This is a genomic window from Cupriavidus pampae, from assembly GCF_914271485.1.
GTDB classification, from domain to species: domain Bacteria; phylum Pseudomonadota; class Gammaproteobacteria; order Burkholderiales; family Burkholderiaceae; genus Cupriavidus; species Cupriavidus pampae.
The window spans coordinates 346,030-403,234 of record NZ_CAJZAG010000004.1 but is presented as its reverse complement, the minus strand read 5'-3'; the positions used below and the strand labels follow the sequence as shown (position 1 = coordinate 403,234).

General features: G+C 64.9%; 50 protein-coding genes and 1 pseudogene (2 of these 51 running past the window's edge). 30 read left to right on the top strand and 21 right to left on the bottom strand.

Features of this window, described 5'->3' with window-relative positions; genetic code table 11:
* From LDO41_RS12620 to LDO41_RS12610, 3 genes and pseudogenes are all read right to left on the bottom strand, one after another.
* On the bottom strand, window positions 1-249 hold the 5' end (the start) of the coding sequence (locus LDO41_RS12620) for a polysaccharide biosynthesis/export family protein (RefSeq protein ID WP_223988517.1). 954 nt of this gene lie to the left of the window's left edge; 249 of the gene's 1,203 nt are visible here — the first part of the coding sequence; its start codon is at window positions 247-249; its stop codon lies beyond the left edge, outside the window.
* A pseudogene (locus LDO41_RS12615) lies at window positions 230-823 on the bottom strand (sugar transferase); the annotation flags it as partial. The pseudogene LDO41_RS12615 and the gene LDO41_RS12620, both read right to left, overlap by 20 nt.
* Before the next feature lie 250 nt (window positions 824-1,073).
* The gene (locus tag LDO41_RS12610; protein WP_223988515.1) at window positions 1,074-2,594 is read right to left on the bottom strand and encodes a mannose-1-phosphate guanylyltransferase/mannose-6-phosphate isomerase; all 1,521 of its coding nucleotides are present in this window, start codon (window positions 2,592-2,594) and stop codon (window positions 1,074-1,076) included.
* A 521-nt stretch (window positions 2,595-3,115) separates the two neighbouring features.
* Here LDO41_RS12610 and LDO41_RS12605 point away from each other — a divergent pair.
* From LDO41_RS12605 to LDO41_RS12565, 9 genes are all read left to right on the top strand, one after another.
* Entirely contained in the window at window positions 3,116-4,186 is a 1,071-nt protein-coding gene (locus LDO41_RS12605) for a GlxA family transcriptional regulator (RefSeq protein ID WP_223988513.1), read from the top strand.
* A gap of 2 nt (window positions 4,187-4,188) precedes the next feature.
* Complete coding sequence (locus LDO41_RS12600) at window positions 4,189-4,992, top strand: 2OG-Fe(II) oxygenase (protein ID WP_223988511.1); 804 nt, start codon at window positions 4,189-4,191, stop codon at window positions 4,990-4,992.
* Window positions 4,993-5,022: 30 nt separating this feature from the next.
* Entirely contained in the window at window positions 5,023-6,129 is a 1,107-nt protein-coding gene (gene rfbB, locus LDO41_RS12595) for a dTDP-glucose 4,6-dehydratase (protein ID WP_223988509.1), read from the top strand.
* On the top strand, window positions 6,119-7,057 hold the full coding sequence (rfbD, locus tag LDO41_RS12590; protein WP_223988507.1) for a dTDP-4-dehydrorhamnose reductase: 939 nt from the start codon (window positions 6,119-6,121) through the stop codon (window positions 7,055-7,057). The genes rfbB and rfbD overlap by 11 nt, the downstream gene beginning before the upstream one ends.
* A gap of 3 nt (window positions 7,058-7,060) precedes the next feature.
* Entirely contained in the window at window positions 7,061-7,612 is a 552-nt protein-coding gene (gene rfbC / locus LDO41_RS12585; protein ID WP_223988505.1) for a dTDP-4-dehydrorhamnose 3,5-epimerase, read from the top strand.
* A 98-nt stretch (window positions 7,613-7,710) separates the two neighbouring features.
* On the top strand, window positions 7,711-8,220 hold the full coding sequence (locus LDO41_RS12580) for a sigma-70 family RNA polymerase sigma factor (RefSeq protein WP_223988503.1): 510 nt from the start codon (window positions 7,711-7,713) through the stop codon (window positions 8,218-8,220).
* Window positions 8,217-9,194 carry a FecR domain-containing protein gene (locus LDO41_RS12575; RefSeq protein WP_223988501.1) on the top strand — a complete coding sequence of 326 codons (978 nt, stop codon included), beginning with the start codon at window positions 8,217-8,219 and terminating at the stop codon, window positions 9,192-9,194. Before LDO41_RS12580 ends, LDO41_RS12575 begins: the two co-directional genes overlap by 4 nt.
* Window positions 9,195-9,297: 103 nt before the next feature.
* Window positions 9,298-11,799 carry a TonB-dependent siderophore receptor gene (locus LDO41_RS12570; protein WP_377741596.1) on the top strand — a complete coding sequence of 834 codons (2,502 nt, stop codon included), beginning with the start codon at window positions 9,298-9,300 and terminating at the stop codon, window positions 11,797-11,799.
* 11 nt (window positions 11,800-11,810) lie between these two features.
* Complete coding sequence (locus LDO41_RS12565) at window positions 11,811-12,512, top strand: hypothetical protein (RefSeq protein ID WP_223988497.1); 702 nt, start codon at window positions 11,811-11,813, stop codon at window positions 12,510-12,512.
* On the opposite strand, the gene LDO41_RS12560 is transcribed toward LDO41_RS12565, so the two are convergent.
* Both LDO41_RS12560 and LDO41_RS12555 read right to left on the bottom strand, forming a co-directional pair.
* Window positions 12,509-13,234 (bottom strand): alpha/beta hydrolase, encoded by a 726-nt coding sequence (locus tag LDO41_RS12560; protein WP_223988495.1) that lies wholly within the window; start codon window positions 13,232-13,234, stop codon window positions 12,509-12,511. The genes LDO41_RS12565 and LDO41_RS12560 overlap by 4 nt on opposite strands.
* Before the next feature lie 112 nt (window positions 13,235-13,346).
* Window positions 13,347-14,231 carry a LysR family transcriptional regulator gene (locus tag LDO41_RS12555; RefSeq protein WP_223988493.1) on the bottom strand — a complete coding sequence of 295 codons (885 nt, stop codon included), beginning with the start codon at window positions 14,229-14,231 and terminating at the stop codon, window positions 13,347-13,349.
* 132 nt (window positions 14,232-14,363) lie between these two features.
* Here LDO41_RS12555 and LDO41_RS12550 point away from each other — a divergent pair, with 132 nt between their 5' ends.
* The 5 genes from LDO41_RS12550 to LDO41_RS12530 all read left to right on the top strand — a co-directional run bounded on the left by LDO41_RS12550 (window position 14,364) and on the right by LDO41_RS12530 (window position 19,780).
* Window positions 14,364-15,251, top strand: coding sequence for an HpcH/HpaI aldolase/citrate lyase family protein (locus LDO41_RS12550; RefSeq protein ID WP_223988491.1), 888 nt, complete (start codon window positions 14,364-14,366; stop codon window positions 15,249-15,251).
* A 44-nt stretch (window positions 15,252-15,295) separates the two neighbouring features.
* Window positions 15,296-16,294, top strand: coding sequence for a tripartite tricarboxylate transporter substrate-binding protein (locus LDO41_RS12545; protein ID WP_223988488.1), 999 nt, complete (start codon window positions 15,296-15,298; stop codon window positions 16,292-16,294).
* Between the two features lie 8 nt (window positions 16,295-16,302).
* The gene (locus tag LDO41_RS12540) at window positions 16,303-17,538 is read left to right on the top strand and encodes a CaiB/BaiF CoA transferase family protein (protein WP_223988486.1); all 1,236 of its coding nucleotides are present in this window, start codon (window positions 16,303-16,305) and stop codon (window positions 17,536-17,538) included.
* A 38-nt stretch (window positions 17,539-17,576) separates the two neighbouring features.
* Window positions 17,577-18,662: a TauD/TfdA family dioxygenase gene (locus tag LDO41_RS12535; protein WP_223988483.1), complete on the top strand. Its 1,086-nt coding sequence runs from the start codon at window positions 17,577-17,579 to the stop codon at window positions 18,660-18,662.
* Window positions 18,663-18,829: 167 nt separating this feature from the next.
* Complete coding sequence (locus tag LDO41_RS12530) at window positions 18,830-19,780, top strand: Bug family tripartite tricarboxylate transporter substrate binding protein (RefSeq protein WP_223988720.1); 951 nt, start codon at window positions 18,830-18,832, stop codon at window positions 19,778-19,780.
* 31 nt (window positions 19,781-19,811) lie between these two features.
* Here LDO41_RS12530 and LDO41_RS12525 read toward each other — a convergent pair whose 3' ends face one another.
* Window positions 19,812-20,585, bottom strand: coding sequence for an MOSC domain-containing protein (locus LDO41_RS12525; RefSeq protein WP_223988481.1), 774 nt, complete (start codon window positions 20,583-20,585; stop codon window positions 19,812-19,814).
* A 309-nt stretch (window positions 20,586-20,894) separates the two neighbouring features.
* Here LDO41_RS12525 and LDO41_RS12520 point away from each other — a divergent pair, with 309 nt between their 5' ends.
* From LDO41_RS12520 to LDO41_RS12505, 4 genes are all read left to right on the top strand, one after another.
* A complete protein-coding gene (locus tag LDO41_RS12520; protein ID WP_223988479.1) occupies window positions 20,895-21,239 on the top strand; it encodes a DUF485 domain-containing protein in 345 nt (114 codons plus the stop codon).
* 11 nt (window positions 21,240-21,250) lie between these two features.
* Entirely contained in the window at window positions 21,251-22,969 is a 1,719-nt protein-coding gene (locus LDO41_RS12515) for a solute symporter family protein (protein WP_223988477.1), read from the top strand.
* A gap of 27 nt (window positions 22,970-22,996) precedes the next feature.
* Window positions 22,997-24,061, top strand: a complete 1,065-nt coding sequence (locus tag LDO41_RS12510; protein ID WP_223988474.1) for a carbon-nitrogen hydrolase family protein — start codon at window positions 22,997-22,999, stop codon at window positions 24,059-24,061.
* A 76-nt stretch (window positions 24,062-24,137) separates the two neighbouring features.
* A complete protein-coding gene (locus LDO41_RS12505; RefSeq protein WP_223988472.1) occupies window positions 24,138-25,043 on the top strand; it encodes a LysR family transcriptional regulator in 906 nt (301 codons plus the stop codon).
* Between the two features lie 10 nt (window positions 25,044-25,053).
* Here LDO41_RS12505 and LDO41_RS12500 read toward each other — a convergent pair whose 3' ends face one another.
* The 3 genes from LDO41_RS12500 to LDO41_RS12490 form a co-directional block, all read right to left on the bottom strand.
* A complete protein-coding gene (locus tag LDO41_RS12500) occupies window positions 25,054-27,210 on the bottom strand; it encodes a TonB-dependent receptor family protein (protein WP_223988469.1) in 2,157 nt (718 codons plus the stop codon).
* 208 nt (window positions 27,211-27,418) lie between these two features.
* On the bottom strand, window positions 27,419-28,996 hold the full coding sequence (locus LDO41_RS12495) for a UxaA family hydrolase (RefSeq protein WP_223988467.1): 1,578 nt from the start codon (window positions 28,994-28,996) through the stop codon (window positions 27,419-27,421).
* 8 nt (window positions 28,997-29,004) lie between these two features.
* Complete coding sequence (locus LDO41_RS12490; RefSeq protein WP_223988465.1) at window positions 29,005-30,024, bottom strand: Bug family tripartite tricarboxylate transporter substrate binding protein; 1,020 nt, start codon at window positions 30,022-30,024, stop codon at window positions 29,005-29,007.
* 171 nt (window positions 30,025-30,195) lie between these two features.
* On the opposite strand from LDO41_RS12490, the gene LDO41_RS12485 reads away from it, so the two are divergent.
* The gene (locus tag LDO41_RS12485) at window positions 30,196-31,083 is read left to right on the top strand and encodes a LysR family transcriptional regulator (protein ID WP_223988463.1); all 888 of its coding nucleotides are present in this window, start codon (window positions 30,196-30,198) and stop codon (window positions 31,081-31,083) included.
* A 49-nt stretch (window positions 31,084-31,132) separates the two neighbouring features.
* Here LDO41_RS12485 and LDO41_RS12480 read toward each other — a convergent pair whose 3' ends face one another.
* The 3 genes from LDO41_RS12480 to LDO41_RS12470 all read right to left on the bottom strand — a co-directional run bounded on the left by LDO41_RS12480 (window position 31,133) and on the right by LDO41_RS12470 (window position 33,944).
* Window positions 31,133-32,134 (bottom strand): Bug family tripartite tricarboxylate transporter substrate binding protein, encoded by a 1,002-nt coding sequence (locus LDO41_RS12480; protein WP_223988461.1) that lies wholly within the window; start codon window positions 32,132-32,134, stop codon window positions 31,133-31,135.
* Between the two features lie 111 nt (window positions 32,135-32,245).
* Window positions 32,246-33,055 (bottom strand): SDR family oxidoreductase, encoded by an 810-nt coding sequence (locus LDO41_RS12475; RefSeq protein ID WP_223988459.1) that lies wholly within the window; start codon window positions 33,053-33,055, stop codon window positions 32,246-32,248.
* 43 nt (window positions 33,056-33,098) lie between these two features.
* Complete coding sequence (locus LDO41_RS12470; protein ID WP_223988457.1) at window positions 33,099-33,944, bottom strand: IclR family transcriptional regulator; 846 nt, start codon at window positions 33,942-33,944, stop codon at window positions 33,099-33,101.
* Window positions 33,945-34,333: 389 nt separating this feature from the next.
* Between LDO41_RS12470 and LDO41_RS12465 the strand changes: the two genes are divergently transcribed.
* The 8 genes from LDO41_RS12465 (at window position 34,334) to LDO41_RS12425 (ending at window position 44,808) form a co-directional block, all read left to right on the top strand.
* Window positions 34,334-35,209 carry a branched-chain amino acid ABC transporter permease gene (locus LDO41_RS12465; protein WP_223988455.1) on the top strand — a complete coding sequence of 292 codons (876 nt, stop codon included), beginning with the start codon at window positions 34,334-34,336 and terminating at the stop codon, window positions 35,207-35,209.
* Window positions 35,210-35,220: 11 nt separating this feature from the next.
* Window positions 35,221-36,288, top strand: coding sequence for a branched-chain amino acid ABC transporter permease (locus tag LDO41_RS12460; RefSeq protein WP_223988453.1), 1,068 nt, complete (start codon window positions 35,221-35,223; stop codon window positions 36,286-36,288).
* The gene (locus tag LDO41_RS12455; protein ID WP_223988446.1) at window positions 36,281-37,075 is read left to right on the top strand and encodes an ABC transporter ATP-binding protein; all 795 of its coding nucleotides are present in this window, start codon (window positions 36,281-36,283) and stop codon (window positions 37,073-37,075) included. The genes LDO41_RS12460 and LDO41_RS12455 overlap by 8 nt, the downstream gene beginning before the upstream one ends.
* On the top strand, window positions 37,062-37,769 hold the full coding sequence (locus LDO41_RS12450) for an ABC transporter ATP-binding protein (protein WP_223988444.1): 708 nt from the start codon (window positions 37,062-37,064) through the stop codon (window positions 37,767-37,769). The genes LDO41_RS12455 and LDO41_RS12450 overlap by 14 nt, the downstream gene beginning before the upstream one ends.
* Before the next feature lie 67 nt (window positions 37,770-37,836).
* Complete coding sequence (locus tag LDO41_RS12445; protein ID WP_377741595.1) at window positions 37,837-38,982, top strand: ABC transporter substrate-binding protein; 1,146 nt, start codon at window positions 37,837-37,839, stop codon at window positions 38,980-38,982.
* Window positions 38,983-39,244: 262 nt separating this feature from the next.
* Window positions 39,245-40,885 (top strand): methyl-accepting chemotaxis protein, encoded by a 1,641-nt coding sequence (locus LDO41_RS34210; RefSeq protein WP_290370884.1) that lies wholly within the window; start codon window positions 39,245-39,247, stop codon window positions 40,883-40,885.
* A 169-nt stretch (window positions 40,886-41,054) separates the two neighbouring features.
* Window positions 41,055-43,661: an autotransporter family protein gene (locus tag LDO41_RS12430; protein WP_223988440.1), complete on the top strand. Its 2,607-nt coding sequence runs from the start codon at window positions 41,055-41,057 to the stop codon at window positions 43,659-43,661.
* A gap of 106 nt (window positions 43,662-43,767) precedes the next feature.
* Window positions 43,768-44,808 carry a sensor domain-containing diguanylate cyclase gene (locus LDO41_RS12425; RefSeq protein ID WP_223988438.1) on the top strand — a complete coding sequence of 347 codons (1,041 nt, stop codon included), beginning with the start codon at window positions 43,768-43,770 and terminating at the stop codon, window positions 44,806-44,808.
* Window positions 44,809-44,812: 4 nt separating this feature from the next.
* On the opposite strand, the gene LDO41_RS12420 is transcribed toward LDO41_RS12425, so the two are convergent.
* From LDO41_RS12420 to LDO41_RS12395, 6 genes are all read right to left on the bottom strand, one after another.
* Complete coding sequence (locus LDO41_RS12420) at window positions 44,813-46,507, bottom strand: GMC family oxidoreductase (RefSeq protein ID WP_223988436.1); 1,695 nt, start codon at window positions 46,505-46,507, stop codon at window positions 44,813-44,815.
* Window positions 46,508-46,599: 92 nt separating this feature from the next.
* Entirely contained in the window at window positions 46,600-47,535 is a 936-nt protein-coding gene (locus LDO41_RS12415; RefSeq protein ID WP_223988434.1) for an AraC family transcriptional regulator, read from the bottom strand.
* A 75-nt stretch (window positions 47,536-47,610) separates the two neighbouring features.
* Window positions 47,611-49,149: a tripartite tricarboxylate transporter permease gene (locus tag LDO41_RS12410; protein ID WP_223988432.1), complete on the bottom strand. Its 1,539-nt coding sequence runs from the start codon at window positions 49,147-49,149 to the stop codon at window positions 47,611-47,613.
* A 5-nt stretch (window positions 49,150-49,154) separates the two neighbouring features.
* Window positions 49,155-49,595, bottom strand: a complete 441-nt coding sequence (locus LDO41_RS12405; protein ID WP_223988718.1) for a tripartite tricarboxylate transporter TctB family protein — start codon at window positions 49,593-49,595, stop codon at window positions 49,155-49,157.
* A 332-nt stretch (window positions 49,596-49,927) separates the two neighbouring features.
* Window positions 49,928-50,902, bottom strand: a complete 975-nt coding sequence (locus LDO41_RS12400; protein WP_223988430.1) for an anti-sigma factor family protein — start codon at window positions 50,900-50,902, stop codon at window positions 49,928-49,930.
* Window positions 50,899-51,459: an RNA polymerase sigma factor gene (locus LDO41_RS12395; protein WP_223988429.1), complete on the bottom strand. Its 561-nt coding sequence runs from the start codon at window positions 51,457-51,459 to the stop codon at window positions 50,899-50,901. The genes LDO41_RS12400 and LDO41_RS12395 overlap by 4 nt, the downstream gene beginning before the upstream one ends.
* A gap of 364 nt (window positions 51,460-51,823) precedes the next feature.
* On the opposite strand from LDO41_RS12395, the gene LDO41_RS12390 reads away from it, so the two are divergent.
* Window positions 51,824-52,444, top strand: a complete 621-nt coding sequence (locus LDO41_RS12390) for a cytochrome b (protein WP_223988428.1) — start codon at window positions 51,824-51,826, stop codon at window positions 52,442-52,444.
* A gap of 14 nt (window positions 52,445-52,458) precedes the next feature.
* A complete protein-coding gene (locus tag LDO41_RS12385; protein WP_223988427.1) occupies window positions 52,459-53,937 on the top strand; it encodes a glycosyltransferase family 2 protein in 1,479 nt (492 codons plus the stop codon).
* Window positions 53,938-53,977: 40 nt separating this feature from the next.
* On the opposite strand, the gene LDO41_RS12380 is transcribed toward LDO41_RS12385, so the two are convergent.
* The 3 genes from LDO41_RS12380 to LDO41_RS12370 form a co-directional block, all read right to left on the bottom strand.
* Window positions 53,978-55,081, bottom strand: coding sequence for an alkene reductase (locus LDO41_RS12380; RefSeq protein ID WP_223988426.1), 1,104 nt, complete (start codon window positions 55,079-55,081; stop codon window positions 53,978-53,980).
* Window positions 55,082-55,200: 119 nt separating this feature from the next.
* Window positions 55,201-55,884: an ABC transporter substrate-binding protein gene (locus tag LDO41_RS12375; RefSeq protein ID WP_223988716.1), complete on the bottom strand. Its 684-nt coding sequence runs from the start codon at window positions 55,882-55,884 to the stop codon at window positions 55,201-55,203.
* Between the two features lie 152 nt (window positions 55,885-56,036).
* Window positions 56,037-56,903: a metal-dependent hydrolase gene (locus tag LDO41_RS12370; protein WP_223988425.1), complete on the bottom strand. Its 867-nt coding sequence runs from the start codon at window positions 56,901-56,903 to the stop codon at window positions 56,037-56,039.
* A gap of 223 nt (window positions 56,904-57,126) precedes the next feature.
* On the opposite strand from LDO41_RS12370, the gene LDO41_RS12365 reads away from it, so the two are divergent.
* A protein-coding gene (locus LDO41_RS12365) for an alpha/beta fold hydrolase (protein WP_223988424.1) crosses the window boundary here: on the top strand, window positions 57,127-57,205 show its start. It continues 725 nt past the right edge of the window; only the first 79 of its 804 coding nucleotides appear in the window; it begins with the start codon at window positions 57,127-57,129; its stop codon lies off the right edge, out of view.

Sequence of the window (57,205 nt, the reverse complement as noted above, 5' to 3'; positions counted from 1 at the left end):
CAGTCCATTGTCGATTTCGATCAGATTGTCCTGCGAGATCGACTGCACGCCCTGCACCGATGGCAGGCCGGTCACGGGCAGCGCGGATGGCGACGTGCCTTCGCTGGCATTGGTGGTGGCGTTGGTCGTGGTCTTGTAGGTCATGCCCGGCGCCATCGCGCAGCCACTCACGAAATACACCACCACGGCCCACAGCCAGACTGCGGAGAACCGCTTGCGCCAGGGCAGATCAGTATGCGCCGCGACCATAGATCACCACCCCGATTGTCTTGAACAGAATCACGATGTCTCCGGCGAAGGTCCAGTTGCGGACGTAGGCCACGTCGAGCATCACGCGCTTGTCGTAGTCGGCATCGTTGCGTCCGCTGACCTGCCACAGCCCGGTGATGCCGGGCAGCACACGCAGGTAATACGACACCGATTCGCCGTAGCGTTCGAGCTCCTTCTCCACCACGGGGCGCGGACCGACCAGGCTCATATCGCCGCGCACCACGTTCCATAACTGCGGCAGTTCATCGATGCTGGTCTTGCGAATAAAGCGGCCCAGGCGCGTTACCCGTACATCGTTGCGTAGCTTGAAATCCTTCTCCCATTCCGCGCGTGCGGCGGGGTCGCTGGCCAGCAGCGCCTGCAGCGCGGCATCGGCATTGCGCACCATCGAGCGGAACTTGAGGCAGCGGAAGCTGCGGCCATCCATGCCGACGCGGGTATGGCCGTACACGCAGGCACCACCGTCGCGCATGACGAGCAGCGCGATGATCAGCATCAGTGGCGACAGCAGCATCAGCAGCGTCAACGCCGCGCCGATATCGAACACGCGCTTGGCGGCGTGGCCGTACGCACGGGCGTAGCGCGGTTCGGCATGGCGGCGATGGCGACGGGTTGTACGCGCATCGGCCAGCTCGGGCGACATGCTCGCGGTGATGTTCGCCGTCAGGTGCGACGGCAGGATGCCGGCTCTGGCCAGCAACGATTTTAGGAAGCGCATGCTGGGTTCTCCCTGGACCGATGGGTGGGCGACAGACGGCGCGCCAAGTTGGCGTGATGCCGTCCTGCGAAGGGTCAGGTCGAACTCAGGCGCAGCGGCCGTACGTATCGGCAATGCGGACGATGTCGTCCTCGCCAAGGTAGGCGCCCGATTGCACTTCGATGAGTTCGAGCGGCAGCTTGCCGGGGTTCTCCAGGCGATGCATCACACCGATCGGGATATAGGTCGATTCGTTCTCGCTGAGCAGGAACCGTTCGTCGCCGCGCGTGACCTGCGCGGTGCCGCGCACGACCGTCCAGTGTTCGGCGCGATGGTGATGCAGCTGGAGTGAAAGCGAAGCGCCCGGATTCACCACGATACGTTTCACCTGAAAGCGTTCGCCCTGGTCAATCGAGTCGTAGCAGCCCCAGGGCCGCTGCACCTTGCGATGGTTCTCGGCCTCGCAGCCCTGCTGGCTCGCGAGCCGCTCGACCAGCCCCTTGACGCCCTGCACGTGCGAGCGGTCCACCACCAGCACGGCATCGGCCGTCTCCACCACGATCAGGTTCGTGGTGCCGACACATGCCACCAGGCGTCCATCGGAATGGGCATAGCAGGAGGTGGCCCCCTCGTACATCACGCGGCCGCGTGCGGCGTTGCCGTCGGCATCCTTGTCGATGGCGTCCCACACCGCATCCCAGGACCCGAGGTCCGACCAGCCCGCGGACATCGGTACCACCACACCCAGTACACCACCGGCGCGTGCGAGGTGTTCCATCACCGCGTAGTCGATCGAGTCCGAAGGCACGGCCGCAAACGCCGCGGCATCGGGGTGATAGAAGGCGCCATGTTCCTGACCACGCGCAAAGGCGTCGACGCACGTCGCGTGCATGTCGGCCTGCAGGCGTTGCAGGGTCGCGAGCCAGGTACTGGCGCGCACGACGAAGATGCCGCTGTTCCACCAGTACTCGCCCGAGGCCGCGTACGCCTGCGCGATCTCGGCCGCGGGCTTCTCGACAAAGCTGTCGATCGCGTGCGCCACGCCGTCGAGCGGCGAGCCGATGCGGATGTAGCCGTAGCCGGTGTCCGCCCGCGTCGGCGGCACGCCAAGCGTCACGATGGCACCCTGCTCGGCAAACTGCGCGGCGCGCGTGACGGCGTGGCCGAATGCCTCGGCGTCGGCAATCACATGATCGGCCGGCATGACCACCATGATGCTGTCCTCGCCTTGCGCCGTTGCCAGCAGCGCGGCCAGCGTCAACGCCGGGGCGGTGTTGCGGCCGGTTGGTTCCACCACGATGCGGGCATCGACGCCAGCTGCCTCGAGCTGCTGCGCGGTCATGAAGCGATGCGGCTCGCCGCACACGATGATCGCGGGCGCTTCGGCGCGACCCTTGCCACGCAGCACCGCCGCACGGCGTACGGTGGATTGCAGTAGCGAGTCGCGACCGATCACGTCGATCAACTGCTTGGGGTAGTGCTTGCGGGACAGCGGCCAGAGCCGCGTGCCCGATCCACCCGCAAGCACGACGGGGCAGAGCTTCAGTCCATTGAGAACATCGACCGCAACCGCGGAGGCATGAAACGGCGCATCGGTGGGGGCGTCGCCAGTGACGGTGATGGGCATGCTGGACTCCTCTGAAGCACTACGAAAGGCATGAAAAGGCTTTGCTGCACTGAAGCATAGATGCGCACAAATGCGTCCTTATCGCCCTGTCGGAAAACATAGAGGATTTGACGGATATCACCGGAAAATGAATCGAAAACGTATTCATTGTGAAAATCCCGGATTATGTTGCACCAATTTCGTCATGTAACCGCCTGCGCGCGGTGCGCACGTGTCGCGCTCGCCCCTGCGGTTCCATTGCGTTGCACAAATACGGTGAAGTTGTTGTTATATATAGATTTTTCTATTTATCAGCAGACAACGCCTGTATGTACGGAAGGCAACAATTACCAAATTTGATTCATTTCAGATAATGCCTTTGCGACGTATCACGCATTTTCATGGCGACTTCCTTCAGACAAGCGTGTCCGTCCGACAACGTCACGTGAAAATCGGACAATGAACGTTGTGCAGCGCGGCATATTGAATATGATGCAGATAAACCAGATTCGAATCGAAGTTCTTTCGCGAGGGAACGCACCATGGAGTACCTTGTCGAGACATCTCCACCCGCGTGGCCATCGGCTTCACTTCCGGTGGCGGGACAACCCGCTGTCCAGCGCATCGGTCTGCTGCTGTTCGATGGCTGTTCGCTGCTCGCGGCCGGGATCATCGCGGAGGCGTTCCGCATCGCCAACGAACTCGAGATCCAGCAACACCAGCGCCCCTTCTATCAACTGTCCCTGCTCTCGCACCACGGCGGCAACATCGCGTGCTCCTCGTCGGTAAGGATCTGGACCCAGGGCCTCGAAGCCTCGGGCCAACGCGGGTTCGGCGCCATCTTCATTGCCTGCAGCGAACGCGAATCGGCCGACGAACGCGCCGCGCGCGTGATGAGCACAACGCTGGAGATCAGTGCGGCCGCGCTGGAGTGGCGTCATGGCGGCCGTGAAGTGCTGGCGTCGCGCGCCACGAGCGCGATCGCCGCAACGGGTGAGAACGCTGGCATCAACATGGCGCCGTCCACCGTCTTCTGGTGCCGCGGCGGCAGCGGCCACGCGCCGGAGGTCATGCCGTCGGCGATGGATCTGGCCCTCGCACAGATCGAAAGCGACCTCGGCACCGCGGCGGCTCGCGCAGTGGCAAGGCAGTTGACCCCGCGCCGCGAAGCCACGACCGAAGCTGTGGCCGACCGGAACGAGACGCGGGACAACGAAGACAAGGAAGACGATCTGCTGGATATGTCGGCGGCAACGGCCAACAAGATCCATGCGTCGGCGCGCTGGATCGCCGAGCACTATATGGAAGCCATCTCCGTCGCCGACGCGGCACGCTCCGCCGCGATGAGCGAGCGCAACTACCTGCGCCGGTTCAAATGCATGATCGGCGTCACCCCCTCCGAATATCTGTTGCGCGCGCGGCTCGACATGAGCTGCAAGCTGCTGACCAAGACGACGTTGCCCGTCGACAAGGTGGCACGGCGCTGCGGCATGGGTAACGGCGACCGTCTCTGCAAGATCTTCCGCAAGCGCTTCGCGCTCTCCCCCACCGAATACAGGAACCAGCATCACAACACAGGCGGGTTGACACCGCCCATTCTGGAGGAGCGCTGAGCATGTACAACGAAATGCTTGACCTGGCCAAGCTGGACTGGATGGCACGCGAACTCATCGAGCCTTACAAGACAAACCCACCGTTCCCGCATATCTGCGTCGACAACTTCCTCGACGACAACGTCTATCGCGAAGCCAGCGCCGCGTTCCCGGGCAGAAAGGAGCCCGGCTGGTTCAAGTTTCAGTCGGCCGCGGAGAACCTCAAGCTGCAGATCCAGGACTTCTATTCGATTCCGCCCGCGCTGCGCGGACTGATCCTCGAAATGAACGGTCCGGGGTTCGTGCGCTTTCTCGAAACGCTGACCGGTATCACCGGACTGGTGCCGGACCCACACCTGCATGGGGGTGGACTGCATCAGACGCTGCCGGGCGGGCACCTCGGGCTGCATATCGACTACAACTACCACCCCGAATGGAAGCTGGACCGGCGTGTGAACGTGCTGCTGTATTTCAACGACACGTGGGAAGACGACTGGGCCGGCCATCTTCAACTCTGGGATGAAGGCGTGCAGCACTGCGTGCAGAAGATCGCGCCAATCGGCAACCGGCTGGTCGTGTTCAGCACCAACGAGTGCTCCTGGCACGGGCACCCCGTGCCGCTGGCGAGTCCCGCGGGCGTGGCACGCCGTTCGATCGCGCTCTACTACTACTCCAACGGTCGGCCTCGGGACGAGGAGGCCGAGGTTCACACCACGCGATTTCAGGCCGCGCCGGGGGAACGTTTTCCACTGACTACGCGCGACTTCCTGCATGGGATCACGCCGCCATATGCCAAGGCACTCGCGCGGCGGATCGTGGGCCGTTGAGAACCGTTGAGAGCGACTCGGAGTCTCAGGATGCCTTGCATACTCGTTACCGGCGGCGCCGGCTTTATCGGCGCAAATTTTGTACTCGACTGGTTGGGCCGGCCGGACGCCGCGTGGGATGCATTGGATGCCGCGGTTGGCTCGCCAGTTACCGATCACGTGATCAACATCGACAAGCTGACCTACGCGGGCAACCGGCTCAGCCTCGATGCGCTCGATGACGATCCGCGCCATCGGTTCGTCCGCGCGGATATCGGCGACCGCGCGGCCATGGATCATCTGTTCGAGCGTCACCAACCGCGCGCGGTCGTTCACTTTGCCGCCGAGAGCCATGTCGATCGGTCCATCCACGGTCCCGCGGCGTTTATTGACACCAATATCGGGGGCACCTTCACGCTGCTGGAAGCCACACGCGCCTACTGGCAGGCGCTGCCCATCCCCGACCGTGCGGCCTTCCGCTTTCTGCATATCTCCACCGACGAGGTCTACGGCTCGCTGGGTCCCACCGATGCGCCATTCGCCGAGACTACAGCCTATGCGCCGAACAGCCCGTACTCGGCATCGAAAGCCGCCTCCGATCATCTGGTACGCGCGTGGCATCACACCTACGGGCTGCCGGTCCTGACGACGAACTGCTCCAACAACTATGGCCCCTATCAGTTCCCCGAGAAGCTGATTCCGCTGATGATCGCCCGCGCGCTGGCGGGCGAGCCACTGCCGGTCTATGGCGACGGGCAGAACGTTCGCGACTGGCTCTATGTTGGCGACCATTGCGCGGCGATCCGCGCGGTGCTGGCGCGGGGCCGTGTCGGGGAAACCTACAACGTGGGCGGCTGGAACGAGAAGACGAACATCGACGTGGTGCACACGCTGTGCGACAGCCTCGACGCATTGCGTCCACGCGCCACCGGCTCGTATCGCCAGCAGATCCAGTATGTGAAGGACCGGCCCGGACACGACCGCCGCTATGCCATCGACGCACGCAAGATCGAACGCGAACTCGGATGGCGCCCCGCCGAGACCTTCGAGACTGGTTTGCGCAAGACGATCGCGTGGTACCTCGACCACCCGCTGTGGGTGCGCGACGTCATGTCAGGCGCGTACCGGCATTGGATGGGGTTGCAGTATGCCGCGTGAACGAAAGCACGGCACCCCGCCCACGCTGCTCGTAACCGGCTGCAACGGGCAGATTGGCTTCGAGCTGTCGCGCAGCCTCGCGCCACTGGGCCGCGTCGTGGCGCTCGATCGCGCCGCCTGCAACCTCGCGGACCTCGATCAGATGCGCGGCGTGGTGCGTGATATCGCCCCCGACATCATCGTCAATGCGGCCGCCTATACCGCGGTCGACAAGGCGGAGGGCGATGCCGAGCTGGCGTTTGCGATCAATGGCATCGCACCCGGCGTGCTGGCCGAAGAGGCTAGCGTGCTGGGCGCGATGCTGGTGCACTACTCCACGGACTACGTGTTTGATGGCACCAAGGACGGTGCTTACACCGAAACCGACACACCAGATCCGATCTCGGTCTACGGTCAGAGCAAGCTGGCGGGAGAAGCCGCGGTCCTCGCCAGCGAAGCCCGCGCGCTGGTGGTGCGCACGAGCTGGGTGTTCGGCAGCCACGGCAACAATTTTGCGAAGACGATGCTCAAGCTCGGCTGCGAGCGCGAGCGGCTGCGCGTGGTGGCGGACCAGTTCGGCGCGCCCACATCGGCCGCGCTGGTGGCCGATGTCACGGCTCAGATACTGGCGCGCCACTGGATCTTTGGCGATCGCACCGAGTTCCCTGATGGTCTCTATCACCTGACGGCATCGGGGGCCACGAACTGGCATGCCTATGCGCAGGAAGTGTTACGACAGGCGGGCACCCTCGGTGTCTCGCTCAAGGCAGCCCCCACATGCGTCGAACCTATCGTATCGGCCGACTATCCCCTGCCTGCACGCCGCCCCGCGAATTCGCGGCTGGCCACGGCGAAGCTATGCCAGACCTTCGGCATCCATTTGCCCGCGTGGCGGGACGGCCTGCATTCGGTAATGCCGCAACTGATTGCGCAATTGCCCAGGAGTTGAACCATGACCATGAACGTGACCCGCACCGATATTCCGGATGTGCTGATCGTCGATCCCAAAGTCTTCGGCGACGACCGCGGCTTCTTCTATGAGAGCTTCAACGGTTTCGAGTTCGAGGCCGCCACCGGTTTGAAGCGGCACTTCGTGCAGGACAACCATTCCCGCTCCACGCGTAATGTCCTGCGCGGGCTGCACTACCAGGTCAGGTATCCGCAGGGAAAGCTGGTGCGCGTCGTCACGGGCGAGGTGTTCGACGTGGCGGTGGACCTGCGCCGCAGCTCGCCGACCTTCGGCAAATGGGTCGGCGTGACGCTGTCCGCCGAGAACAAGCGGCAGCTATGGGTCCCGGAAGGCTTTGCCCATGGCTTTGTGGTGCTGTCCGACTACGCCGAGTTTCTCTACAAGACGACCGACCGCTGGTACCCCGAGCACGAGCGCTCGCTGCTCTGGAACGACGGTCACCTCAGGATCGAATGGCCGATCGTGGGCGCACCGATCCTTGCGGCGAAGGATGCGGCGGGCCGCACGCTCGAAGATGCCGAGGTGTTTGCCTGACAACGTTACGTTGCACTGCGTCACAATGGGCCATATAATAACGATTCTCATTTCTAAATTCGCCCTGCCAGGCCCTTGGCGGCATCGGGCTTTTCGCGATGGCTGCCGACGCAGGACCTCATCGAGACATTCACGCGCTCTACAGCGACCATCACCGATGGCTGTTGGGATGGATGCATCGCAAGCTCGGCTGCTGGCATCGCTCCGCGGATCTGGCACATGACACGTTCATGCGTTTGCTGGCGCGGGAAGAGGCGCCGTCAATCCTCGAGCCCCGCGCGTTCCTGACGACCGTTGCGCAACGCGTGCTCGCCAATCACTGGCGTCGCGACAAGCTCGAGCAGGCCTATCTGGAAGCGCTGGCCAGCCGGCCACCGGAACTCGTGCCCTCGGCCGAGGAACGGGCCATCCTGCTGGAAACCCTCCAGGAAATCTCCGAACTGCTCGACGGCCTGCCCGTCGCGGTCAAGCGCGCGTTCCTGATGGCGCAGCTGGAGGGCATGAGCCAGACCGAGATCGCCGCCGCGCTGAAGATATCCGTCACCACGGTCAAGCGCCATCTGGTTCGTGCCGGCACGCAGTGCTATTTCGCCATGGCCGTCGCATGACCACGATCGCTCCCGATATCGCGCCCAACGTCGCAATCGCGGCCGTCGAGTGGCTGGTCACGCTGCAGGGTGATGACGCCGACGAAGCCACCCGCAATGCCTGGCGCCAGTGGCTGGCGCAGCATCCCGACCATGCGCGCGCGTGGGCCCATATCGAGGGCGTCAATGCTCGCCTGCGTGGCGTGGCGTCACCGCTGGCCACGGCCGTCGCGCGCGCCGCGCTGACGCCACCGCGTTCGGCAAGCCGGCGCCAGGCCATTCGCGCGCTTATGGTGCTGTTCGTCGCCGGCGGTGCCGCGTGGACCGTGCGCGAATACACGCCGGTGGAGGCATGGCTGGCGGACGCACGTACCGGCGTCGGCGAGCGCCGCTCGCTGGTGCTCGACGATGGCACGCGCGTGCAACTCAATACCGATACCGCGATCGATATCGCGATCTCCGCCACCGAACGCCGCGTGACATTGCTGCGCGGCGAAATCCTGATCGAAACGGCGAAGGATCGCGTCGCGGTGTCACGTCCGTTTATCGTCGCCACGCGCTACGGCATGCTGCGCCCGCTGGGCACGCGCTTCGTGGTCCGGCAGTTCGATGACGAAGGATGGGTCGGTGTGCTGGAAGGCGCCGTCGCCGTACGGTCGCGCGCCGATGCCAGCTTCGAGCGGATTGTCGCGGCTGGCCAGCAACTCCGGTACACCGCGACCGATATCGATCCGCCCCGGCCGCTGGCCGACGCCGATACCGCCTGGACCGACGGCATGCTGGTGGCAGCCGATATGCGGCTGGCCGATTTTCTGGCCGAGGTGGGCCGCTATCGTTCGGGACGCCTGCGCTGCGATCCCGCCGTGGCCGACCTGCGGGTCTCGGGCACATTCCCGCTGGCGGATACCGATCGCATCCTCGATGCGTTGCGCACCGCGCTGCCGGTGCGCATCCATTTCATGACCCGGTTCTGGACCACGGTTCTGCCGGCCTGAAATCTTTTCAGATATTTTCGCTCCGGGTGGTCTGTTTTGGATTCTCGCGGGACATAGGAGATGAGCCTCTCTTCTCCGAACCTTTTATTCGCCGAATCCAGTCATGCGAACCACCCTTCCCGCGCGGGCGCGCCTATTTAGCCGCACCTTTAGCCGCACCTGTGGCCGCACCCGTAGCCGCCTTGCCCTCAAACACTCGTTACTGCTGACGGCGCTGGCCGGCGCCGGTATGCCCTGGACCGCTGGCGGTGTCATCTCGATCGCCGCAGCGCAACCCGCTGTGCCGAGCCGCGCCTACGATATTCCCGCCGGCTCGCTACAGTCCGCGCTGAACCGCTTCGGGCGCGAATCGGGCATCCTGCTGGCGTTCACGCCCGAGCAGACGGCCAATCGCCAGAGTCCCGGCCTGCGTGGCCCCTATACCGTAAATGCCGGGCTCGCCGCGCTGCTCGAGGGCACCGACCTCGCCGCGTCGGCACAATCCGACGGCAGCTACGTGCTGGTGCGGCGTGCCGCTCGCGCGGCGACGACGGACAACACCGGCGCCGATGCGCAAAAGTTGCCACCGGTCACGGTGAGCGCGGCCGCGGAGAGCTATCGGCCTGAAATCAGCCCGAGCACGCTGCGCTCGGAGTTGCCATTGCTCGATACGCCCCAGACCGTCAACGTGGTGCCGGCCCAGGCGATTCGCGACCAACGCCCGCGCAACCTCGACGACGCCACCAACAATATCAGTGGCATCACACAGGGCAACACGCTGGCCGGTACGCAGGACACGCTGATGAAGCGCGGCTTTGGCGGCAATCGAGATGGTTCGATCATGCACAACGGCATGCCGCTGGTGCAGGGCCGCGGATTGAATGCCGCCACCGACAGCGTGGAAGTGGTCAAGGGCCCAGCCTCGCTGCTCTACGGCATCATGGATCCGGGCGGCGTAATCAATATCGTCAGCAAGGCACCCTCGCTCACCCGGCACACCGAACTGTCGCTGCTCGGCTCGACCTATGGCCACGGCAAGAACGGAGCCGGCGGCACGCTCGACACCACGGGGCCCATTGGTACGTCCGGACTGGCGTACCGGCTCGTGGTCGATCATGTGGAGGAGCAGTACTGGCGCAATTTCGGCGAGCATCGCGAAACGCTGGTGGCACCGTCGCTCGCCTGGTATGGCAAGGACACGCAGGTGAACCTGTCCTATGAATACCGCAAGTTCCTGTATCCGTTCGACCGCGGCACGGCGCTCGACCCGCGCACCAACCAGCCGCTGCCGATCCCGAGCCGGCGCCGGCTGGATGAACCGGGCAACGAGATGGGCGGCGAGTCGCACCTCGCGCAGCTCAATATCGATCATCGTTTCAACGCCGACTGGAAGGGCCACTTCGGCTACAGCTATAACCGCGAGGTCTACGACGCGGGGCAACTGCGCGTGACCGGTGTCAACACCACGACGGGCATCCTGACGCGCAGCAACGACGCGACCCACGGCTCGCTGAGCACCGACAGCTACGGCATTGCCTACCTCGACGGCAACTTCCAGGTGGCGGGCATGCGCAACAATCTGCAGATCGGTATGGACAGCGAGTACCGCCGCTTCTATCGCCGGGACCTGCTGCGGCAGGCAACGATCAGCCGCTTCAGCTATCTGAATCCGGTCTACGGGCTCGAACCGCCCTCCACGACCGTCTCGGCCAGCGACAGCGACCAGACCGACGCGTTGCACAACACGTCCGGCTTTCTGCAGGACAGCCTGTATCTGACCGACAAGTGGATTCTTGTCGGCGGCGTGCGCTTCCAGTCGTGGAGCCAGGTTGCGGGCCGTGGCCGGCCGTTTATGGCGAACACCGATATCTCGGGCAATAAATGGCTACCGCGCGCGGGCATCGTCTACAAGGCCACGCCGGAGGTGTCCTTCTACGGCAGCTACACCCAATCCCTCAAACCCACGTCGACGATCGCGCCGCTGGCCAGCGGCGTGGTCATCGATTCGGCCGTGGCACCCGAGGAAGCGAAATCGTTTGAACTCGGCACGCGCGTCGAGCTTGTCAACGGTGTCACCGGCAATCTGGCCCTGTTCAATATCGACAAGAAGAACGTGCTGGTGTCGCAGTATAACGATGTGACCAAGCTGACCGACTGGCGCACGTCGGGCCGCGCGCGCTCGCGTGGTGTGGAACTCGACATTGCCGGTCAGATCGGTACGCGCTGGAACGTGATCGCCAGCTACGCGTATATCGATGCGAAGACTACCGAAGATCCGCTCTACGCGGGTCTGCGCCTGTGGAATGTGGCGCAGCACACCGCATCGCTGTCGGCGGTGTATGACTTCGGGCAAATTTTCGGTGGCGATCGCCTTCGTCTCGGCGGCGGCGCGCACTACGTCGGCAACCGTCCCGGCGATTCCGCCAACAGCTTCGCACTGCCGGCGTACACCGTGTTCGATGCGTTCGCTACCTATGAGACGCGCATCGCCAACCAGAAGGTGCGCTTCCAGCTCAACGCGAAGAACCTGTTCAACCGCGTGTATTACCCGTCCAGTGCCAACCGTTACTTCGTGGCGGTGGGCGATGCGCGTCAGGTCACGCTGCTGACCACGTTCGAATTCTGAGGAGGTTTGTCATGGCAAAGTCTCTGCTTCGCCGCAGCCTCGTCATGGGCACGCTGGTCGCCACCAGTGGCCTGCCGATCGTCGCCATGGGCGCCACGCCGCGCACGATCGCGCTGGTCATGCAGATCGACGGGCCCAACGCTCCAGTCGATCAACAGGTGAAGGCGCATCTGGAAGCGCGCGGCTACCGCGTGAACGTGCTGAATCAGGATGCGCGTCCCGCGTCGATCGGCGATGCGGGCCTGGTGATCCTGTCCTCAACAATCTCGTCCAAGTCGGTCGATCCGGGCTGGCGCGCGCTCGGCGTGCCTCTGCTGACCTGGGAGAACGACATCCTCGACGATCTCGCGATGACCGGCAAACGGCACGATACGGACTTCGGCGAGTCCACGCGCGAACGCTATCTATGGCTGGTCAATGCGCCCCACCCCGCCGCTGGCGGCGTGCCCGCGGGCGTGGTCAACGTCTATCAGAAGCAGGCCGGCATGAGCTGGGGCAAGCCTGGCCTCGGCGCCAGCATCATCGCCACGCTCTATGGCCAGCCCGAGAAGGCGGCTATCTTCACCTACGAGAAAGGCGCGACGATGGACTACGAAACGCTGGCCCCCGCGCGTCGCGTGATGTTCTTCCTCGGCAACGACACGTTCACGAACCTTGCGGCCCCCGGCGTGCGGCTGTTCGATGCGGCGGTGGATTGGGCATTCGGCCGCTAGCGATTGCCGTGGCGGTCGGAGCCGGCGAACTCCAGCAGCAGATCCACACACTCACGCGGCATATCGATCGGAATGTCGTGGCCGCACGCCAGATCGCGCACCCACCAGCCGCGATCGATCGCGTATTGATGGAACTGCTCGAACGCCCCCGCAGCGCGCCTTTTCGCCTTGATATAGCCAATCGCGGGATGCGTCTGCCACAAGCCGGTCAGCCGCGCCGGATCCTCCAGCGCCTTCAGCGGCATCGGCGTGCACTGACGATCGACCCAGGCGACATCCGCCGGGTTGACTTCGAATGCGGCAGCCGGAATCGGCGGCACGCGCCAGCCGTCGCCCGATGCGTGGGCACCCTCGCGATGCTTTGCGCCATTGTCCGGCAGATAGCTCGTGACGGACCTGCCATGTTCAAGCACGAACGCATCGAGAAACATCAACGCCGCAATGCGCTCGGGCATGCGGTCGACGACGTGTTGCGCCACAACGCCGCCATAGGAATGGCCGACCAACACCACATTGTCGAGTTCCTCGAAGCGAAGCAGGTTCAGGATGTCGCTGACATGCGTCTCGAGACCAATATCGGGCGACAACAGATGCGTGCGCTCTCCCACACCGGACAAGGTCGGGGTGAATACGCGATGACCCTGCGCGATCAACAGATCGCGCACCCGCTTCCACGACCAGCTGCCATGCCAGGCGCCATGGACCAGAACGAACGTATGCATGCGTAGACCTCGCGTCGAGTCGCTGATGGTGACGGAAGAAATAGATCGACGCCGCGGCTTCAAGTTCTAGGCCCCGCGCGATGCACCGGGCCATTCCGATAAATGGTGCTGTCTACGAAGTGGTGCCTCTGAATTGCCGCACCGCTTCGTCGCGCAGCGCTTCCACTAGCCGCGTGCGGGTTGTTGTGCGGGACCAGATCAGGCCCATTCTTCGGGGTTCGCTGGGCATCGGGAGCGGCAGGTGCACCAGCCGCAGGCCCTCCGGCCACGGGCGGATCCATTCGGGCACGAGCGCCACGCCGAGGCCACGGTCCACCATCACGGCAATCGCTGACAGCGAGTTGAGTTCGAAGCGTTCGTTGGGCGCGATACCGTTGTCGCGCAGGTAGCGATCGACGAGCTGCCCGCCCCATTCGTGGCGATCGAATCGGATAAACGGTGCTATCCGCAGCAATTCGTGCGGATCCGAGCCGGCGAGCTGTGCGGGCACCAGCAGTCCCAAGGGTTCCTCTCGCAATAATTGCCAGCGCAGCAGCTTTGGCAGCGGCACGGGCGACGCCATCACGATGGCGGCATCCAGTGTGCCGTTCAACACGGCCGGGTGCATATCGACCGAGTAACCGGGCTGCACGAACACACTGATGCCAGGATAGCGCTTGACCAGCGCGCTGAGCAGATCGGGCACCATGCCGGTCAACGCCGTCGGCCCCGCGCCGAGGCGCAGTTCACCCGCGAGTTGTTCTTCATCGAGCGCCGCGGCAAACATGCCGCTGACATGCGCGAGCACATCGCGCGCGCGTACCGCGACGCGCTCCCCACTTTCGGTGGCGATCACATGCCGGCCCGACCGAATCACGAGCTGCGTGCCCATGTCGCGCTCGAGCGCGCGTATCTGCTGCGCGACTGCGGCTGGCGTCAGATCGAGCCGGCGCGCGGCCTCGGCAATGGACCCGTGTTCGAGCACGGCAAGGTAGTTCTGCAGGAAGAGCGTATTCATCGCATTTGGCTCAGCCGATGAGGCGTGACGGGCATAAAGATAGTTTATCTATCTTTTGAAGAAAGATGAGGGGACTTTTTCTTCATCGAGTGGGCTCGCATACTGGCCCTCATCGTCTCTCGCCACCGCGTCATGCGCAGCAAACTCTTTGTCCCCGGGTGCCGCCCCGAACTTTTCTCCAAAGCACTTGCCTCGGATGCTGACGCCCTCTCGTTCGATCTCGAGGACGCCGTTCCGCTGGCGCGCAAGGCCGAAGCGCGACTGTTACTCGCGTCGCTCATGGAGACGCCCGCTACCCACGCGAGCGGGAAAACCCTGATCGTGCGCGTGAACGGCCTTGATACGCCCCACTTCGAGGACGACGTCCGTGCCGTGACCCGCGACGGCCTCCACCTCATCAACGTGCCGAAGGTCGAGCATCCGTCGCAGGTACTGGAAGCAGCCAATGCCGTGCAGGCGGCCGCCGCGGCCAACGGCGTGCGCACGGTACCGAGGCTGCTCGTCAATATCGAGTCGCCGCGCGGCTTGCGCCATGCCGCCGATATCGCGGGCGCGCATCCGCTGGTCATGGGGCTGCAGCTAGGCTTCGGCGATCTGTTCGAGCCGCTGAACATCGCCCGTCGCGATGCTCAAGCGGTGCACACATGCATGCTGGCACTGCGACTCGCCGCGGGCGAGGCGGGTGTCATAGCCATCGATGCGGCGTTTGCGGATATTGCCGACACCGATGGTTATCGCGCCGAAGCGCGGATGGCAAAGCAGCTTGGCTTCGCTGGCAAGAGCTGCATCCATCCGAGTCAGGTGGCACTTGCCAACGCGGTGTTCGTCCCGTCCGCCACCGACATTGCCCGTGCGCGTCGCGTCGTTGACGCAGCGGCCCAAGCCGGACTCGCAGGGCTCGGCGCATGCGCAGTGGACGGACAGATGATCGACGCACCTTTCATCCGGCGCGCGCAGATGCTGCTGGCACAGGCCAGCCAGCACGGCTTGCTGGAAGCGTCGCTCGAACACACGCCATAGAAGCGGTCGCGCAACGCAGATCAAAACATAAAACAGGAGACAACATGAAACGCCCCCACGCCCCACTGTTGGCCTGGCTTTGCACAGGCCTGCTTGGCACAGGATTACTTAGTACCACCGCCCTCGCCGCGACGGCGCAGGAGCCTGCGTTGCCCAAGACGATCCGCATCGTCGTACCGTTCTCGCCCGGCGGCAGCAACGATCTGTTTGCCCGCGCGTTGGCACAGGGTCTGGCCAGCCGCACCGGCTCCTCCGTCGTTGTGGAGAACCGTCCCGGCGCCGGCGGCGCCATTGGCGCGCAAGCGGTAGCGACCGGCGATTCTGACGGCTCGACGCTCCTGCTGAACTCGCTGAGCTTCAGCACCAACGCGGCGATACAACCGAAGCTGCCCTATGACCCGATCAAATCGTTCGAGCCGGTGGCCATGCTGAACCGGGGGCCCATGCTGCTGGTGACGGCCGCAAGCACACCGTACAAAAGCGTGAAGGACGTGGTTGAAGCTTTCCAGGCCAAGAACGGAAACATCAACTTTGGCTCGGCCGGCCCCGGATCGAGCGGACATCTTGGTGGTGAACTCCTCAACGCACTGGGCCAGGGGCGTGCCGTGCACGTACCGTACAAGGGCGTCTCCAATGCGGTGGTCGATATGGTGGGCGGCAACGTCCAGGTCATGATCACCACCGCCGCGTCGGTCGCGGGTCCGCTCAAAAGCGGTCAGGTCCGCGCGCTCGCCGTGACATCCGCCGAACGCTCGCGCTTCGCTCCCGGGTTGCCGACCGTCGCCGAGACGCTGCCGGGCTTCGTCGTGGAAGCGTGGTGGGGCGTGTTCGCTCCCGCGAAGACACCGCAGCCCGTTGTCGAGCGATTGAATCAGGAAATTCGTGCGGTGGCCGAAACGCCGGCAATGCGAGAGCTCTTCTCGCGCGAGTCGACCGAGCCCAGCGCCATGACCGCCCCGCAGTTCGCCAGCTACGTGCAGGCCGAGGTCGGCAAGTGGCGCACGCTCGTGGCGACCCGCCACGTGGCAGTCGCCAACAACTGAGCATCACCATGCAAAGCAAGGTATTCAACCCGGCCGCGCGCGGCCCGTTGCACGGGCTGCGGATCATCGACATGAGCCGATTGGTCGCCGGCAATATGCTGACGCTGCAGCTGGCGGACTTCGGCGCCGACGTAATCAAGATCGAGCCCCCCGACGGCGATTCACTGCGCAACTTCAAGACCGATGGTCTCGATATCTGGTGGAAAACCTATGCGCGCAACAAGCGAAGTCTCGGACTGAACCTGCGCAATGCCGCGAGCATCGCCTTGCTCAAGACGCTGGTCGAGACCGCCGATGCGCTGATCGAAAGTTTCAGGCCGGGTACGCTCGAAGCGATGGGGCTGGGCCCCGACGTGCTGCACGCGATCAACCCGAAGCTCGTCATCACGCGGATCTCCGGTTGGGGCCAGACCGGCCCCTATCGCCACAAGCCGGGATTCGGCACGCTCGTCGAAGGGTACAGCGGCTTTGCGGCGATCAACGGCTTCGAGGATCGCGAACCGGTGCTGCCTCCGATGTTCCTCGGCGATATGACGACCGGTCTCTACGGCGCGAGCGCGACCATGATGGCGCTGTGGCATATCCAGGCACATGGCGGACGCGGCCAGGTCATCGACCTGTCGTTGTTCGAACCGATGCTGTCGATCATGGGACCGCAGGCGGCCAACTACAAGTTCACCGGCAAGCTCAAGCGCCGGACCGGCAGCCGCTCGAGCACGACGGCGCCGCGCAACGTGTATCGCACGCGAGACGACAAATGGCTCGCGCTCTCCACGGCGTCCAACAGCGTGGCGCGCCGGCTGATGGAGACGATCGGCCGCGGCGACATGCTCGACGACCCGCGCTACGCCACCAACAGTGCCCGCCTCACGCATATCGAGGACGTCGACCGCGTCGTGGGCGACTTTATCCGCGCGCGCAGCCTCGACGAGAACATGGCGATCTTCGAAGCGGCCGGTGTCACGATCGGCCCGGTCTATGACGCCGGGCAGGTGCTGAACGATGCGTACGTCGCACAGCGCGAAAGCCTCGTGGAACTGCCGGACGCCGAACTCGGAGCACTGCCGATGCACAACATCACGCCGCGCTGGAGCGACACGCCGGGAGATTTCCGCTGCCCCGCACCGGATCTCGGCCAGCACAACGACGAGATTGTCCGCGAGGTCCTCGGCGAGGCGGGGCTTGCCAGACTACGCGCCAGTGGCGCGCTGGTCGGCAGCCTCCCCCTTTCCTCCGCAGCGTGACACCGTTCCGCTGCCAACACACACACAAGGAGAAGACAATGAACCGACTTGGCCATCCGATTACGGGTCCCGGTGCCTGGAAAGGTCCCGATATCGATTGGACGAAGGAAGGGTTGCACGTACTCAGCGCGCAAGATTTGGGCGAGATCGATCGCGCGCTGCAGCATCTGAAGTCGCTCGGCGAAGTCGACTTTCCCGACGTCACCCGCGAGACCTTCCCGCTCGATGCCGTCGGCAAGTTGATGGAGTCGCTGCCAAGACGCCTTCGAGAAGGCGCGGGCTTCCTGATGCTGCGAGGGCTGCCACGCGATCAGTACAGCGATGACGATATGGCCCGCATCTATTTCGGTCTGGGCGCCTACATCGGCCCGACCATGACCCAGTCGTACCTCGGCGATCGACTTGGCCACGTCGTCAACGTCAGCGACTATGAACCGAAATCTCGCGGATATCGGAAGGGCGGCGGGCAACTGATGCATACCGACTCGTGCGACATCATTGGCCTGATGTGCCTGCGCACGGCCATCTCCGGGGGCGCGAGCCGCATCACCAGTGCGCTGACGGTGCACAACTATCTGCTGGAGCATCACCCGAAATCGCTGGAGATCCTGCGTCGCGGTCTGTACTTGAAACGTACCGACGAAGATGGCCGTCGCGCAACGCGCACGTTCAGCGAAGACCGCGTGCCGTTCTTTGCCGACAACGGCGAGGGCGAAATCACCTGCTATCTGCCAACCGGCTACGCGCGACTTGCGGAGAAAAGCGGCCAACGCCCGTTCACGCAGGAGGAATCGGATGCGCTGTACCACGCGCGCAAGGCGGCGGCGATGCCCGAGCACTACCTCGACATGGGCTTCCGCGACGGCGATATCCAGTTTCTGAACAATCGCATGATGGTGCACGGCCGCACGGACTACGAGGATCATCAGGAACTGTCGCAACGCCGCCATCTGCTGCGCATGTGGCTACGCGTCGAGTCGTGGCCGGCGATGCCGAAGCAGCAGGTTTTCCACACTGAAGAAGATATGCGGCTGTGGAGCGTCTCGCGCCGGCCGTTTATGGAACTGCCGTCCAATCACGACCGCGACCTGCTGGAAGGTGTCGCCGGGGCCATGGTGGAGTAACGGCCGCAAGCATTCAGGGTCGGCAACGGTATAATCCGCGCCTGCGTTTGTCGCATTTGCCGCGTTTCCCGTTGTCCGAATCCTCCATGTCCCGAAATTCCGCCCTCCCGCCCGTTCTTCCCTCCGATCATCCTGTCGATACGTCGAAGCGCACCCTGCTCAAAGGCATGCTCGCGGCGGGCGTCATGGCGAGCGGGCTGCCGGCGCTGGCGCAATCGAACTGGCCGACCAAGCCGATCCGGCTGGTGATTCCGTTTCCGCCGGGCGGCGGTACCGATATCCTCGCGCGGCTGGTAGCCAATCAGGTGGCGCAGAGCACCAAATGGACGTTCGTACCGGACAACAAGCCCGGTGCCGGCGGCACGCTCGGGATTGCGGAGATCGTGCGCGCGGCGCCGACCGGCTACGACCTGGTCATGGGGCAGAAGGACAACCTCGTGGTGGCGCCGTGGCTGTACAAATCGGTGTCGTACGTGCCGGCGCGCGATCTGATCGCGATCAGTCACGTGGCCTACACGCCGATCGTTATCGTCACCTCGGCGAGCTCGCGCTTCAAGACGCTCGCCGACGTCGTGTCGGCCGCGAAGGCGCAGCCCGAGTCGATCAAGTACGGCTCGCCCGGCAATGGCACCACCATCCATCTGGCCGCCGAGATCTTCAGCCATGCCGCCGGCATCAAGCTGCTGCACGTGCCGTACAAGGGTTCAAACGCCGCGATGATGGATGCCATGGCGGGCAACGTCGACCTGATGGTGGCGTCGGTACCGTCGGCGCTGGCGCAGGTGAAGGCCGGCAAGCTGCGCGCGCTGGCGGTAACGTCGGCCAGCCGCAGCACCTCGCTGCCGAACGTGCCGACGGTCGCCGAGAGCGGCTACAAGGACGTCGACGTCAGCACGTGGTACGGCATCTTCGCGCCCGCGAAGACCCCGGCCAGCGTGGTCGATCGCATCGCCACCGAGGTCAACAAGGTGCTGGCCAGTCCCGAAGTCATCCACGCGATCCATGAGCAGGGCGCGGAAGCGAAGCTCATGACGCCAAAGGCGTTTGCCGAGCTCGTGGACTCGGATTACAAGAAGTGGAAGCCGATCGTGGAACAGTCTGGCGCCAAGGTGGACTGAGCGCCAGGCCTTCCTCTCCTTCCAGCGATCGTTACGCGTCCTGCAATACGATCGCATCCCCCGGGCGGATCGTCCCGCCCCGCACCACCTCGGCATAGATGCCGAGGTCACCGTGCTTGACGTACTTCAGCAGCGACACCGGGATATTCAGGTCACGGATACCCGTGGTGGGATCCACGCTGGTCGCCGCGCAACGCTTCGTGCGGCGCACGATCTTCAGCACCACGTCGCCGATCGTCAGTTCGCGATCGACCCACTCCATCTCCGACCATGCAGGCACGCCCGAGAAATACAGATTCGCGCGGAAACGCAGCGGATCCAGCGGGTGGTCCAGATGGCGCGCGAAATCTTCCACCGTATCGAGGTTGATCAGCGAGATGCTGCGCATCAGCGCTTCCGATCGCACGCTCACGTCGGTGAACTGGAAATTCGGCGCGTTGACCACGCGTGGTGTACCCGGCAGCGGCACGTCCAGATAACGCTTCAGGTAGTCCGCCAGCCCTTCACGATCCGCGTCGCGCGTGAGGTTGTAGTGCGACACGCTGCCGTCGTCGGCTAACTCGAGCTGTGCCGAGGCGTCGGTGAAACGCGTCTTCAGGCGCGCGAGCTTCTCGTACTTGGCCAGCATCAGGAACTGCGTCTTCGGCGCGGGCACGGGATGCGCCGGATCGAAATCGAGCGAGCCATCGGTGACGGCATACGCGCGGTCGAGCGGAAAACCCTGCGCGGCACGCAGGTCCACGCTGGCGAGTGTCTCGGGCGACAGGCCCTTGACCGGGTAACGATAGAGCGACTGGATGTTCATGGCGGTGGGCAGATGGGGTGAACGGTTGAACTTTGCCTATGTTGCCGCGCCGCAAACCGCTCGCCAAGTGGTTTGCCATGCGTCATACGTTCTCACGCGACAAAAACGGACAAAGCCTGCGATTTCGCGCAAGAACGGTGCACGGCAGCCTTCCTCGGCCGTTCGCGCAATCCATCATGGTGCTCTGCAAAAAAGCCATGCACCATTGTCTTGCACTCTGCAAATTTGCAGAATGGTCTGCGAACTCTCTCCTTTTCCTCGCTGCGATCTGAGCCAAGAATGCAGCCGTCTGCCATCGGGAGAGAGACCATGATCAAGCCAACGCCACGCGCCTATGAGGTGCTTTACCGGAACCCGGAGTTCCAACAACTGGTGCGCTCTCGCCGGCGCGTCGTGCTCGGATTATTCACGATCAGCATGGCGATGTTCTTCGCCGTACCCGTGCTGGCGGGAATTGGTTCGAGCCTGTTCGAGATCCCGGTCACCTCGGCCACGAACTTCGGACTCTGGTATCTGTGCGGGCAGTACTTTGTCGGCGGCGTGATCGCCTGCGCCTATGCGGCCAAGCTGCGTCGGCTCGATGCAATGGCCGATGAACTGCTGTCGCAGGCACGTTTCCCGGAGCCTGAGGCCGCCCACGCGGTGGCAGCGTGAGGAGCCCGGCCATGAACTCGCGTACCGCGTTTCTTTTTGCTTCCCTTCCCGCACTGCTGATCGCGGGCACGGCCCAGGCCGCGGAAGCCACGCTCGTCACCGAGGGCAACCGCACGATGACGGTCATCGTGTTTGCCGCGCTGTTCTCGCTGACGCTCGCCATCACGTGGTTCGCGGCGCGCCGTAATGCCACCGCGAGCGATTTTTATACCGCCGGCGGCGGCATCAGTGCCCGCATGAACGGCATGGCGATTGCCGGCGACTACCTGTCCGCGGCGGCATTCCTCGGCGTGTCGGGCCTGATCGCACTGTACGGCCTCGATGGCATCAGCTATGTCGCGGGCTTCTTTATCTCGTTCGTGCCGGTGCTGCTGCTGATTGCCGAACCGTGCCGCAATCTCGGGCGCTACACGCTTGGCGATGTGCTCGCCTACCGCAACAGCTTTCGCGCGACCAAGCTCGTGGTCGCCGTGTCGAGTGTGCTGGTCGCGCTGTTCTACATGGTGCCGCAGATCGTCGGTGGCGCGGTGATCGTACGCGCGCTGATCGGCATCCCGTACGAGGTGTCGGTATGCGCCGTGGGTGGATTGATGCTGACCTACGTGCTGTTCGGCGGCATGCGCGCCACCACATCGGTGCAGGTATTGAAGGCGTTTCTGCTGATCTCGTTCTGCATCGTGCTGGTGGTGCTGTCGTGGATTCCCTACGGCTTCGATATCGAGGCGTTTTTCCGCAGCGTGATCCATAACGAAGCGATTCAGCGCCACGTGCTGGACACGCTGCTGCAGGGGCAATCGACGCTGTCGGTGGAAGAAGCCGGCCGCCGCTTCCTCGAGCCCGCGCTCTATCTGAAGAGTCCGGTGGAGCAGATCTCGCTGGGCATGGCACTCGTGCTCGGTACCGCCGCGATGCCGCATATCCTGATGCGCTTCTTTACGGTCAAGAGCGCGAAGGATGCGCGCACCTCGGCGCTGTATGCGATGTTCGCGATCGGCCTGTGCCATCTGCTGATCGTCGTGATCGGTTTCTCCGCCGCGCTCAACGTCGGCCCGAAGGCGATCATCGCGCTCGACAAGGGCGGCAATCTGGCCGCGCCGATGCTTGCCCAGTTCCTCGGTGGCGGCCCGGACAGCCTGCTTGGCAACTTTATGCTGGCGGTAGTCGCCGCGGTGGCGTTCGCGACGATCGTCGCGGTGGTGGCTGGCCTGACGCTGGCCGCGGCCTCGTCGCTCGCTCATGACGTGTACGTCGGGGCCGTCCGCAACGGTCATGCCACCGACCGCGAACAAGTGGTGGCCGCGCGCGTCGCGACGGTGATGACGGCAGTGATCTGCGTGGCGGCCGGTATCGCGGCCAAGGGGCAGAACGTCGCACACCTGGTCGGTCTGGGCTATGCGGTGGCGGCATCGGCCAACCTGCCCGCGCTGGTCTGCACGCTCTACTGGCGCCGCTGCAATACCGCCGGCGTGATTGCCGGTGTGGTCGGCGGCACGTTGCTGTCGATCGGCATGGTGCTGGTGTCGCCCAATATGACTTACCCCAGCATCCTTGGCCTCGACCATCCGCTGATCTCGCTGCGCAACCCCGGCATCGTGTCGATTCCGGTCGGGTTCCTGCTGGTGATCGTGTTCTCGCTGCTGACGCGCAGCCGGTTGTCCGAATCGCGCTGGCCGGAAATGGCCGTGCGCCGGGAAACCGGCATGGGTATCGCCGAAGCCGTTTCGCATTGATTGATTGACTCCACAGCACACACTGACATGACATTGCCTATCGTCAAAGTCGCGGCCGCGCACGCCGCACCGGTCTACATGGACGCGGCGGCCACCGTCGCCAAGGCCATCTCGTTCATCGACGAAGCCGCGCGCAACGGCGCCGAGCTCGTGGTGTTTCCCGAGTCGTTCATTCCGGGCTTTCCGGTGTGGGCGGCGTTGTGGGCACCGATCTACAACCATGAGTGGTTCCAGCGCATGGTGACCAACAGCATTCGTATCGATGGACCCGAGATGACGCAGATTCGGGCGGCCGCGCGCCGGCACGGCGTGTTCGTCTCGATCGGATTCAGCGAGAGCAGCGACGTGAGCGTGGGCTGCATCTGGAACACCAATGCGATGATCGGTGACGATGGCACGCTGCTGAATCATCACCGCAAGCTGGTGCCGACGTTCTACGAGAAGATGGTGTGGGCTTCGGGCGATGGGCACGGCCTGCGCGTGAACGACACGCGCATCGGCAAGATCGGGGCGCTGATCTGCGGCGAAAACACCAATCCGCTCGCGCGTTATGCGCTGGCCGCGCAGGGCGAGCAGATTCATATCTCGGCCTGGCCCGCGATCTGGCCGACGCGCCTGCCCGGCTCGGGCCAGAACTTCGACAACCTGGCGGCCAATCGCATTCGCGCTGGGGGGCATTCGTTCGAGGCCAAGGCGTTTGGCATTCTCAACGCGGGCTTTATGGACAACGCGATGATCGAGGCGCTGTGCGCGAGTGGCGACAAGCAGGCGCGCGAGGTCATCGAGCGCACGCCGCGCGCTGCCACGCAGTTCCTCGATCCGACCGGCGCGGTCATCGGCGATATGCTGCAGCATGACGAAGGGCTCGCGTATGCGACGTTCGACCTCAATGCCTGCATCGAGCCGAAGCAGTTTCACGATATCGTGGGCTACTACAATCGGTTCGATGTGTTCGATGTGCGGATCGATCGGCGACGTCTGACACCCGCCACGTTCCTGTCCAACGGCGCGCCGGAAACTGTCGCAGCGCGGCCCGCGCCGCGAGAGGCGGCCAGCGAGGCGGCCTTCGAGTACGAGGAAGCCATTCGCTAACCTCGTCGGCTTGGCATGCCGGGCGCAAGCACCGGCATAATCGGGTCATCCCCTGCCGCTTCCTGCCTGATCCGCCATGCCAGCTCCGACCCGACTGAACTGGGATGACCTCCGCATCTTTCTGGAGGTCAACCGCAGCAAGACCCTGACCGCGGCCGCGCGGCAGCTGCGTATCGACGATTCGACGGTCAGCCGCCGCATCGCGGCGCTCGAGGCGTCGCTCAACGAGACGCTGTTCATTCGCGACAGCGCCGGACTACACCCGACGCCGCGCGGGCTCGAATTACTGATGTGCGTGCAGGACATGGAGCGTGGCGCGCTGGCGATTACCGAGCCCGCCATCGCGAGTGACCGTACCCCCTGCGGGCATGTGCGCGTGGCCACGATGGAGGGCATTGCGTCGCTCTATCTTGCCGCGGAATTTGTGGCACTGCGCGAGCGCTATCCACTGCTCGAGGTGGAGCTGGTCACCTCGTCGAACCAGGTGCAGGTGAATCGGCGCGAGGCGGATATCTTCATCAGCTTCTTTCCGACCGCGGGGCGCGGGTTGGCCGTGACCGAGATCGGGGCGTTTCAATTGCATCTGTATGCGTCACCGGAATATCTCGCGCGCGCGGGCACGCCGCATTCGGTCGATGATCTGACGGGGCACGATTTCGTGTCGTATGTGGATGATCTGGTCCAGCTCGATACCGTGCGGTGGCTGCGCGAGGGCGTGCCAAATCCGCGCGTGGTGTTTCACTCGTCGAGCATGCTGGCGCAGATGTTCGCGGCAGGCGGCGGTGCGGGGATCGTGATGCTGCCGACGTTCGCGCGCGCAGAGCGGTTTGGGCTGGTGCCGGTGCTGGGGCGGCGGGTGGAAGTCGGACGCATGCTGTTTCTCGCCGTGCACAAGGAGTTGCAGCATACGCCCCGGGTGAAGGCGGTTTGCGAGTTTCTGCAGGAAATCATTGCGCGGGACTACCCGCGCAATGATGCCTAGGCATTCACGCTCAGAATCCGATACGCGCCTGCACGTAGACCGTGCGCGGGGCGCCGACCAGACGGCCGGCGTTGCCGTCGGCGGTACGCGTGTAGTAGCGCTTGTCGAACAGGTTGTTGATACCCACCGCGATATCGGTCCGCTTGAGCTGCGGTACCTTGAACATGCCCTGGATGTTCCACACGCGATAGCCCGGAATCTTGCCGTTGCTGCCGTCCGCCGATTCCTGCACGGTGTTGGCCAGATCCGCGAACTGCGAGCTCTGGTGCGTGGTGGCGACGTTGAACGTCCACTGGCGCCAGTTGTAGCGCGCGCCGACGGTATCGGTGCTGCGCGAGTAGAACGGCACATCGAGGCCAGCCGTGGCGCCCGACTTCTGGATGGCGCGCGTGTACGTGTAGTTGGCGTAGACGTTCAGGCCGGACAGCAGGCCCTTCTGGTCGAACGTGTAGTCGATCGCCGTTTCCACACCGTCGTGATCGGTCGCGCCGATGTTCTGGAACGTCGCTGGCACCAGCCCCGGTACCTGCAGGATCTGGTTGTCGAACTTGATCTTGAACGCGCTCAGCTCCGCCTTGATCTTGTTGTCGGTCCAGCGCGTACCCACTTCGAACGTACGCGCCACTTCCGGCGAAAGCGGATTCGTCGGCGTCTGCGAGTTCAGCTGGATGTTCTGCACCGGGCCGAACGATGTGCTGTAGTCCGCAAACACGGTCCAGGCATTGTTCACCAGGTACGAAACATTGATCGCGGGCAGCGGCTTGTTGTTGATACTCTCGAACGGCGTCGCCGAGCCAACCTGCTGGCGACTCGTGTCGATATGCTCGAAGCGCAGGCCCGGCGTGACGCGCCAGTTGCCGATCGCGATGCGGTCGTCGATATACACCGCATGCGCATCGGTGGCGTTGTCGAACGTGGTGGTCGGGCCCACCGCGCCGGTGGTGGCGTTCACGTTGAACGAGTTGTCGTTGCCGCGCTCGCGCACATAGCGGTAACCCACCGTGATGTCATGCAGCGTCGGGCCGAACGACACGCGGTGCGTGTAGCGCGGCTCGATACCGAAGGTGGTGTAGTTACGCGGCTGGTGCACCAGATTCGCGCCGCTGGTCAGCGTGCTCTGGCGATAGCTGTCGTTGTAGAACGTACGGATCTCGAATTCCTGATTGTCGGAAATCGTGTTCACGTAGCCGAGATCGAAACCGTAGCGATTGCCGCTCCAGTAGTCGTTCGGACGCGTGTTCTGGAACGGGTCGGCATTGAACTGCGCCACCGACAGGCCGCCCGGCGTGCGCGACTTCACGTCGTAGTACGAGACCTTGCCGTAGAACTGCTGCGACGGCGTCAGGTCGTACGCGAACTTGACGGCCACGTCGTTGACGTCGTCGTCGCTGCCCTTGCGCCATTCGCGGCCGGTCTGGCCCGAATACAGGAACGCGAGGCCCAGGCCGCTATCGAGCGTGGTGCCGACAAACGCGTTGTATTGCGTGTTGGTGCCGCCGGTGGTGAAGATGTTCTCGCGAATCGCCGCGTCGCCGGTGATGCCGGAGCCCGCAGGAATCGGCTTGGTCGTGAAATTGATGATGCCGCCGACGTTCTGCGGACCGTAGCGCACCGAACCGCCGCTGCGCACCACGTCGATCGATTCGATATTGCCGAGGCTCACCGGCGCGAACGACAACTGCGGCTGGCCATAAGGCGCCACCGCCAGCGGAATGCCATCCAGCAGCACCGTCGAGCGCGGCGTGTAGCGGCCAGTCAGGCCGCGCACACCGATGTTGAGCGAGATCGCGCTACCCGCGGTACCGGAGTTGTCGCTCGACTGCACGCCGGGCACGCGACGCAGCACGTCGCCGATATTGGACGCGCCGCTCTGCTCGATCTGGGACTCCGTGACCACGGTCCGCGCGCCCGCGAAGCCCTTGACGCTGTTCTGCAGCCCCGAGCCCAGCCAGTTGCCGGTGACCTGAATCGTGTCGAGCGTGACTTCCTTCTGCGGCTGCGCAGGGGCGGCCGCAGGTGTAGCGGCGGTCACGTCGGCCTGCGCCTGTTGAGCGGCCGCGGGGCCGGACATCGAACACAGCAGCAATACGGCACCGGCCGTCGCGCAGAGGGCCAGGCGTTGGCCGGCATGGGGGGCGGCAGGCAGGCTGCGGCGGCTCGGATACATCTCTTTCTTCTCCAGCGTGTTTATTAAGTTCACAAAATCGAACGCGATTCTAAATGAGAATCGTTATCTAACTTTGTAATGGAGTGAAAGAAAAGCGCTACGAGGCGCCAGCCGTTGCGGCCGCGCGACAGAGATACAGGACCTCGCAGTGGCAATTACCAAAACTCCGGAATTGACACACTGCGATACAAAAAACACCTTCGCCGACTTAGCTCATGATCCCGATGTGCCAGGGCACGAACTCGTGGTCACCCAGACCCAGCAGCTCGCTCTTGCTGGGTGCGCCTGACGCCGTGCGCAGCATGAGGTGGAAAATCTCTTCGCCCACCTGTTCGATGGTCTTCTCGCCATCGAGGATCGTGCCACAGTTGATGTCCATGTCCTCTTCCAGGCGACGGTACATCGGCGAATTGGTCGCGAGCTTCACGCTCGGCACCGGTTTGGCGCCGAACATCGAGCCGCGCCCGGTGGTGAACGCGATCAGGTTGGCGCCCCCGGCGATCTGGCCCGTCGCGGAGACCGGGTCGTAGCCCGGCGTGTCCATGAACACCAGCCCATGCTCGGTCACCGGTTCGGCGTAGCGATATACCGCCATCAACGGGCCGGTGCCGCCCTTCATCGACGAGCCCAGCGATTTCTCGAAGATATTGGCGAGGCCACCCATCTGGTTGCCGGGACTGACCGCGCCGTTGATCTGCACGTCGCGTCCCACCGAGTACTCGTCCTTCCACCAACGCACACGCTCGATCAGCTTCTCGCCCACCGCGCGGCTGCGCGCGCGGCGCGTCAGCGTATGTTCCACGCCGTAGATCTCGGGCGTCTCCGACAGGATGGCCGTGCCACCATGGCGCGCCAGCAGATCGACGGCCGCGCCAAGCGCGGGATTGGCCGTGATCGACGAGAAGCCATCGGAGCCACCGCATTGGAGGCCCACCGTCAGATGACTTGCGGACACCGTGCTGCGCGAGACGCGATTGACCTCGGGCAACATCTCGCGCACCGCGGCAATGCCAGCAGCGATGGTCTGACGCGTGCCGCCGGTCTCCTGCATCACGAACGTGCGCAGCAGCGGCCCTGCCGTCAGCGCCTGCGTATCGAGCAGCCCCTTCAGCTGATTGCGCTCGCAGCCGAGACCGACCACGAGCGCGCCGCCCACATTGGCGTGCCGTGCGTAGCCGGCCATGGTCCGCCGCAGCAGGTCCATCGGCTCGCCGGTCATCTCCATGCCGCAGCCGAGCGAATGGCTGAATGCGACCACGCCATCGATGTTGGGATACTCGGCCAGCCGCTCGGGCGTGAACCACTCGGCGATCTTCTTCACCACCGTGGCCGAGCAATTCACCGTCGACAGGATCGCCAGATAGTTGCGCGTGCCCACCCGCCCATCGGCGCGCACGATGCCCTCGAACGTCGCCTGCTGTGCGGCCGGCACCGGCTCCACGGGCACGTAGTCGCGTGCATACGCGTAGTCGCGCTCGTATTCCTGAAAGCTGATGTTGTGCGAATGCACGTAGCTGCCGGGCGCGATATCGGTGGCCGCGAAGCCGATGCACGTGTTGTACTTGACGATGGGCTCGCCCGCGCGAATCGCGCGTGCCGCGATCTTGTGCCCGGCCGGCACCTGGCCGCGGATACTCCAGGGCTCCCCGGGCACCGTATCGCCAATCGCAACGTTGATGCGCGCCACGTACACGTTGTCCGACGGATGCAGGCGAATGCATGGACCCGCCACCACCTTGCCACCTACTTTGCCACCTACGTTGCCAATCTCTTCGATGCTTTGCATGCGTGATCTCACTCGGGCTGAATATTGGCCGACTTCACGATCGCGGACCACTTCGGGACCTCCGCGGTCATGAACTGGCCGAACTGATCGGGATTGGTGCCGATGATCGTGAGCCCCTGCTCCTGAAACTTGCCACGCACGTCGGGCGTGTTCAGGGCGGTGCTCACCTCATCGCTGATCCGGCGCGCGAGCGGCTTCGGCGCGCTGGCCGGCAGGAACAGGCCGTACCACGTCAGCACCTCGAAGTCCTTGAGGCCGGCTTCGGAAACGGTGGGCACCTGCGGCAGCGTCTGCGCGCGCGCCAGGCTCGACACCGCGATCGCGCGCAGCTTGCCGGACTTGATGAACGGAGCGGCCACGGGCACGTTGGCAAACGCCACCTGCACGTTGCCGGCCATCACGTCGGTCAGCGCAGCCGACTCGCCCTTGTACGGCACGTGCGTGAGCTTGATGCCGGCCATCTTGTTGAACAGCTCGCCGGCGATATGCTGCGGTCCACCGGCGCCCGACGACGCGAAGTTGGCCAGCTTGCCGGCGCGCGCGAGGTCCATCACCTCTTTGAGCGTGGTGGCCGGCACCGACGGGGTGACCACCATCACGAGCGGCATCGAGACCAGTTGCGTCACGGGCAGGAAGTCGCGGATCGGGTCGTACTGGAGCTTGCCGTACATGCTCGGCGCAATGACCATGGTCGATTGCGAAGCCAGCATCATCGAGTAGCCATCGCCGGCGGCCTGCGCGACATTGGTCGCGGCGAGCGTGCCGGTGGCACCGGGGCGGTTCTCGACCACCACCGACTGGCCGAGCTGCTTCGACAATTGCGTGCCGAGCTGACGCGCGACGATATCGGCGCCGCCACCGGGCGCAAAGCCGACCACGATGCGAATGGGCTTGGTGGGATAGGTGTCGGAGGCGAAGGCCGGTGCGGTCAGCACCGCTGCCGCCAGTGCGAGGTGAGCGAAGGCACGGCACGCCAAAGCGACATGCCGCCGTGCGCGCGGGTCGGCCCGCGAGGTGTGGTGATCCATTTTGTCTCCTGTGGTGATCGAATGTCCCGCAGCGGTGCGCCGACGATGGCGGCCCGCTGTCTTGAGGCGGATCTTAGAAGAAGGCAGAATCGCAAAACAGTGCTGTCCGGCGGGTTCAGACCGCAATAATTTTGCGTTTTGTGTCTGCGTGCTTCGCCGGACGGGTTTTGCATGCCTCTCACCCTTTCCCCCATGGACATCCGTTTCCTGCAGAGCTTTGTGGCGGTGGTCGAATACGGGTCGTTTGCCGAAGCCGCGCGTCGGCTCGGACTGACTCCCAACGCGATTGCCGCGCGCGTCAAGGCGCTCGAGGACGCGCTCGACATTCCGCTGGTGCAGCGCTCGGGCCGCACCGTCATGCCCACGCAAGGCGGCCTGCGCATCCTCGCGCGATCGCGCGCGGTCGTGCGCGATGTGCGTGACCTCGGCGCGATCGCGCATGACGACTCGATCGCTGGCGAGCTACGCCTCGGCGTATCCAGCTCGGCGTTGACGGGGCTGCTGCCACCTATCCTCAAACGTCTCTACGCACGGCATCCGCGCCTGAAGATCTTTGTCGAGCCGGGGACGTCATCGCATCTGTATCGCGCGGTGGTGTCGGGCGACCTCGATGCCGGCCTGATCGTGATGCCGCAGTTCGCGATGCCGAAGGCGTTTGCGTGGAAGGTGCTGGTCGAGGAGCCATTTATCGTGCTGGCCCCCGGCGAGCTCGCGCACCGCCCGCCGCACGATCTGCTGCGCACCGAACCGTTTATCCGCTATGACCGCGCAATGTGGGGCGGCATGGTCGCCGATCGCTATCTCCAGTCGCACAATATCGTGCCGCACGAGCGGCTCGAGATCGATGCGTTGAATGCGATTGCGGCCATGGTCGGGGTCGGACTTGGCGTGTCGCTGGTGCCGGACTGGGCCAGGCCATGGCCCGAAGGACTGGATGTTGCGCGCATCGCGCTGCCTGCGGCGCCGACGCCTAACCCGACGCGTCGCATCGGCTTGCTGTGGTCGCCGAAGGGACCGCATGCGGCGATTGCCGAGGCCTTTCTGGCGTCCGTCGACTGAGGCCGCGCTGCCCTCACCCCTCTCCCCAAGGGAGAGGGGTGCGGACACTTTATTCAGCCTTGGCGCCGGACTCCTTGACCACCTTCGCCCACTTGGCGATCTCGCTCTTCTGGTACGCCGCGAGTTTCTCGGGCGAGCCCAGCACCGGGTCCAGCCCCAGCGTCGCGAGCTTCTGCCGCACATCGGGCAACTCGAAGATGCGGTTCAGTTCCACGTTGAGCTTCTCGACCACATCCTTGGGCGTGTTGGCCGGCGCGAAGACCGCGAACCAGGATTCGGCCTCGTAGCCGGGCAGGCCCTGTTCCGCGATGGTCGGAATATCAGGCGCGGACGCCGAGCGCTTGGCGCTGGTCACGCCGAGCGCGCGCAGCTTGCCTTCCTTGACCACCGGCAGTGCCGACGGCAGGTTGTCGAACATCATCGTGATATGACCGCCGAGCAGATCGGGAATCGCCATCGCGCGACCCTTGTATGGCACGTGCGTGATCTTGGTACCGGCCATCGTGTTGAACAGTTCGCCCGATACATGCAGCGACGTACCAACCCCCGGCGTGCCGAACGTCAGTTGTCCCGGCTTGCTCTTGGCCAGTGCAATCAGCTCCTGCACGTTCTTCGCCGGCACCGACGGATGCACCACCAGCACATTGGGCGTGGACGCCAGCAGAATCACCGGCACGAAGTCCTTGACCATGTCGTACGGCATCTTCGTGTACAGCGCGCCGTTGATCGAATGGGTGCCGACCGTCCCGAGCGCGAGCGTGTAGCCATCGGCCGGCGCGTGCGCCACTGCCTCCGCGCCGATATTGCCGCCTGCGCCGGGCTTGTTGTCCACCACCACGGTCTGGCCCCACGACGGCGAGATCTTTTCCGAGAAGAGGCGCGCGAGGATGTCCGGCGCGCCGCCGGCGGGGAATCCCACTACGACGCGAATCGGCTTGTTGGGGTATCCCTGCGCGTGCGCTGTGGTCGTGCTCAGCGCAGCCACAGCGGTGATGGTCGCGAGCGCGGCAAGCGCGAACGCGCGTCGGGCGGGGAACGAAGCAATACGCATGAGACAGTCTCCAGTCTTGTTATCGTGCAACCGTTATCGTGCAAAACCCGTGAATCGTAGTAGTCGGGGGACTTGGGATGATGCGGGGGCGCCTGCATCCGTGCGGTTCACTCAGATGCCGATGCCGAACTCCTTCGCCACCTGGTCCTGCAACCGGCGCATGCCGCGCAGCCAGCGGTCGTAGTCTTGCCCCTTGCGGCGGTAGTACTCCAGCACCTCAGGGTGCGGCAGAATCAGGAAGCGCTCATCGGCCATGCCCTCGATGGTCTTTCTGGCGACGAACTCCGGCGTGACCGAGCCCTCTTGCAGAAACCCCTTGCGCTCGCCATCCTCGCCAAGCAGCATGCGCGTCTGCACGCCCTGCGGACAGATGCAGCTGACCCGAATCCCGCGGTCGCCATACGTGATGGACAGCCACTCGGCAAAGCCGATCGCCGCATGCTTGGTCACCGCATACGGCGCGGAGCCGATCTGCGACAACAGCCCCGCGGCCGAGACCGTGTTGACGAAGTAGCCTTCGCCACGTTCGAGCATCTGCGGCATGACGGCCTGCGCGGCATTCACGTGCGCCTGCACGTTGACGCCCCACGCGCGCAGCCAATCGGTGTCGGTGGCATCGAGCCCCTTGCGCACCATGATGCCGGCGTTCGAGATAAACACATCGACACGGCCGAAGCGCGCGGTGGCCTCATCGACGAGCGCCTTCACCGCGGCCGGATCGGCGACGTCGACACGTCGCGCGAGCACATCGCATTGTGGCTGCTGCGCCTTCAATATCGCGCCTACCTCGGCCGCGCCCTCCACGTCGATATCGGCGATCGCCACGGCGCGCGCGCCCGCGCGCACCACGGCGAACACCAGCGCGCGTCCGATGCCCGCGCCGCCGCCGGTAATGATGACGGTCTTGCCACGAAGCTGCATTGCATTGCCTCCTGTCGTGATGAATGAAGATGAACGAAATGTCTCAGGCCGCGTGATGCCACAGCCGTTGCTGCAGCGTCTGCGCGAGGTCGCGAATACGTGGCCCGAGATTGCTTTCAAGAATTTCCGGTGACAGCCGCGTCGACGCGCCGCCGATATTGATCGAGAGCACTTCGGTGCCGCCCTCGAGACGAACGGGCGCGGCCACGCCGCTGACGGAGCGATCCCACTCGGCATGCGCGAGGCAGAAGCCACGCCGCGCGTACTCGCGCAAGGCACGATCGAGCTTCGTGCGCAGCGCTGGCCAGCGCGCTCCGTAGTGCCGTTCGAGTTCGACCAGCACGGCCGCGCGCCGCGCGGGGTCAAGGCCCGCCAGCCACGCGCGACCGATCGCCGAAGTCGCCATCGGCAGGCGCGAGCCGGGCGTCAGCCGCATCACGAGGCCGCCGCGCGGCTGACACGATTCGAGGTAAAGCATGTCGTGTCGATCGGGCGCGGCCAAAGCCACCGTGCAGCCGGTGGCCAATGCCAACGATTGCATCAGCGGCTGCGCGATATCGCGAATGCCAGCGCCGGACAGATAGCGATGCGCGGGCAGCAGCGCGCCCTGCCCCACGCGGTACTTCTCGTGCGCCTCCACGTAGACGAGGTAACCGAGGCTCGCCAGCGTATAGGTCAGGCGCGATACCGTGGGCCGCGGAATGCCCGTGCGTCGCGACAGTTCCGCATTGCCGAGGTAATCGTCGGTGGGGCCGAACGCGCGCAGCAGTTCGAGCCCGCGTGCCAGCGCGCCGACGAAGTTGCGATCGCCATCGTCGGCGGGACACACGGTCTCGCCGGAGACGACTGCCGCGTCTACGGGCTGCGGAATCGAAGTGGATCGCTTCATGATAGTTCGGCCGGTATCTCGCAGCGCAATGTCGTTACCGCTATGTCGCACGTGAATGGACGTCATCGACGCCATACATGTCGCGCACCGATGGGCACGCGATGCACTGTCCGCCACCCTGTCGATGCCGCAAATCAGGGATTTCACCGAGGCGAAACCGCGCGTTGGCGCAGGCTCGTCAAACGACTATTCCGAGATGCGGAATAGGACTGCATATCGCTTGACGCTGGACGAACGGCTATGCAAAAGTCCGCTGAACAAAAAAACGAACGACCGTGCCAGAACACGGCGTCACGGGACCGCGGGCTTGCTTCACTCCTGCGGTCAACCAGGAGAGCACGCGCATCGGCGCCGCAAGGCCGCACGATGACGCAGCGAAGGAGACGACCGTGGCAATGTTTTTTCAACAGTTCCTCAGCGGCCTGACACTGGGCGGCGTGTATAGCCTGGTCGCCCTGGGCCTGACGCTGGTCTACGGCATTCTGCACGTTCCGAATTTCGCGCACGGCGCGTTCTACATGGCCGGCGCCTACGTGTCGTACGTGCTGATGACCTCGTACGGCGTCAACTACTGGCTGGCGATGCTCGCGGCGGCGGGCGCGGTGGCATGCCTGTCGATGCTGGCCGATCGCCTGGTGTTCCATCCGCTGCGCAATGCGCCCGAGGTGCACGACATGATTGCCGCCATCGGCATTCTGCTGTTCCTCGAAGCCGGCGCGCAGGCGCTGTGGGGCGCGGACTTCCACCGCATGCCCACGCCCTATGGCCAGATGGTTGTGCTGTTAGTCGAGCCTTTTGGCCTGACCGCGCCGATGCAGCGGTTGCTGATCATCGTCGCGGCCTTCGGCCTGATGGTGCTGCTGCACCTGTTCCTCACGCGCACGGTCACCGGCTCCACCATCATCGCCATGGCGCAGAACCGCGAGGGCGCCGCGCTGGTCGGCATCGATGCCACCCGCGTCACGCTGCTGGTGTTCGCGATCTCGGGTGCGCTCGCGGCGGTGGCGGCCACGCTGTATGCGCCGATCAACCTCGTCTATCCGAGCATGGGCAACCTCGTGATCACCAAGGCGTTCGTGATCATCATCCTCGGCGGCATGGGCAGCATTCCCGGCGCCATCGTCGGCGGCCTGATCATCGGCATGGCCGAGAGCTTCGGTGGCTTCTACGTGTCCACCGACTACAAGGACATCATCGCGTTCCTGCTGCTCGTACTGATTCTCTCGGTGCGACCGCAAGGATTGTTCGCGGGCCGCATGGCCTGAGGAGTCCCACCATGACATCACTGCAAGGCAAGGCCGGCTGGGCCCTGCTGCTGGCCATCGCCATCGCGTTTCCGCTGTGCGTGCCCAACAGCTATTACCTGACCGTCACGACGCTCGCGTTTATCTATGCGATCGCCACGCTGGGGCTGAATCTGCTGACCGGATATACGGGCCAGCTCAACCTCGCGCATGGCGGCTTCATGGCCATTGGCGCGTACACGCTAGGGGTCCTTACGGTCGATCACGGCGTGCCGTTCTGGCTGGCGTTCGCGCTGTCGGGCTGCCTCTGCATGGCGGTCGGTGTCGTGGTGGGCGCGGTATCGCTGCGGCTCAAGGGGCATTACTTCGCCATCTTCACGATGTGCATCGGCTACATCATCTACCTCGTGATCGAGAAGTGGGAGGCGGTCACGCACGGCGCGGTCGGCCTGATCGGCATTCCGGTGCCCGCCCCAATCGGCCCGCTCGCGTTCGACAGCGTCACCGCGCAGTACTACCTCGTGCTGGCCTTCCTCGTGGTGGGCACGTTCGTCATGCATCGCATCGTCACGTCGCTGCTCGGCCGCAGCTTTATGGCCGTGCGCAACAGCGACATGCTGGCCGAGGCGCTCGGCATCAACCTGATGCGCACCAAGATGCTGTCGTTCGTGCTGTCGGTCGGCTACGCGGGCTTTGCCGGAGCGCTCTACGCGGGGCAGGTGCGCTTTCTTGGCCCGGATATCGCGCGCACCGACCTGACCTTCGATATGGTGATGGCGATGCTGGTGGGTGGCACCGGCACGCTGCTCGGACCGCTGCTGGGCTCGGTGCTGGTGCCATGGGTCACGCAGACGCTGCAGTTCCTGCAGGACTACCGCATGCTGGTGTTCGGTCCGGTGCTGGTGCTGCTGATCATCTTCTTCCCCGAGGGCATCGTCGGCGCGTACCTCGCGCGCAGCGCCCGCCGCGCGGCCGCGTTGCGCCGCCAGTCCACGCGCGAGGCACGCGAAGCGCAATCCAGTGCCAGCGCACAGCCCACCATCGCCACTGCCCCTGTCACCGCCCCTGTCACCGCCCATCACGGAGTCGATCATGCTTGAGGTGCGCAACCTGACCAAGACCTTCGGCGGGCTGACCGCGGTTGGCGATGTCTCGGTGACATTCGAAGCCGGCCATATCAACGCGATCATCGGTCCCAACGGCGCGGGCAAGACCACGTTCTTCAACCTGATCGCGGGCACGCACGCGCCCACCTCGGGCCAGATCCGGTTCAAGGGTACCGACGTCGCGGGCCTGCGCGCGGACCGCATCGCGCAACTCGGCGTGGCGCGCACGTTCCAGGCTACCTCGTTGTTCGATCGTGCCACCGTGCTCGACAACCTCATCGTTGGCCACCGCCTGCGCACGCAGTCCGGCCTGGCCGACGTGCTGTTGCGCACGCGACGGCTGCGCGACGAAGAGCGGCGTTGCCGCGACAAAGCTGAAGCCGCGCTCGATTTCGTCGGGCTCTCGCATCTGTCCCACGAACTCGCCGGCGATATCACACAGGAGGCGCGCAAGCGCGTGGCCTTCGCACTGGCCTGGGCCACCGATCCGGAACTGCTGCTGCTCGATGAGCCCGCCGGCGGCGTGAATCCCGAGGAGACCGTCGGGCTGGCCGAACTGATCCGCAAGATGGTGCGCCATGGCAAGACGGTCTGCCTGATCGAACACAAGATGGACATGATCATGCGCATCGCCGACCGGATTATGGTGCTCAACTACGGGCAGAAGATCGCCGAGGGTACGCCCGCGCAGATCCAGCGCGATCCGCAGGTCATCGAAGCGTATTTGGGTGCCGATCCTGTGGGTACCGATACGTTGGGAGCCGAACATGCTGCAGCTTGAACGGGTCTCGCTGTCATACGGCAGCTTCCGCGCGTTGGAAAACGTCTCGCTTCAGGCGGGCGCGGGCGAACTGGTGGTACTGCTTGGCGCCAATGGCGCGGGCAAGAGTTCGATTTTTCTGGCCATGAGCGGCATCCATCGCACCAGTGGCGGCAGCATGCGCTTCGACGGCCGCGAGTTGTCAGGCATGAAGCCCTCGCAGATCGTGCAGGCGGGGCTCGTGCACTGCCCCGAAGGCCGCAAGCTGTTTCCCGCGATGACGGTGCAGAAGAACCTGACGCTCGGCGCTTACGTGCACCGGCGCGATGGTGCCGGCATCAGGCGGTCGCTCGACGAAGTCTACGAACTGTTCCCGATCCTGCATCAGAAGCGCGACGATGCGGCCGGCTCCCTGTCGGGCGGCCAGCAGCAGATGGTCGCGCTGGGCCGCGCGCTGATGAGTCGGCCGCGCGCGCTGCTGCTCGACGAACCGTCGCTGGGGCTCGCGCCGCTGGTGGTGAAGCAGATGTTCGAGGTGATCCAGCGCATCAATCGCGCGGGCACCACTGTGCTGCTCGCCGAACAGAACGCGTACGCGGCGCTGGGCATCGCGCACCGCGCGTACGTCATCGAAAGCGGACGCATCGTGATGGAGGGCGATCGCGACACGCTGCTGAAGGACGAGGGGATTCGCAAGGCGTATATCGGGGGTTGAAGCGGCGGTTGAAGCGGCGGTTGAGTCAAACAACGCACACCATAACGACAAGGAGACAACTATGATCATGAAAACCGTTGGCGCCGCCGTGGCGGCACTGCTGGTCGCCATGCCGGCGCTCGCGCAGGAAGTCGTCAAGCTCGGCTATACCGGTCCGCTCTCGGGCGGTGCCGCGCTGTATGGCAAGAACGTGCTGTCCGGCGTGCAGATGGCGGTGGACGAGATCAATGCGTCCGGCCCCGAGATCGGCGGCAGGAAGGTGAAGTTCGAGGTGGTGGCGCTCGACGACAAGTACGCGCCGGCCGAGGCCGCGATCAATGCGCGGCGTCTGGTGCAACAACACAAGGTGCCGGCGGTGTTCGTGCCGCACTCAGGCGGCATCTTCGCGCTGCAGGCGTTCAACGAGCAGGAGAAGTTCCTCGTGATGGCGTACTCGAGCGTGCCGCGCATCACCGATGCCGGCAACAAGCTCACGATCCGCATCCCGCCCGCATACACCGGCTATATCGATCCGTTTATCAAGGCGCAGATGAAGCGCTACGGCAAGAACGTGGCGCTGGTGCCGGCCGATCATGATTACGCCAAAGCCTGGGTGCAGGCATTTGTGCCCGCGTGGGAAGGCGCGGGCGGCAAGGTCGTCGGCAACAACCCGATGTCATACACCAAGGCCACCGACTTCTACACCGGCGTATCGCGCGCGATTGCCGACAAGCCCGACGTGATGTTTATCGGCGGCCCGTCGGAGCCGACCGCGCTGGTGGTGAAGCAGGCGCGCGAACTCGGCTTCAAGGGCGGCTTCATCATCATGGATCAGGCCAAGATGGACGAGATGGCCAAGGTGACCAACGGGCTGGCGATGCTCGAAGGATCGATCGGCGTCATGCCTCTGGTCAACGATGCGCGCCCGGTCACGCAGGCGTACAACACGCGCTATCGCAAGGCCCACGACGGCCGCGACGCCACCACCGAGATGTCGCTGAACTACACCGCCGTGTATGCACTGGTCGGCGCGATGAAGCTCGCGAACAGCACCAGCGACGCCACCGCTATCCGCGCGAAGATGGCCGACGCATTCAAGGCACTGCCGAAGGACGCCAACCCCAACGAAGTGGAAGGGCTCGATGCCAAGGGCGGCACCGTTGCCGACACCGTGGTGGGCTGGGTGCAGAACGGCAAGATCAAGCCGGTGCGGCTGTCGGAGCTCGCCAGGTAATACGGGAAGAGAGTAATACGGGAAGACAAGTCGACGGAGGGAAAGACCGGCTCGAGCCGGCTCGATGCAGTAGAGGTAGCAAAGTGAGAGAGAGGGGAACGAGGGCGCCGCGCGAGTGGCGCCCTTTTTCTTTCACGCGTTGAAAGCAGTGTGAAAGCTCACCGCAGCACAGTACATGCATTCGGTTTCGATGCAAAAAATAACTAAGGGTTTTCCACTAGCTGCCGTAAACATCTTCATGTTTGACTGGCGGGAAACCGTAATGCTGAAGAACCTTTCGATTCGCACCGGACTGTCAATCGTGACAGCCGTGTTTCTGGCGCTCGTGCTCATCGTGGGCGCATGCGCATTCATCGCGCTGCAGCGCTCGGGCAACGCGCTCAACGCGATGTACGAGCAGGACATGATCGCCATGACGGCGCTTGGCCGGAGCTCCGAGATGCTGTTGCGCTGCCGCTCGGCCAAGAACCGTTACCAGACGCTGACCGGCGACGGTCAGGATGGTCCGGCCGCCAAGCAGCTGGCCGCCGCGCGCGAATACTGCGCGGAGTCGCAGAAGCAATGGGATGCCTTTGTCGCCGTGCCCGCCACCGGCGAAGGCAAGGCTCTGCTCGACGATGCCGACGCCAAGCACAAGGCGATGATGGACAAGGGCATCATGCCCGAGTTCAATGCCCTCGACGCCAAGGATTTCGAGAGCTATACACGCATCCAGCTCGAGTTCAGCAGCCCGCTCTACAAGCAGGTGGACGAGCTGTCGCAGCCGCTGCAGCGCTATACGGCCTCGCGCGCGCAGGCGCGCCACACGGCGGCCGAGCATGACACGCGCATCGTCAATATCGTGCTGGCCTTCTGCGCGCTGGCAGCGCTGGTAATCAGCCTGGCGCTGCGCGCGGCGATGACGCGGCTGGTGGTGCAGCCGATTGGCGCGATGGCCGACGACATGGCCCGCATGGCCGCCGGTGATCTGCGCGAGACCGCGCGCGCGATCAATGGCGACTTTGGCGACAACGAGATCGGCACGCTGCAGCGTGCGCTGGCCAGCATGCAGCACGAACTGTCGGGCACCGTGCGACATATCCGCCAGTCGGCCGATACCATCACCGGCGCCGCCGGCGAGATTGCCAGCGGCAATATGGATCTGTCCGCGCGCACCGAACAGCAGGCCGCATCGCTCGAGGAAACCGCCGCGAGCATGGAGCAGATCAGCGGTACCGTGAAGCTCAATGCCGACAACGCCTCGCATGCGGCGTCACTGGCCAGCGACGCCTCCGACAAGGCCACGCAGGGCAGCGAGGTGGTGAGCCGCGTGATCGCGACCATGGACGAGATTTCGCAGAGCTCGGCCAAGATCGCCGACATCATCGCGATCATCGAGGGCATTGCGTTCCAGACCAATATCCTCGCGCTCAACGCGGCGGTGGAAGCGGCGCGTGCCGGCGAACAGGGCCGCGGCTTCGCGGTGGTGGCCGGTGAAGTGCGCAGCCTCGCGCAACGTTCGTCCACCGCGGCCAAGGAGATCAAGGAACTGATCGACCGTTCGGTGGATCGCGTGCATGCGGGCTCCGGCTACGTGCAGCAGGCGGGCGTCGCGATGACCGACGTCACGCAGGCGGTGCACAACGTCACGCAGATCATGCGCGAGATTTCCACGGCGTCGGCGGAGCAGAGCCGCGGCATCGGTCAGGTAGCCACCGCCGTCACGCAGATGGACGGTGTGACGCAGCAGAACGCCGCGCTGGTCGAGGAAGCGGCCGCCGCCGCGCGCTCGCTCGACGAGCAGGCGCGCATGCTCAAGGACGTGCTGGCGACGTTCATCGTGGATGAAACCGGCGATCGCGCCGCAGCGCGCCGTGCGCGTCCGCAACTGACGGCGCCACGCCTGCACACGCTCGCAACCTGACGTCGCACTGATCGACGCCGACACAATCGGCGTCATCAGATGCGACCGCGTTTACGTCTCTCGCGCCATATCATGGGTGCATGCCCATGGCATCGCGGGAGACGGCATGGCATCGACAACAACGAAAATAATCCACAGGCTGTGTCGCGGCGCGCTGTTGGCGTTGTCGATGCCAGCGACGATTGGCGAGGCCGCCACTATTGCGGTGACGGACGGCTCGACGCAGACGGTCAATGGTGGAACCTTCGAAGGGACCCTCACGGATCCCGCGCTGCTGGCCGCAAACCCCGGCAGTACGCTCGTGGCAGATGCGATCAGCGCGGGCAGTCTGGGCGCTATCACCGGGGTCGCCAATGCCAACGGCGTGATTCGGCTGGCCAATTCCACCGTGCAAGGTAACGGTGCATATGTCCTGCAGGCAATCAACCAGGGCCGAGTCGAAGCCGTCAACGTCAGCGTCAACGCATTGGCGCCGAACGGCGGCGGCGTCTACGCCGACAACGGCGCGTTTGCCTCGGTCAGTGGCGATATCAAGACTAACGGTGGATACGGGCTAATTTCAGCGACGTCCTCGGTCATCCTCAGTTCCGCCAATATCCTCACACGCGGCGATCAGGCGTTTGGCGCGTACGCGACTGGCGCCAATTCACGCATTCAACTGCTCGGCGGGACCATCACGACCTTCGGCTTCCGTTCGCACGGCGTGCTCGCCACCGGCCCCGGCGACCGGGTCGATGGCACCGCCACGATCCAGACCAACGGCCTCACCGCCATCGGTGCGCTCGCCGAGTTCTCGGGCACCGTCAGCCTGGTCAATTCGCATATCGAGACCAGCGGCACTCAGGGCAACGGTGTCATGGCGGTAGGCGCCGGTGGCACGCTGACGTTGGCCGATTCGGCCGTCGTCACCTCGGGGAACGGCGCGGATGGGGCGGTAGTACTGAGCAGCGGTGCCCTGTCGATCTTGCGTAGTTCGCTGCGCGCAACCGGTCCCGATGCCGCCGCGCTGCGTCTGCTCAATGGCGGTGTGGCGGAATTGCACGACACGACGCTCGAAAGTACTCAAGGCAGCAGTATCGTCGCCGACGGCGGCACCGCCACGGTCTCGCTCTACCGCAGCGTTGCAACCACGAACAACGGTACCTGGCTCGAAGTCCGCAGCCTGGATCCTGCCGCGCCAACCGTGGCAAACGTCGTGATTGACAGCTCCACGCTGCAAGGTGCCGCCCGGACCGATTCGGCGGGTACCGCCAATGTCACGCTGCGCAACGCGCAATGGACCATGACCGGCGATTCGGTGGTGACCTCTCTGACCAATGATGCGAGCACCATTCAATTCGCGCCGACACCCGGCGGCTTCCGCACCTTGCAGACCACCAGCTACATCGGCAACAACGGCGTGCTGGCGATGAACACCTACATGGGCGCCGATGGCTCGCCGTCCGACCGGCTGCTGATTCTGGGCGGTAGTGCTACCGGCTCCTCGCTGCTGCGCATCGCCAATGCCGGCGGTCCGGGCAGTGTGACCGCAGGCGATGGCATTCTCGTGATCGCCACGGCCAACGGTGGCACCACCGCGCCTGGCGCGTTTGCGCTGGGCGCGGCGGCGGTAGGCGGCCCCTACGAATACACGCTCCAGCGTGGCAGCATCGATGGCACCGCGCCCGACAACTGGTACCTGCGCTCTTCGCTGTCCTGCACCGGCGCGAATGCGCCCACGCCGCCGTGCCCCCCGCCGCCCGCTCCCCCCACTCCACCGACTCCACCTACGCCGCCGCTACCCCACTACCGCCCCGAGGTATCGCTATACGCCGCGATTCCCGCCGCCGCGCTGCAATTCGGCCGCACGTTGATCGACTCGTTCCACGAGCGCGCGGGCGAGCAGACCATGCTGGCCGGCCGCACCGACCTGGCCCCGCGTGCTGGCCCCACGGGCGCATGGGGCCGGCTGATCGGCATGCGCGGCTCGCGCGACGGCGCGCCCGGTGGCATCTACAGCAATGGGCCGAGCTATGACTACAGCTTCACGGGCGGTCAGATCGGCATGGACCTGTGGCGGCGCGCCAGCGCCACCGGCCATCAGGACACGGCTGGCGCGTATGCCGCGATCGGTCGCGCCAGCGTCGACGTCAGTCATTTCGATCGCAGCGCTGCCGGCAACGATCAACTCGACGGCTACACGCTGGGGGGCTACTGGACGCACTATGGGCCCGGCGGCTGGTATGCCGACGGCGTGCTGCAATACACGTGGTACGACGTGCATGCCAACGGCAACCGCGGCCTGCCCGAAATGTCGACGAGCGGCTTCGCCGTGGCCACGGCGGCCGAGGCCGGCTATCCATTGCGCGTCGCCACGGACTGGGTGATCGAGCCGCAGACGCAGATGGTCTACCAGTGGGTCAACCTGCACGATGCCACCGATGCCGGGGGCCGCATCGGCTTCAGCGATGCGCAGTCGCTGGCAGGACGCCTCGGCGTGCGGCTCGCGCGCACCTGGACCCGCGGCAGCGCGACGGTGCCGCGCGAGGTCACCGCATGGGCGCGCGTCAGTGCATGGCACGAGTTCCTTGGCGATCCAAAGACGAGCTTCTCGTCCGCGCTCGGTAGCATCCCGTTTCGCGCGGACACCGCGGGCTCGTGGGGCGAGGTCAAGCTAGGCATTACGGGCGAGGTGGCGCGCAACGCGTTCGTGTTCGCGAGTGTCGGTTATCAGCGCGGGTTCGACGGCACGCGCGAGGCGTGGGACGGCAAGATCGGCGTGCGTGTCAACTGGTGAAACCGTGCCGGGCTCAGGCCCGCGCACGGGTTTATCATGCTGAAACTCGCGTGCCGCAAATCGCGGCCTACCGGGCGCCGCCCTCCCTTGCCTTCCTTCCGACTCCATGAGCCAAGATCCTGACAAGAGCCTGCTCCAGGCCGCTTTTCTGAAACACCCTTCCACCCTTGCGCCCGCCGAACGCGCACCCGGCGAGGACGATGGCATGGTGTACCGCACGTTGCTGGAGTCGACCAAGGCGATTCCGTGGCGCATCGAGTGGGCAACCATGACGTTCTCGTATATCGGCCCGCAGATCGAGAAGCTGCTGGGCTGGGCGCCCGAGAGCTGGAAGACCGTCAATGACTGGGCCGACCGGATACATGCCGACGATCGCGCCGCGGTCGTGGACTTCTGCGTGGCGCAGTCGCAGGCGGGCACCGACCACGAGGCCGACTATCGCGCGCTGACGCGCGATGGCGGCTATGTGTGGATGCGCGACGTGGTGCACGTGGTCCGTAACGCGCAAGGCGTGGAAGCGCTGGTCGGCTTTATGTTCGACATCAGTGAACGCAAGCGCATGGAGGAGCAACTGGCGCAGGCGCAGCGCGAACTCGAGCGCCTGTCGTTCACCGACGGCCTGACCGGCGTGGGCAACCGCCGCATGTTCGACACCGTGATGACGCGCGAATGGCAGGCCGCGCGCGCGTCAGGCGGCCCGATATCGGCGATCCTCGTCGATATCGACTTCTTCAAGTCCTATAACGACTACTACGGTCACCTGCAGGGTGACGAATGCCTGAAGCAGGTGGCTCGCGTGCTGGCGCAGGCCACCGGCTCCGACCATTTCCTTGGCCGCTTCGGTGGCGAGGAATTCGTGCTGGTGCTCGGCAACACCGATGCCGAAGCGGCCGTGCGCATGGCCGAACGCTGCCGCGACCTGCTCGCGGAAGCAGCTATCGCGCATGTGCGCTCGCCGTACAACCAGTGCGTGACGGCCAGCTTCGGTGTGGGCACGATCGTGCCGACCGACAGCACCGATATGCCCGGGTTCATCAACCTGATCGACGCGCAGCTTTATCACGCCAAGGACAACGGCCGCAACCGCATCGCGGCCGTCGATCGCGCGGGCATGCAGGGCGAGGGGTTCAAGACTTACTCGCGCTGAGCGACTAACGGTGGCCGGCCAACGCGCGCGCGAGCAGATCGGCCGCGCGTTCGCCAATGATCACGCAGGGTGCCATCGTATTGCCGGTGGTGATGGTCGGCATGATCGACGCGTCGGCGACCATCAGCCCGCTCACGCCACGCACGGCGAGTTGCCCATCGACCACCGCCATCTCGTCGTGCCCCATCTTCGCGGTACCGCACAGATGATAGAACGGCATCGCGGCGCGTCGCAGGAACACATCGAGCCCCGCGTCATCGACGGCACCCGGCAGGCATTCACGCGTATTGATGCCGGTGAACGCCCCCGCCGCGCCGATCCGCCGCGCCAGCGTCACGGCCGCACGCGCCACGCGCCAGTCGTCGGGATCCGACAATGCATTCATCGTGATGCGCGGCACGGCCGACGGATCGGCGGCGCGCAACTGTACCCGCCCGCGACTGCGTGGACGCGCCAGCCCCGCGGCCATCGTCCAGCCGTGCTGCGGCAGGCCTGCCGCACCGGCCTCTGGCGTGCCGATCGGAAACTCGAGCTGGCACATCAGGATATCGGGCCCATCGTAGCCAGGATCGTCACCCCGCCGCTGGCCTCGTTGGTCACCGCGCTGGTCTCCTATCTCGCTGCTCGCATACAGCGTCGCCTCGCTGCCGCTTCCGCGCGGTGGCTCGGCATCCTTGCATTCCCACACCACGCCAAAACATGTGTGATCCTGCAGGTTCTCGCCCACGCCCGGCAGATGACGGCGCACGCCGATGCCATGGGTGGCCAGCGCATCCCCGTTGCCAATGCCGGAGCGCATCAGGATGCAAGGCGTATTGACCGCACCGGCCGACAACACCACCTGCTCGCGCGCCCGGAAGTGCAGGACCGCATCGCGGCACGACACCTCCACGCCCACCGCACGCGTGCCCTCGAACAACACGCGTCGGACATGCGCATGGGTGATGACGGTCAGGTTCTGCCGCTCCAGCACCGGTCGCACGTAGCTATCGAACAAGCCCAGCCGCAAGCCACCGAGCGAGCGCGTGTCGGAGATCGCGCAGCCCTCGCCATGTTCCATCATCACGCCGTTGGGGCTGTCGAACACCGGCAGACCGAGCTCGCCGGCCGCCTGCACCATTGCGCGCGCCACCGGATGCGGATCGTGCGGCGTGGCCACCGCCACGAGACCATCGGTGCCGCGCAATGGGTCTGGCGCACCCAGCCAGTTCTCGATACGCCGATAGATATCGAGCACCGACGCGTAGCCCCACGCGTCGTCGTCGGCCGCCTGCGCGAAGCGCTGCCAGTCGCTGCGATGACCGCGCGCCCAGACCATGACATTGATGCTCGAGCCGCCGCCCAGCGCCTTGCCCATCGAGAGCGGCAGCGAACGTCCCTCGAGGTGCGCATCGGGCTCCGACATAAAGCCCCAGTCGGTTGCGCTGCCGAGGTTGCGTGGCCATAGCGCGGCCTGCTGTACCGACGGCACCAGATTGCTGCCGCCCGCTTCCAGCAGCAGCACGCGCACGGTCGGGTCGTCGCTGAGACGCCGCGCGATGACGGAGCCGGACGAGCCCGCGCCGCACACGATCACGTCATAGTCGGCCGGCACCGATGCGGAACGATCCTGCGGCTCGTCTTGTTCAGCGACTTCAGGATGGCGATGGCCGACGCGATTGACAACGATATCGTCAGCGCAGAGATGATTGAGTTTCATTCGATTCAGCCTTTGGCAGAGGATGTCGGTCGAATGCTATCGACCCTCCCGCGGCCACGCTGTCACGATAGACGCGGACTGGTACTGGGGTGCTATTTATGCCGGCAGTCGCGCCGGTAGGCGTCGGGCGAGACGCCGAAGCGCAGCCGGAACAGCCGCGACAGATGCGAATGGCTGGAGAATCCCGCGCACGCGGCCAGCTCGGCGAGCGCGGGCTCGCGGGCAGGCGTCGGCCCGCCTATATCGCCCGGCGCATGCCCGCTGGCAAGCATGCGGCGCACGTAATCGAGGCGGAAATCCTGCAGGTATTGATGCGGCGTCTTGCCAGTGGCGGCGCGGAACATGCGCAGGAAATGCGCGCGACTGTAACCGCTTTCGGCGGCAAGCTCGGCCAGACCGAGGTTTTCGCTGAAGTCCGCCTCGATGCGTTCGAGCACACGGCGCAACCGGTGCCTAGGCAATGGCGCGGGGTCCGCACGCAGGGCCGGCGCGGCATCGTTGCGCGCCACATCATTACGCGCGACAAACAGGAAGCGGCTGATGATGGTGAGCGTGAGCGACTCGGCGAAGACCTTGCCCGCGTGGCCGCCCGCATCGACTTCCTGCGCGGCGGTCGCGATCAACGCGGCCAGCGGCGCATCGCAAATGCCGCGATGGTCATGCAGCGGCCGCGTGCAGGCGCCCGTGTCATCGGCGATACCGTCCGCCACTTCGGGGTCGATCGCGCAGATCACCACGTCAAAAGGGGAATGAGCACGCACGGCGGGCAGCCAGCCGGCCGGCCCCAGCGACAGCGCGCCTGGTTGCTTGACCATACGCACGAACTGGCCGCGCCGGTATTGGCGCTCGGTCACTGTCGGCTGTCCTTGCCACAGCAGCGCATAGTGACAGTCCACGGCGGACGCGTCGCGGGCCAACGGCGGTGCCGTGCGGCGCTCCACGATCAGTCCTTTCCAGCCGAGGTCCAGACTGGATCGTCCAAGACGTGCCGACCCATGCAGTAGCGTATCGATGCTCGCAGTATTCACGCACCGGATTATAGGAACCGCAGCGCGCACGGGACCGCCGTTTTGCACGGTCCCGTCGCAAAACACCCGAAGGCGCTACTCGCTGGCGAGCTCTGGCGTGGCCACATTCAGCGCCGACTTGCGGCCGGCGTGGGCCCGCCATGTCGACCACGTCACCCCAATCAGCAGCAGGGCCGAAGCCACCACGAACGTGCAGCTGATCGGCCGCTGCAGAAACACGGTGAGGTCCCCACGCGACAGCAGCAGCGAGCGGCGGAAGTTCTCCTCGACCATGGGCCCCAGCACGAAACCCAGCAGGATCGGCGCCACCGAGAACTCGAGGTAGATCAGCAGCGCGCCGATCAGCCCGAACGCGAGCACTTCCCATATCTGGAACAGGCTGCTCTGCGTGCTGAACACACCCACCGCGATAAAGAACATCGCCGACGGGAACAGGTAGCGATAAGGCACCTGCAGCAGCTTCACCCACACGCCGATCATCGGCACATTGAGGATCATCAGCAGCACGTTGCCGATCCAGAAGCTGGCGATCAGACCCCAGAAGATATCCGGGTGCTCGCCAATCAGCTGCGGACCCGGCGTAATGCCCTGAATCATCAGCGCGCCAAGAATCAGCGCCATCACCGCGTCGCCCGGAATACCGAGGCTCATGGTCGGGATGAAGTCCACCTGCGTCTTCGAGTGCGACGATGCCTCCGGCGACGCCACGCCCGCGATCATGCCGGTGCCGAATTTCTCGGGCGTCTTGGAGATCTTGCGCTCCAGCGCATAGGCCACGAAGGTCGTGATGGTGGGACCGGTGCCCGGCATGGCGCCGAACAGCGTACCGATGCCGGTACCGCGCACCATCGGCCAGAACGCTTCCTTCAGCTCGGCCAGCGATGGCCGCATATCGCGAATGCGGAGCTTGGTCTTGGCGGTGACCGTGGTCATGCGGTTGACGTTGAGGATAAAGTCGGCCACGCCGAACAGCCCCATCGCGATCGCCACCAGTTCCAGACCGTCGCTGAGCTCGGGAATATCGAGCGCAAAGCGGAACGTGCCGGTGTTCACATCGGTGCCGACCACCCCGCATAGCAGGCCAAACAACGTCATGGCCACGCCCTTGAGCGGCGAGCCGCGCGACATCGTCGAGCCCGCGAGCAAGCCCAGCAGCATGATCGAGAAGATCTCCGCGGGGCCGAACTTGAACGCAATGGTCGTCAGCAGCGGCGAGGCGAAGATCATCACGAGAATGCCGACCGAGGCGGCAAAGAACGAGCAGATCATCGTGATGCCGAGCGCGGTACCGCCCTTGCCCGCGCGCGTCATCGGATACCCGTCGAGACAGGTCACCGCGTGCGGCGGATGCGACGGCAGGTTCAGCAGGATCGCGCCGATCGCGCCACCGTATTGCGAGCCGTAGAAGATGCCGGCGAGCATCAGGATGGCGGGCACCGGATGCATGACGTACGTCAGCGGCAACAGGATGGAGATGGCCGACAGCGCGCCCATGCCGGGCAGCACGCCGATCAGGTTGCCGACCAGCACGCCGAAGAACGACCACATCAGGTTCGTGCCCTGGAAGGCCACGCCAAACCCGAACCACAAATCATGCAAAGCACTGGATACCATGACGCTCAGCCTCCCCAGGTGAACAACGGCAGCTGCAATTGCAGCGCCCACCAGAACACCACCGCGGCCACCACGCACATCGCCACGGCGAGCGCGAGGGCCTGCTTGATGGAGTTGCTGCGATCGCCCAGCGCCGAGATGAACACGATCGCGAACGTCGCGGGAATCATGCCGCCGTACTTGCCGAGCAGCAGGAACGCGAGCGTGCCGAGCACGATGCAGACCGTGCCGCGCAGATCGGGCGCACCACTGGCATGACCGTGACCGCCAGCCTGCGGCGCGTCGGCGGGCGTCTTGTCGTTACGCGCCGACATCACGATCAGCACGCCGACGAACGCCAGCAGCGCGCCCACGGACACCGGGAAGAAGCCGGGGCCCATCTGGCGCATCGTGCCGGTGTGGTACTGCAGACCGGCATACACCGCGGCCAGGCCGATGAGCACCATCAAGGTGCCGCCGTAGTAATCCTTCTTGAATTGTCGAGACGTGGGGGTGGGAGTAGAGGTGGTAGAGGAAGAGGAAGCGGGGGCACTGCTCATCGGGTCTCCTGCATCGTGTTACGCCGCGCTACGCGGCGGTGACACGAATCTACAAGCCCGTTCTTCCAATCGCCTTTCTGGCAACTTGCGGCCGGCTTTCAACGTGTATCACGTTGTGATCTATTCGATTCAGGAGTGGGGGTTCTAGGTGAAATCCCTAGGACGGGTTTTGCTTCCCTCTCCGCAACGGAGAGGGAAGCAAACCGGGGGAAGCAACCCGGGGAAGCAAACCAGGACGCTCAGATAGAGAGCGCTGGATAGTCGCGCGCGGCGATCTGCTTGCCGATGGATTCGAGGTCGAGCCCATCGGTATTGCCAACCAACACGTAGCCGAGCTTCGCTTGTCTCCATGTCACGACATGCATCGCATCGACCTGGTTCGCGGTCACGGCCTGATCGTCCTTCGGCTCGGCCAGCACGCACAGCGAGATCGGCGGGCCGGACTTCGGCAGATACACCAGTTGCACCAGTGCCTTGCCACGGAAGCGCAGCCGCGCCACCTGCTTGAGCTCGAGCCCGGCCTTGCTCAGATCCGGTACGACGATATCGAGCTTGTCCTTGTCGCGCGCATCGTCGACGAAGCGCGTCAGTCGTTGCGCGTCGATATCGGGCGTATAGGCCACGCTGTCGCGCGTATAGAGCTGCTGATACTCCATCGCCGCCTTGACCCATGGCGCGAAGGTCGTGCTCGCTACCGTCACGGCACCGCCCGCTGCGCCGGGTGCGCTCGCGCCGCCGGCCACCGTGGTCGGGGCTGGGCCAGTGCCCGTGCCGGGCAAGCCGCCACGGATCACGAGGCCCGCGCCGAACGCGCCCGCCATGCACGCCGCTGCCAGCCAGACCGGAATGCCGCGGCGTTTCTGTCGTTCGGCATCGAGGTTGCGGACATTGGTGCCCGCGGCCGCGCTCGCCGCGGTGTCGATCGCCGTCGCCTCCGCATGCGTTTGCGTGGTCCCGGCATCCGGCTTCGCGCCCTGCCGTTCCCGATGCCCGGCCACCAGTGCGTCGATACTCAGCACGAGCGAGTCCGGCACCGGCGGCATCGGTTGCGCGGCAAACGCCGCCGCATAGTCGAGCTTCGACGCCTCGAACAGCGCCACCAGCGCGGCGGCTTCCGGATCGCGCGCCACCAGCGCCGCCACCTCGGCGTGCTGGTCGGGCGACAGTTCGCCGTCCACATAGGCCATCAGCAACGTTTCGTCGATTGTCGTCATGCGATCGAACCCCCGCTGTTGGCTGCTGCATTGGGCGATGCCTTGCCGCGCGCGGCAGGGTTCGCACCGAAATGCGCGCCGATGGCCTGTCGCGCACGCGACAGGCGGCTCATGACCGTACCGATCGGCACGCCGATCGCTTCCGCCGTCTCCTGATAGCTGAGTCCTTCCACCGCCACGAGCAGCATCACCGCACGCTGGGCTTCGGGCAGACGCTTGAACGCGTCGATGATCTGCCCGTGCATCACCTCTTCCTCCGGGGTTCGTCCGGCCGGATCGGCCACATTCTCGACGAACTGGTCATCCCATTCCATGCTCGCACGGCCGCGTACGGAACGCGCGCGCACCTCGTTGATCCATACGCTATGGACGATCGAAAACATCCAGCTCAGCGCCGCCGTTCCCGGCTGCAGCTGATCCGCGCGTTCAAGCGCGCGCACACAGGCGCGCTGTACCAAATCTTCCGCGTCATGCTTGTCGCCGGTCAGACGCAATGCAAAGGCCCATAGCCTTGGCAGCATCCCAGGCAGCATGTCCGGTAATTGAGCACCGGTCATCGACGTCGTTCCCCCGCTGGTCCCGGCGCGCCGGCAACGCTCTGGCGGGGCATGGCCCCTGGCGCTGCGGTCGCCCCGGTCGCCCAGGTGTTTAGGCGTAATTTCATCGCGCGGAGCATAGCACGGCGCCGCGCATCGGAAAGCACCGGGTCCGCGGGGTGGCCGCGGCGCGCCTGGTGCGCTACGGCTATTCCCATAACAGCCGTCGGATGCGGATTATTCCATCGCCGCGCGAGAAAAATGGCGACGTTCTTTCGCGTTCGCACGGCGCGTACGCGAGCGGCGCAATCGACGGATTTTTGTGGAATAAGCAGCGGGCACCGGGCGTTATGCCGACATGTGCTCCTCTTTTTCGATCCGCATCATGAAGCCCACGCCAACCGTCGTCTCCCTTCCCCACCCCGCGCTGCCGCACCACGCCGCCCAGTACACGCGCGTCGCCATGTTTCTGCACTGGTCGGTCGCGCTGCTGATGATCGCCAATGTCGTGCTGGGCCTCACCGCCTCGCGGCTGCCGGAAGGCACGCTCTCGGGCGACATGCTCCGGCTGCTGATCGACACGCACAAGTCCATCGGCATCACGGTGCTCGCGCTGTCGATCGTACGTGTGATCTGGCGCGTGACCCATCGTCCGCCGCCGCTGCCATCGGTCATGCCTGGCTGGGAACGCGTGTTCGCGCACGCCGTGCATGCCGGGCTCTACGCGCTGATCTTCCTGCTGCCGCTGTCGGGCTGGGCACACGACTCCGCGTGGGTCGCGGCGGCCTCGCACCCGATGTATCTGTTCGGCTTCGTGCCATGGCCGCGCATCGGCGTGATCATGTCGCTCGCTCCCGATCTCAAGGAATCGCTGCACGAGTGGTTTGGCACGTTGCACACCGCCTGCGGCTATGCGCTTTACGCGTTGCTGGGCCTGCATGTGCTCGGCGCGCTCAAGCATCACTGGATCGACAGGCATCCCGTCCTGTCCCGGATGTTGCCGTGAAGGAGTATCACCCCATGTTGCACGTCAAACTCACCGGATATTCCCGCCAGTACGCCCTGGACCTGGCGCTCGCCCATTCTTCCTCGCGCATCGCGCCGCCGCGCACCCCGTGGACCAGCATTGCGATCCATGTCTTCGTCTTCGCGGTATGGGGCCTGCTGTTCGCGCGCGCGTTCTATCTGGATGGCATGGCCGCATGGTCGATCGGCATGGCGTACGTCGGCTACGACACGCTGCTACTGGCTTTCGTCGCATGGCAGGCGCGCGCGTTGCGCTGGCCCACACGTGCCGATGCCGAACATAGCGTGCTGAAGCCACCGTCGCTGGCGGTGATCGTGGCCGCCCACAACGAGGCTGCGGCGCTGCCGGTAACGCTGCACGCGCTGTTCGGCCAGACGCATGCGCCTGACGAGATCATCATTGCCGACGATGGTTCGAGCGATGGCACCGCCGCGTTGCTGACCGAACGCTATGGACTGGTGCAGCCCGATGAAGGCGAACTGAGCGAGGCGTCGACGCGCTATCCGACGCTGCGCTGGCTGCGGTTGCCGCACGGTGGCAAGGCGCGCGCACTCAATGCCGCGCTGGTGGAATTGCACAGCGAAACGTTTATGACCGTCGATGCCGACACGCTGCTGGAACCCGATGCGTGCGCAGCCATGGTGCGCGCGTTTGCGCGCTCGCCGCGACTGGTCGCCGCCACCGGACTGCTGACGCCGGTGTGCGCGCGCAACGCGACGGGCCGCTTCTTCCAGTGGTTCCAGACCTACGAGTACATTCGCAACTTCGTCTCGCGCTTTGCCTGGGCGCGCGCGGATGGACTGCTGCTGGTATCGGGCGCGTTTGCGTGCTATCGACGCGAGGCAGTGACCGATGTGGGCGGTTTCGATCCCACGTGCCTGGTCGAGGACTACGAGCTGATTCATCGCCTGCGCCGGCATGCGGCGATGCGCGCGCAGGACTGGGACGTGCAGGTGGTGGGCGATGCGCGCGCCACCACCGATGCGCCGGGCACGCTGCCCGCATTCCTGCGGCAGCGCCGGCGCTGGTTCGCGGGCTTCTTGCAAACCCAGTACTGGTATCGCGAGATGACCGGCAACCGCCGTTACGGCAAGCTCGGTCTGATGATGTTGCCGGTCAAGGCGTTCGATACGATGCAACCGATTTACGGCGTCACGGCATTCGCGCTATTGCTTGCGTTCCTGCTCGACGGCAGGTTCACCATTGCGCTGTCCGCGCTGGGCGTGATCGCCGCCAAGATCGCGATCGATCTGGCGTTCCACACGTGGTCGATTCATCTGTACCGTCGCTGGAGCGGCGATACCCGTCAGACCGGCCTTGTGCAGGCATTGCTGGCCTCGATACTGGAACCGTTCACGTTCCAGCTGATGCGCCACAGCGGTGCCGCCATCGGCTGGCTGCACTTCCTGACCCGCCGCCACACATGGGGCGTGCAGCAGCGGAGCGGGATCGTGCCGCGCTCAGGTGGCTAGGTCAGGTGGCTAGTTCAGGTGGCTAGTTCAGGTGGCTAGTTCAGGCGGCTAGCGCGGGGTAGTCCGTCAGACCGCGCGCGTTGCCGCCGAACAGCGTGTCGCGGTCGTGTTCGGCCAGCGGTGCGCCCGTGCGCAGCCGCGCGGGCAGGTCCGGATTCGACACGAACGGACGGCCGAACGCGAGCAGATCCGCCCAGCCTTCCTCCAGCGCGGCGCGGGCGCGTTCCGCGGTGTAACGGCCCGCGTAGATCAGCACGCCCGGATACACCTCGCGCAGCTGACGCTTGAACGCGAGCGGCATATCGGGGGCGTCGTCCCAGTCGGCTTCCGCGATATGGATATACCCCACGCCGATCTGGCCGAGCAGACGCGCGGCCTCGGTGTAGGTGGTGACCGGATCGGCATCGACGCAGCCGTTCAACGTGGTCAGCGGGGCCAGGCGGATGCCGACGCGGCTGGCATCGCCGGTGCCTTCGACCAGCGCGCGCGCCACTTCGTCGAGGAAGCGCAGCCGGTTCGGCAGCGAGCCGCCGTAGGCATCGGTGCGTTCGTTGGCGTTGGAGTCGATGAACTGATTGACCAGATAGCCGTTGGCGGCATGCAGCTCCACGCCGTCGAAGCCGGCGGCCATGGCATTGCGCGCGGCCTGACGATACTGGGCCACGACTTCGGCAATTTCATCGACGGACAATGCGCGAGGTTGCGCGGCTTGCACGAAGCCAGGACGGCCATCGGCTTCCGCCACGTAGACCTTGACGCCTTCAGCCTGACGCGCCGACGACGAGACCGGCGACGCGCCGCCGAGCAGGGTCTCGTGGCTCAGCCGGCCGACGTGCCACAGCTGCGCGAAAATGCGACCACCAGCCGCGTGCACGGCATCGGTCACGAGGCGCCAGCCGTCGATCTGCGCGGGCGTCTCGATGCCCGGCGTCCACGCATAACCCTTGCCGAGCGGCGAGATCCACGTGCCTTCGCTGACGATCAGGCCGGCCTGCGCGCGCTGCGCGTAGTACTCGGCCATCAACGCATTGGGCACATCGCCGGGCTGACTCGCGCGGGAGCGCGTCATCGGCGGCATCACGATACGGTTGGGAAGCGTCAGGGCGCCCAGGGACAGGGGCTGGAACAACGGGTCGGCGTGCATGGTTTGATGTCGGGAAGCGATCGGATGGCTGCCATTCTCGATGGCCGCTGCTTCCCTAAAAACCCGTGCGCGCGCGAATGATATTTGCGACGGCGGCAACAATGCCGCCATCCCGCTCCTTACGCGCGCGGCGGCGCCACGCCGGCGCCTTCGATGCCGTGTCTCCGCAGTGCATCCGCCACGAAGCCCGACGCCTTCATCTCTTCGATAAAGCCCGTCAGCCACGCCTGCGCAGCCGTATGCGGCTTCGGTACGCCCATGGCCTGCTCGATCACCATAAAGCGGCCCGGCAGCATGCGCACTCCGCCCACGCGCTTCGCATCGGCCTCGAGTTGCTGCCGGACGCCCGCCGCCACGTCGAGCCGCTGCGCGAGAAACATGTCGGTCACCGCGGGCGACGTGGGCGCGCGCACGAGCGTCGCGGCCTTGATCTCGCGCGTCAGGTACAGGTCGTAAGCACTGCCGCGACCCACCACCACGCGCATGCCGGCACGATCGACATCTTCGTTACGCTGCAGCGGCGAATCGTTGCGCACGAGGTAGGCACCCTCGATGATCACGTACGCCGCGGTGTAGGAGATGTCCTTGCCGCGCACGGGATCGAGCGCGACGAACGCCACGTCCACCTGCGCCGCGCGCACCGCTTCCACCACACTGCCCGCCGAGTTGAACGGTACCAGTTCGAGCGGCAGGTCGAGCCGGCGCGCGGCCTCGCGCGCGAGGTCCACCGACACGCCCCGCACCTGTCCATCGGCACCGCGTCCGGCAAGAATCGGATTGCCGAGATTGATGGCGGCGCGCATCTTGCCGGTGCCGCTCAGTTCGGCGATTGCGGCACGGCGATCGCCTCCGGTGGCACCATCACTGCCGGTACCCATGTTTGCGCAGGCCCCGAGTCCGAGGGTGAGGCCCATGCCGAGGCCCGCCCGGCAAATCAGTCGGCGTTGATGGTCCATCAGAAGTCCACCTTCTGGCCCGGTTCCGGCACGATCACGCTGGTGCCAGTCACGCCAAGCGCCGCGTTGAGCTCGGCGGGCGTGCCGCGCAGCAGCGGCGACGTCTGGTAGTGAATGGGGATTGCGTACTTCGGCTTGATCATGTCGCGCAGGGCGCTTGCGGCTTCCTGCGGCCCCATCGTGAAATGGCCGCCGATCGGAATCATCACGAGGTCCGGCTTGTAGCGCTCGCTAATCAGACGCATGTCGCCGAACAGGCCGGTATCGCCCATGTGCCAGATCTTGAAACCGTTCTCGAGTTCGATGAGGTAGCCCACAGGCTCGCCGCCATAGTGGGTTTCATCCTTGCCGGTGGCCGGGTTCTTCCACACCAGCTCTGACGAGTGTTCGGCATGCACCGCCGTGATTTTCACGCCGTTGGGTCCGAACGGCATGATCGTGCCGCTCTTGCCGAAACGTTGCGCCAGCGGCGGCGGCACCATCCCGAGCGTGATCAGCGCCTGCCCCATGCCGCCGCCATTCCAGATCGGCGCGTTGTTGAGCTTGGCCAGCGCCGGCGCATCGGCCAAATGGTCGTTGTGCGCATGCGTGACGAGGATCAGGTCCACCTTGCCGAGCGCCGACAGGTCCTTGTACGCGGCGGGCGTCTTCGGATTCGTGATCAGCCACGGGTCGATGACGATGACCTTGCCGCCCGGCGTCGTGATGCGCGTGGCGGACTGACCAAGCCACAGCACCTCCGCCTTACCCGCGGCGATCTGGCCCGGTGCCTGCGGCTGCGGTGCCGCGCTTGTCGTGGTGTTTGTGGCGCAGCCCGACAGCAGGGCTACAGCGGAAGCAATGCAAAGCAGGCAGCGTCTGATCATCGTTCGTCCTCGTTGTTGTTGTCGATCTGGCCCCGCGAGTATTTGCATCGGTGTGTGACCTGTCAACCGCGTGTAATCGTTCGAAATATGCGCCTGCATGGTGCTTCACTGCCGCTTGACAGGGGTCTTCGTCTCGCCCAATACTACCGCCATGTATTCGCTACACGCACATACGTGCGCATAGCGCACAGCAAAGAACCATGGATCAGCGGGGAGACACCACATGACTCAACCTTCGCCATCGTCACCGCCAGCCCCATTGGCGCTGCATCACACGGGCAAGGCGGGCGCACCGGTGCTCG

What these genes read in the sequence shown, in the direction of transcription:
- LDO41_RS12395 (WP_223988429.1), bottom strand. Translation starts at nt 51,459, where the DNA reads ATGACCGGTGCTCAATTACCGGACATGCTGCCTGGGATGCTGCCAAGG.
- LDO41_RS12550 (WP_223988491.1), top strand. Translation starts at nt 14,364, where the DNA reads ATGCGCAGCAAACTCTTTGTCCCCGGGTGCCGCCCCGAACTTTTCTCC.
- LDO41_RS12515 (WP_223988477.1), top strand. Translation starts at nt 21,251, where the DNA reads ATGAACTCGCGTACCGCGTTTCTTTTTGCTTCCCTTCCCGCACTGCTG.
- LDO41_RS12520 (WP_223988479.1), top strand. Translation starts at nt 20,895, where the DNA reads ATGATCAAGCCAACGCCACGCGCCTATGAGGTGCTTTACCGGAACCCG.
- LDO41_RS12445 (WP_377741595.1), top strand. Translation starts at nt 37,837, where the DNA reads ATGAAAACCGTTGGCGCCGCCGTGGCGGCACTGCTGGTCGCCATGCCG.
- LDO41_RS12545 (WP_223988488.1), top strand. Translation starts at nt 15,296, where the DNA reads ATGAAACGCCCCCACGCCCCACTGTTGGCCTGGCTTTGCACAGGCCTG.
- LDO41_RS12510 (WP_223988474.1), top strand. Translation starts at nt 22,997, where the DNA reads ATGACATTGCCTATCGTCAAAGTCGCGGCCGCGCACGCCGCACCGGTC.
- LDO41_RS12480 (WP_223988461.1), bottom strand. Translation starts at nt 32,134, where the DNA reads ATGCGTATTGCTTCGTTCCCCGCCCGACGCGCGTTCGCGCTTGCCGCG.
- LDO41_RS12380 (WP_223988426.1), bottom strand. Translation starts at nt 55,081, where the DNA reads ATGCACGCCGACCCGTTGTTCCAGCCCCTGTCCCTGGGCGCCCTGACG.
- LDO41_RS12565 (WP_223988497.1), top strand. Translation starts at nt 11,811, where the DNA reads ATGGCAAAGTCTCTGCTTCGCCGCAGCCTCGTCATGGGCACGCTGGTC.
- LDO41_RS12425 (WP_223988438.1), top strand. Translation starts at nt 43,768, where the DNA reads ATGAGCCAAGATCCTGACAAGAGCCTGCTCCAGGCCGCTTTTCTGAAA.
- LDO41_RS12610 (WP_223988515.1), bottom strand. Translation starts at nt 2,594, where the DNA reads ATGCCCATCACCGTCACTGGCGACGCCCCCACCGATGCGCCGTTTCAT.
- LDO41_RS12420 (WP_223988436.1), bottom strand. Translation starts at nt 46,507, where the DNA reads ATGAAACTCAATCATCTCTGCGCTGACGATATCGTTGTCAATCGCGTC.
- LDO41_RS12555 (WP_223988493.1), bottom strand. Translation starts at nt 14,231, where the DNA reads ATGAATACGCTCTTCCTGCAGAACTACCTTGCCGTGCTCGAACACGGG.
- LDO41_RS12575 (WP_223988501.1), top strand. Translation starts at nt 8,217, where the DNA reads ATGACCACGATCGCTCCCGATATCGCGCCCAACGTCGCAATCGCGGCC.
- LDO41_RS12385 (WP_223988427.1), top strand. Translation starts at nt 52,459, where the DNA reads ATGTTGCACGTCAAACTCACCGGATATTCCCGCCAGTACGCCCTGGAC.
- LDO41_RS12410 (WP_223988432.1), bottom strand. Translation starts at nt 49,149, where the DNA reads ATGGTATCCAGTGCTTTGCATGATTTGTGGTTCGGGTTTGGCGTGGCC.
- LDO41_RS12500 (WP_223988469.1), bottom strand. Translation starts at nt 27,210, where the DNA reads ATGTATCCGAGCCGCCGCAGCCTGCCTGCCGCCCCCCATGCCGGCCAA.
- LDO41_RS12370 (WP_223988425.1), bottom strand. Translation starts at nt 56,903, where the DNA reads ATGATCAGACGCTGCCTGCTTTGCATTGCTTCCGCTGTAGCCCTGCTG.
- rfbD (WP_223988507.1), top strand. Translation starts at nt 6,119, where the DNA reads ATGCCGCGTGAACGAAAGCACGGCACCCCGCCCACGCTGCTCGTAACC.
- LDO41_RS12450 (WP_223988444.1), top strand. Translation starts at nt 37,062, where the DNA reads ATGCTGCAGCTTGAACGGGTCTCGCTGTCATACGGCAGCTTCCGCGCG.
- LDO41_RS12505 (WP_223988472.1), top strand. Translation starts at nt 24,138, where the DNA reads ATGCCAGCTCCGACCCGACTGAACTGGGATGACCTCCGCATCTTTCTG.
- LDO41_RS12460 (WP_223988453.1), top strand. Translation starts at nt 35,221, where the DNA reads ATGACATCACTGCAAGGCAAGGCCGGCTGGGCCCTGCTGCTGGCCATC.
- LDO41_RS12405 (WP_223988718.1), bottom strand. Translation starts at nt 49,595, where the DNA reads ATGGTGCTCATCGGCCTGGCCGCGGTGTATGCCGGTCTGCAGTACCAC.
- LDO41_RS12560 (WP_223988495.1), bottom strand. Translation starts at nt 13,234, where the DNA reads ATGCATACGTTCGTTCTGGTCCATGGCGCCTGGCATGGCAGCTGGTCG.
- LDO41_RS12535 (WP_223988483.1), top strand. Translation starts at nt 17,577, where the DNA reads ATGAACCGACTTGGCCATCCGATTACGGGTCCCGGTGCCTGGAAAGGT.
- LDO41_RS12400 (WP_223988430.1), bottom strand. Translation starts at nt 50,902, where the DNA reads ATGACGACAATCGACGAAACGTTGCTGATGGCCTATGTGGACGGCGAA.
- LDO41_RS12375 (WP_223988716.1), bottom strand. Translation starts at nt 55,884, where the DNA reads ATGCGCGCCGCCATCAATCTCGGCAATCCGATTCTTGCCGGACGCGGT.
- LDO41_RS12495 (WP_223988467.1), bottom strand. Translation starts at nt 28,996, where the DNA reads ATGCAAAGCATCGAAGAGATTGGCAACGTAGGTGGCAAAGTAGGTGGC.
- LDO41_RS12530 (WP_223988720.1), top strand. Translation starts at nt 18,830, where the DNA reads ATGCTCGCGGCGGGCGTCATGGCGAGCGGGCTGCCGGCGCTGGCGCAA.
- LDO41_RS12475 (WP_223988459.1), bottom strand. Translation starts at nt 33,055, where the DNA reads ATGCAGCTTCGTGGCAAGACCGTCATCATTACCGGCGGCGGCGCGGGC.
- LDO41_RS12490 (WP_223988465.1), bottom strand. Translation starts at nt 30,024, where the DNA reads ATGGATCACCACACCTCGCGGGCCGACCCGCGCGCACGGCGGCATGTC.
- LDO41_RS12580 (WP_223988503.1), top strand. Translation starts at nt 7,711, where the DNA reads ATGGCTGCCGACGCAGGACCTCATCGAGACATTCACGCGCTCTACAGC.
- LDO41_RS12605 (WP_223988513.1), top strand. Translation starts at nt 3,116, where the DNA reads ATGGAGTACCTTGTCGAGACATCTCCACCCGCGTGGCCATCGGCTTCA.
- LDO41_RS12485 (WP_223988463.1), top strand. Translation starts at nt 30,196, where the DNA reads ATGCCTCTCACCCTTTCCCCCATGGACATCCGTTTCCTGCAGAGCTTT.
- LDO41_RS12455 (WP_223988446.1), top strand. Translation starts at nt 36,281, where the DNA reads ATGCTTGAGGTGCGCAACCTGACCAAGACCTTCGGCGGGCTGACCGCG.
- LDO41_RS12470 (WP_223988457.1), bottom strand. Translation starts at nt 33,944, where the DNA reads ATGAAGCGATCCACTTCGATTCCGCAGCCCGTAGACGCGGCAGTCGTC.
- LDO41_RS34210 (WP_290370884.1), top strand. Translation starts at nt 39,245, where the DNA reads ATGCTGAAGAACCTTTCGATTCGCACCGGACTGTCAATCGTGACAGCC.
- LDO41_RS12430 (WP_223988440.1), top strand. Translation starts at nt 41,055, where the DNA reads ATGCCAGCGACGATTGGCGAGGCCGCCACTATTGCGGTGACGGACGGC.
- LDO41_RS12390 (WP_223988428.1), top strand. Translation starts at nt 51,824, where the DNA reads ATGAAGCCCACGCCAACCGTCGTCTCCCTTCCCCACCCCGCGCTGCCG.
- LDO41_RS12600 (WP_223988511.1), top strand. Translation starts at nt 4,189, where the DNA reads ATGTACAACGAAATGCTTGACCTGGCCAAGCTGGACTGGATGGCACGC.
- LDO41_RS12540 (WP_223988486.1), top strand. Translation starts at nt 16,303, where the DNA reads ATGCAAAGCAAGGTATTCAACCCGGCCGCGCGCGGCCCGTTGCACGGG.
- rfbC (WP_223988505.1), top strand. Translation starts at nt 7,061, where the DNA reads ATGACCATGAACGTGACCCGCACCGATATTCCGGATGTGCTGATCGTC.
- LDO41_RS12570 (WP_377741596.1), top strand. Translation starts at nt 9,298, where the DNA reads ATGCGAACCACCCTTCCCGCGCGGGCGCGCCTATTTAGCCGCACCTTT.
- rfbB (WP_223988509.1), top strand. Translation starts at nt 5,023, where the DNA reads ATGCCTTGCATACTCGTTACCGGCGGCGCCGGCTTTATCGGCGCAAAT.
- LDO41_RS12525 (WP_223988481.1), bottom strand. Translation starts at nt 20,585, where the DNA reads ATGAACATCCAGTCGCTCTATCGTTACCCGGTCAAGGGCCTGTCGCCC.